The 49768-nt window shown below is 45.7% G+C and carries 40 protein-coding genes (1 of these 40 running past the window's edge); 7 read left to right on the top strand and 33 right to left on the bottom strand.

The window, feature by feature from the left end:
- Positions 1 to 201: 201 nt before the first annotated feature.
- Complete coding sequence (locus tag NO989_RS04105; RefSeq protein ID WP_239247028.1) at positions 202 to 3321, bottom strand: beta-galactosidase; 3120 nt, start codon at positions 3319 to 3321, stop codon at positions 202 to 204.
- A gap of 104 nt (positions 3322 to 3425) precedes the next feature.
- On the opposite strand from NO989_RS04105, the gene NO989_RS04100 reads away from it, so the two are divergent.
- Positions 3426 to 4280 carry an AraC family transcriptional regulator gene (locus NO989_RS04100; RefSeq protein WP_039225847.1) on the top strand — a complete coding sequence of 285 codons (855 nt, stop codon included), beginning with the start codon at positions 3426 to 3428 and terminating at the stop codon, positions 4278 to 4280.
- Here NO989_RS04100 and pmbA read toward each other — a convergent pair.
- Positions 4277 to 5608: a metalloprotease PmbA gene (gene pmbA, locus NO989_RS04095; RefSeq protein WP_039236933.1), complete on the bottom strand. Its 1332-nt coding sequence runs from the start codon at positions 5606 to 5608 to the stop codon at positions 4277 to 4279. The two genes, NO989_RS04100 and pmbA, sit on opposite strands and share 4 nt — an antisense overlap.
- A gap of 72 nt (positions 5609 to 5680) precedes the next feature.
- Between pmbA and yjgA the strand changes: the two genes are divergently transcribed.
- Positions 5681 to 6238 (top strand): ribosome biogenesis factor YjgA, encoded by a 558-nt coding sequence (gene yjgA, locus NO989_RS04090; RefSeq protein WP_039236930.1) that lies wholly within the window; start codon positions 5681 to 5683, stop codon positions 6236 to 6238.
- A 61-nt stretch (positions 6239 to 6299) separates the two neighbouring features.
- Entirely contained in the window at positions 6300 to 6728 is a 429-nt protein-coding gene (locus NO989_RS04085; protein WP_371342065.1) for a hypothetical protein, read from the top strand.
- Between the two features lie 88 nt (positions 6729 to 6816).
- Here NO989_RS04085 and tldD read toward each other — a convergent pair whose 3' ends face one another.
- From tldD to NO989_RS03940, 29 genes are all read right to left on the bottom strand, one after another.
- Positions 6817 to 8259: a metalloprotease TldD gene (gene tldD, locus NO989_RS04080; RefSeq protein ID WP_039217280.1), complete on the bottom strand. Its 1443-nt coding sequence runs from the start codon at positions 8257 to 8259 to the stop codon at positions 6817 to 6819.
- Entirely contained in the window at positions 8252 to 9070 is an 819-nt protein-coding gene (locus NO989_RS04075; RefSeq protein WP_371342064.1) for a carbon-nitrogen hydrolase family protein, read from the bottom strand. The genes tldD and NO989_RS04075 overlap by 8 nt, the downstream gene beginning before the upstream one ends.
- Complete coding sequence (locus tag NO989_RS04070; RefSeq protein WP_348670413.1) at positions 9063 to 13058, bottom strand: YhdP family protein; 3996 nt, start codon at positions 13056 to 13058, stop codon at positions 9063 to 9065. Before NO989_RS04070 ends, NO989_RS04075 begins: the two co-directional genes overlap by 8 nt.
- 26 nt (positions 13059 to 13084) lie before the next feature.
- Positions 13085 to 14551 carry a ribonuclease G gene (gene rng, locus NO989_RS04065; RefSeq protein WP_014947913.1) on the bottom strand — a complete coding sequence of 489 codons (1467 nt, stop codon included), beginning with the start codon at positions 14549 to 14551 and terminating at the stop codon, positions 13085 to 13087.
- Positions 14548 to 15138: a nucleoside triphosphate pyrophosphatase gene (locus NO989_RS04060; protein WP_061439084.1), complete on the bottom strand. Its 591-nt coding sequence runs from the start codon at positions 15136 to 15138 to the stop codon at positions 14548 to 14550. Before NO989_RS04060 ends, rng begins: the two co-directional genes overlap by 4 nt.
- 36 nt (positions 15139 to 15174) lie before the next feature.
- The gene (gene mreD / locus NO989_RS04055) at positions 15175 to 15651 is read right to left on the bottom strand and encodes a rod shape-determining protein MreD (RefSeq protein ID WP_014978011.1); all 477 of its coding nucleotides are present in this window, start codon (positions 15649 to 15651) and stop codon (positions 15175 to 15177) included.
- Complete coding sequence (gene mreC, locus NO989_RS04050; protein WP_014978010.1) at positions 15644 to 16546, bottom strand: rod shape-determining protein MreC; 903 nt, start codon at positions 16544 to 16546, stop codon at positions 15644 to 15646. The genes mreD and mreC overlap by 8 nt, the downstream gene beginning before the upstream one ends.
- A gap of 37 nt (positions 16547 to 16583) precedes the next feature.
- Positions 16584 to 17627: a rod shape-determining protein gene (locus tag NO989_RS04045; RefSeq protein WP_014947909.1), complete on the bottom strand. Its 1044-nt coding sequence runs from the start codon at positions 17625 to 17627 to the stop codon at positions 16584 to 16586.
- Positions 17628 to 17982: 355 nt separating this feature from the next.
- Positions 17983 to 21681: a DUF6701 domain-containing protein gene (locus NO989_RS04040; protein WP_371342063.1), complete on the bottom strand. Its 3699-nt coding sequence runs from the start codon at positions 21679 to 21681 to the stop codon at positions 17983 to 17985.
- Positions 21681 to 22169, bottom strand: a complete 489-nt coding sequence (locus NO989_RS04035) for an agglutinin biogenesis protein MshP (RefSeq protein ID WP_110289001.1) — start codon at positions 22167 to 22169, stop codon at positions 21681 to 21683. Before NO989_RS04035 ends, NO989_RS04040 begins: the two co-directional genes overlap by 1 nt.
- Positions 22159 to 22902 carry a type II secretion system protein gene (locus tag NO989_RS04030; protein ID WP_049588419.1) on the bottom strand — a complete coding sequence of 248 codons (744 nt, stop codon included), beginning with the start codon at positions 22900 to 22902 and terminating at the stop codon, positions 22159 to 22161. The genes NO989_RS04035 and NO989_RS04030 overlap by 11 nt, the downstream gene beginning before the upstream one ends.
- The gene (locus tag NO989_RS04025; RefSeq protein WP_049588420.1) at positions 22902 to 23423 is read right to left on the bottom strand and encodes a prepilin-type N-terminal cleavage/methylation domain-containing protein; all 522 of its coding nucleotides are present in this window, start codon (positions 23421 to 23423) and stop codon (positions 22902 to 22904) included. The genes NO989_RS04030 and NO989_RS04025 overlap by 1 nt, the downstream gene beginning before the upstream one ends.
- Positions 23413 to 23874, bottom strand: a complete 462-nt coding sequence (locus NO989_RS04020) for a type II secretion system protein (RefSeq protein ID WP_049588421.1) — start codon at positions 23872 to 23874, stop codon at positions 23413 to 23415. Before NO989_RS04020 ends, NO989_RS04025 begins: the two co-directional genes overlap by 11 nt.
- 1 nt (position 23875) lies before the next feature.
- Complete coding sequence (locus NO989_RS04015; protein ID WP_049588423.1) at positions 23876 to 24388, bottom strand: type II secretion system protein; 513 nt, start codon at positions 24386 to 24388, stop codon at positions 23876 to 23878.
- A 22-nt stretch (positions 24389 to 24410) separates the two neighbouring features.
- Positions 24411 to 24998: a prepilin-type N-terminal cleavage/methylation domain-containing protein gene (locus tag NO989_RS04010; RefSeq protein WP_049588424.1), complete on the bottom strand. Its 588-nt coding sequence runs from the start codon at positions 24996 to 24998 to the stop codon at positions 24411 to 24413.
- A 44-nt stretch (positions 24999 to 25042) separates the two neighbouring features.
- A complete protein-coding gene (locus tag NO989_RS04005) occupies positions 25043 to 25537 on the bottom strand; it encodes a hypothetical protein (RefSeq protein ID WP_049588426.1) in 495 nt (164 codons plus the stop codon).
- 27 nt (positions 25538 to 25564) lie between these two features.
- Positions 25565 to 26800, bottom strand: a complete 1236-nt coding sequence (locus NO989_RS04000) for a type II secretion system F family protein (protein ID WP_371342062.1) — start codon at positions 26798 to 26800, stop codon at positions 25565 to 25567.
- Positions 26800 to 28512, bottom strand: coding sequence for a GspE/PulE family protein (locus NO989_RS03995; protein WP_049588429.1), 1713 nt, complete (start codon positions 28510 to 28512; stop codon positions 26800 to 26802). Before NO989_RS03995 ends, NO989_RS04000 begins: the two co-directional genes overlap by 1 nt.
- Positions 28512 to 29738, bottom strand: coding sequence for a tetratricopeptide repeat protein (locus NO989_RS03990; protein WP_371342061.1), 1227 nt, complete (start codon positions 29736 to 29738; stop codon positions 28512 to 28514). Before NO989_RS03990 ends, NO989_RS03995 begins: the two co-directional genes overlap by 1 nt.
- Positions 29735 to 30637, bottom strand: a complete 903-nt coding sequence (locus NO989_RS03985) for an ExeA family protein (protein ID WP_371342060.1) — start codon at positions 30635 to 30637, stop codon at positions 29735 to 29737. The genes NO989_RS03990 and NO989_RS03985 overlap by 4 nt, the downstream gene beginning before the upstream one ends.
- 2 nt (positions 30638 to 30639) lie before the next feature.
- Entirely contained in the window at positions 30640 to 32430 is a 1791-nt protein-coding gene (gene mshL / locus NO989_RS03980) for a pilus (MSHA type) biogenesis protein MshL (RefSeq protein WP_371342059.1), read from the bottom strand.
- Positions 32414 to 32734 carry an agglutinin biogenesis protein MshK gene (locus NO989_RS03975; protein ID WP_371342058.1) on the bottom strand — a complete coding sequence of 107 codons (321 nt, stop codon included), beginning with the start codon at positions 32732 to 32734 and terminating at the stop codon, positions 32414 to 32416. The genes mshL and NO989_RS03975 overlap by 17 nt, the downstream gene beginning before the upstream one ends.
- 9 nt (positions 32735 to 32743) lie before the next feature.
- Positions 32744 to 33391 (bottom strand): agglutinin biogenesis protein MshJ, encoded by a 648-nt coding sequence (locus NO989_RS03970; RefSeq protein ID WP_014947894.1) that lies wholly within the window; start codon positions 33389 to 33391, stop codon positions 32744 to 32746.
- Entirely contained in the window at positions 33366 to 33992 is a 627-nt protein-coding gene (locus NO989_RS03965; protein ID WP_061439056.1) for a PilN domain-containing protein, read from the bottom strand. Before NO989_RS03965 ends, NO989_RS03970 begins: the two co-directional genes overlap by 26 nt.
- Positions 33989 to 34903, bottom strand: a complete 915-nt coding sequence (locus NO989_RS03960; protein WP_156085765.1) for an agglutinin biogenesis protein MshI — start codon at positions 34901 to 34903, stop codon at positions 33989 to 33991. The genes NO989_RS03965 and NO989_RS03960 overlap by 4 nt, the downstream gene beginning before the upstream one ends.
- A 166-nt stretch (positions 34904 to 35069) precedes the next feature.
- Positions 35070 to 35573: a hypothetical protein gene (locus NO989_RS03955; protein WP_061439053.1), complete on the bottom strand. Its 504-nt coding sequence runs from the start codon at positions 35571 to 35573 to the stop codon at positions 35070 to 35072.
- A gap of 135 nt (positions 35574 to 35708) precedes the next feature.
- Positions 35709 to 36293 carry a phosphoglycerate mutase family protein gene (locus NO989_RS03950; protein ID WP_168462950.1) on the bottom strand — a complete coding sequence of 195 codons (585 nt, stop codon included), beginning with the start codon at positions 36291 to 36293 and terminating at the stop codon, positions 35709 to 35711.
- 108 nt (positions 36294 to 36401) lie between these two features.
- A complete protein-coding gene (glpD, locus tag NO989_RS03945; RefSeq protein WP_371342057.1) occupies positions 36402 to 37949 on the bottom strand; it encodes a glycerol-3-phosphate dehydrogenase in 1548 nt (515 codons plus the stop codon).
- 304 nt (positions 37950 to 38253) lie between these two features.
- Positions 38254 to 39012 carry a DeoR/GlpR family transcriptional regulator gene (locus NO989_RS03940; protein WP_156085761.1) on the bottom strand — a complete coding sequence of 253 codons (759 nt, stop codon included), beginning with the start codon at positions 39010 to 39012 and terminating at the stop codon, positions 38254 to 38256.
- A 160-nt stretch (positions 39013 to 39172) separates the two neighbouring features.
- Here NO989_RS03940 and glpK point away from each other — a divergent pair, with 160 nt between their 5' ends.
- The 4 genes from glpK to NO989_RS03920 all read left to right on the top strand — a co-directional run bounded on the left by glpK (position 39173) and on the right by NO989_RS03920 (position 47667).
- Positions 39173 to 40657, top strand: coding sequence for a glycerol kinase GlpK (gene glpK, locus NO989_RS03935; protein WP_156085760.1), 1485 nt, complete (start codon positions 39173 to 39175; stop codon positions 40655 to 40657).
- 305 nt (positions 40658 to 40962) lie between these two features.
- Positions 40963 to 43707: a TonB-dependent receptor gene (locus NO989_RS03930; RefSeq protein WP_014947886.1), complete on the top strand. Its 2745-nt coding sequence runs from the start codon at positions 40963 to 40965 to the stop codon at positions 43705 to 43707.
- A gap of 66 nt (positions 43708 to 43773) precedes the next feature.
- A complete protein-coding gene (locus tag NO989_RS03925) occupies positions 43774 to 45228 on the top strand; it encodes an SLC5 family protein (RefSeq protein WP_039217377.1) in 1455 nt (484 codons plus the stop codon).
- A 309-nt stretch (positions 45229 to 45537) separates the two neighbouring features.
- Positions 45538 to 47667, top strand: a complete 2130-nt coding sequence (locus tag NO989_RS03920; protein WP_014947884.1) for an alpha-galactosidase — start codon at positions 45538 to 45540, stop codon at positions 47665 to 47667.
- Between the two features lie 78 nt (positions 47668 to 47745).
- On the opposite strand, the gene NO989_RS03915 is transcribed toward NO989_RS03920, so the two are convergent.
- Both NO989_RS03915 and NO989_RS03910 read right to left on the bottom strand, forming a co-directional pair.
- Positions 47746 to 49032 (bottom strand): alpha/beta hydrolase family protein, encoded by a 1287-nt coding sequence (locus tag NO989_RS03915; RefSeq protein ID WP_371342056.1) that lies wholly within the window; start codon positions 49030 to 49032, stop codon positions 47746 to 47748.
- A 179-nt stretch (positions 49033 to 49211) separates the two neighbouring features.
- A protein-coding gene (locus NO989_RS03910; protein ID WP_371342055.1) for a hypothetical protein crosses the window boundary here: on the bottom strand, positions 49212 to 49768 show its 3' portion. The gene runs 397 nt beyond the window's last position; 557 of the gene's 954 nt are visible here — the last part of the coding sequence; its start codon lies beyond the right edge, outside the window — the gene reads right to left on this strand; it ends in the stop codon at positions 49212 to 49214.

Here is a 49768-nt window from a genome sequence, read left to right as displayed (position 1 = left end):
TGGTGAACACTCCGAATTTCACTATGCCTATTAGATCAAAGCCCCAGACTTTCGTCTAGGGCTTTTTCAACAGTCTGAGCCGCTACTGTGTAGCGGCTTTTTTATATGTAAACACTTTATCCCAATGACGGCATAGCTATGCTATGCCGCGAATTGTCATTTGAGATATCGAGTGCTAAATGATCGACTTCACACTGAGGATTAGCTGTCAGCGGCGCTAAAGCAAACTGAGTAGCGGTATTGCTTCTCTTCCAACAAGAATGCTTTATGTGTACTTGGGCTCCATGAATCATCGCCGCCTACGCCCATGTGGGCATGATCTATGTACACAAACACACAATCTTGAGGTGTTAAATCACAGGTGTGTTTTGCCTCGTCTAGCTGTGCTTGCCCATATTCGCTCACGTTAAAATAGAACTGTCCAATTGCTTTTAAGCTGCTAACTTCAAGTTGATTACAGCCACAGCGCAAGCCATTGTCCGTTGGAAATATGTAGCACGTTTGCATCTCTTCTATAGGTAAGGTGTAGTGACCATATCGCGCTGCCGCTTTTCTGTCAGGGTAGTTCTCAAATGGCCCTAGTCCCTGCCAGGTAATCGACGTTGGCTTATCGGCTACAGGTACCGCCGTTTGCATACCAATACGCGGCATAGGCGGTAAACCATCATCCAAAAGCACTTCAACGTCTACCGATAGCTTGGCCTGTACATTTATGGTGTAAACCCACTTTGTTGCCGCTACCAGCTTTTCTGAATGGTGATAATCAAATAACGATGTTATACGCACGTCTTGCGCGCCCTGCTCAACGTTTACGCCCGTGCAAGTGCGTGTCCACTTGCCAATTCCAGCACGACGCCAGCGAGACTCCCACGCATTTGGGTCTGGATTATCAACTTCGCTTACCCCAATGTCGTTATCTAGCGGCGCTCTGAAAAAGTTATCTTCTAGCGGCGCGCTAAGTGTTTCCTCCGCGCCTTGAAGCCACGAGGTTAATAGCCCGCTCTCACTATTAAAGCTAAATACGTTATTTTGCGCATGTACCAGCAACATCCCATCCTGAGCTTCAATTGATAGCTCACTAGTGCCGCTTGTTGTTTCGTTATCATTAAGAGAAAACGATACTATTCCACGCTTGTTGACTAGCGCTAACTGGGCGGTGTCCATAACATGCCCTGCTTTAGCCCACGAGCAGTCATTCGCTAGTACCACATCAATATTTAAGTGGTAGTCAGCGCCTGCTTTAAACGAAATATCTGGGCTAAGACTGAGCGTCTGTGCTTGTTGTGGCGCTATGTCGATTTCGCATTCGCCCTTCGCCTCAGCAATCGGTTGTCCATTTTCTAGCACTTGCCAACGTAACAACTCGTTGTCTGTGCGTCTAAATAAGTAATCGCTGCTTGCTGTAAGCTCAAACTTGTTGTCTTTCTCAACCAACGAAAAGCTTAAGTGCTGCTGACAATATTTAGCTTCTAATAAGTGCGGATGTGGCGTTCTGTCTGGAAATAACAGACCGTTTATACAGAATTGTCTGTCGTTTTCAGTATCGCCGAAGTCTCCGCCGTAAGCCCAGTATGCTTCGCCGCTATTAGTGTGCTTTACTAACCCTTGATCAACCCAGTCCCAAATAAAGCCACCTTGAAGGCGAGGATAAGCCTTAAACGCTTTCCAGTATTCATCAAAGCTACCCAAGCTATTACCCATAGCATGCGCATATTCGCATAGAATAACGGGGCGGTTTTCCCCCGGCATCGACAACCATTTTTTAATGGCCCACTTAGGCACTGCATCGTCTTTAATGTCGGTATCAACCCGTGCGTACATTGGCGCAATAATGTCGGTAGCCGAAGTATCAGCGCCGCCGCCTTCGTACTGTACAGGGCGCGATGGGTCAAATGACTTTGCCCAGCCATACATTGCATCGTGGGTAGGGCCGTGACCAGACTCATTCCCTAACGACCAAATAATGATGCTGGGGTGGTTTTTGTCTCGCTCGACCATTTGCGTAAAGCGCGCCATGTAGGCGCCGGCCCAGAGCGGGTCGCGAGAAAGCCTTCCCATTGGGAACATACCGTGGGTTTCGATGTTAGCTTCATCCACCACATAAAGCCCGTATTCGTCACAAAGCTCATACCAACGAGGGTGATTTGGATAATGAGCGGTACGTACGGCATTGAAATTGTTTTGCTTTAACAACTTAATGTCTTCAAGCATGTCATCTTCATTAATGGCATGCCCTTTCGTTTGATGGTGTTCGTGACGGTTAACCCCACGAATTAGCACGGCTTTACCATTTACCAGTAACTGGCCGTTTTTCATTTCAATGTTTCTAAAGCCAACGTTATAGGCCTCAACATCAACGGCATTGCCATTCTCATCAATAAGCGAGACTACGATGCGGTACAGATTCGGTGTTTCAGCAGTCCAGTGTTTAGGTTCATTCACATGAAGCGTTTGAAAAACTACATCATCCCAACCGCCCTTTTCATCAATACGCTTATTGTTAGTGCCGGTAATGACTTGCTCGGTAACAGCGTTATCGCCATCAAAAAGCTGGATACCCACTATGTAAGTAGAAGGCGCATTGATGGCGGTACGTACGGTTACTACTGCGTCGCGATAGCATGCGTCAAGGCTTGGCGTAACAAACACATCCTGAATGTGATGCTGAGGTTTGGTGACAAGATTTACGTCGCGGAAGATACCGCTAAGCCACCACATGTCCTGATCTTCTAAGTAGCTGCCGTCTGACCATCGGATCACCATTACCGCTAGTCGGTTTTCACCTTCGACCAAGTAGCCAGACAAATCGAATTCAGCCGGTAGTCGACTGTCTTGGGAATAGCCTACGTACTCGCCGTTGCACCATAAGTGAAACGCGCTATTTACCCCTTCAAAGACGATATGATTGCGCTGTTTTAACTCATCCTTGGTAACGTTGAACGTTGTTCGGTAGCAACCCGTTGGATTCTCGCTAGGAACCACAGGAGGGTTCACCGCGAAGGGATATTTCACGTTACAGTAAATCGGTTTGTCGTGACCTTGCAGCTGCCAATTAGAAGGTACCGCAATAGGCTGCCAATTAGCAGATTCATCATCACTTAATGTTTTAGAAAGCAGGCTTTCAGGTACGTTTGCTGGTGCCTCAAATAAACGGAAATCCCACTGACCGTTTAAACTACGCTTTTGCGCATTGGTATTGTGCAATGCGTCTTTTAGCGTTTTATATCCGTGATGTGGACTGTGGGCATTGATGCGATTCCTCTGAAATACAACCGGGTTTTGCCAATCGTTTTGAGCCACTACTTGCGCAACATTAAGCATGTCATATCCTTTACTTTTTCGTTAAGCGCAATATAGCTAACTTTCATTAAATCCTTTATGCTCTAATCTTTCATATATTTATCCAAAACTATCATTTCACATTTATGCAACTTAGCTTTAGAGACATTGTAGACATAGGCCCCAAGTGCTTTGAACGCTTTATTGATAGTAGTAATGCGCCTGAAATCAGCGACCTGGAGATTGAACTAGCAGGATGCTCTAACTTATCAGGTGACTATACGGTAGGTCGCGTTTCGCCTCCTAACCACACCTTGTTTTACAGCATTCATGGACAAGGAAAATTTCGTGTCCCGTCAGGCGAGATGCAATTGGATGAAGGACAGCTAATTATTTTACCCGCTGGACAAAGTTTCGAAGTCACAATAGTCAGTGAGCAATGGGATATAATTTGGGTCAACCTGGCAGACTCCGAACGCTGGACACTATTTAATAAGCTAGGTGCTGTGATAGTGGATAATGCCATGCTGGAAGGACTGCATCATGCAATGGAACTTTTGTATTTAGAGCGTGACGTCGAGAATCGAAATTCGGCGATGCAAGTTGTCTCTCGCTATCTGTATCGTATTATTGATGCGCCTTTGAGTGACGTACATACTCACGATGAGAAAGAACGACGCCAGGTAAGCAGGCTACACAGCCTCTTTTCTGCGGTTGAAAAACAGCTTCAGTTTGATTGGGATATGGAAAGCTTAAGTGAGAAAGCGCATTATTCTGCCCCTCACCTTCACAGGCTGTGCTTACAAGTATTTGGGAGAAGCCCCAAACAGCACGTTATCCATTTGCGTATGACACGAGCCAAAAGCTTATTACTAAGCACGCAGTGGCCCGTATCTTATATCGCCAGTTATGTAGGCTACGCAAATGTATTTACGTTCTCGAAACGCTTTAAGAAGTCCACCGGGCTGTCTCCTTCAGCGTTTCGAGAAAGCGTAAACTAGCTGCCTGCTATCTTCATTTGGTCAATAAGCACAGAACCGGTCTGTACACTACCGCGCACATCTTTTTCAGCGCCAATTGCCACAATGCCTTTAAACATATCTTTCAGATTGCCAGCAATAGTTACCTCGTGAACTGGGTATTGGATGATGCCATTTTCAACCCAGTACCCCGCTGCGCCGCGCGAGTAATCGCCCGTCACACCGTTAACGCCCTGCCCCATCAGTTCGGTTACAAACAAACCTGTGCCCATTTCTTTAAGCAGGTCGGCGTCGCTGTGACCCGTATCACCTACTAGCCAGTTATGAATACCACCGGCGTGGCCATTCGAGCGGGTGTTTAGTTTACGCGACGAGTAAGTGGTATAAAGATATGTAGCCAATTTACCCGCATCGACAATGGTCATGTCAGAACATGCCACACCTTCGTTGTCGAAGCTTGAGCTTGCCAGACCGCCTTTAATAAACGGACGCTCTTCAATATTAAGCCATTCTGGGAAAACTTGTTTACCCAAGCTATCTAGCAAGAAGCTAGAACGACGATAAAGGCTGCCGCCGCTGATAGCTCCAACGTAATGGCCAAATAAGCTAGATGCGATGTCACGGTGTAAAAGCACAGGCACGTTTGCCGTGTTGATTTTACGAGCCCCCAAACGGTCTACAGTAGCTTTCGCGGCATCAATACCCACTGCACTTGCTGATTGCAGCAAAGACGCTTTACGACTTACTGTGTAAGCGTAATCGCGCTGCATATCGTTATCTTGTGCGCCAATAACCATACAGCTTAGTGAATAGCGGCTGCTAGGATAACCTGCATTGATACCGTGCGTGTTGCCGTAAACGCGCATACCTAGATTTGCGTTATACGACGCGCCATCTGAATTTGTAATGCGCGAGTCGTAATTCATTGCCGCCGTTTCGGCTTCAATAGCAGTTTTAATGGCCTTTTCAGTATCTAATTCTTCAGGGTGATACAGATCTAAATCAGGGAACTCGGTAGCAATAAGGTCGGCATCGGCCAAACCTGTACAAGGATCTTCACTGGTATAACGTGCAATATCGACGGCTTTTTCTACCGCGAGTGTTAGCGCCGCTTTGCTCAGATCTGCGGTAGACGCACTCCCCTTTCGCTTGCCTACGTATACGCTTATACCTAAGCCGCCGTCGTTGGTAAATTCAACGTTTTCAACTTCTTGCATACGTGAAGACACGGCGATGCCCTGCACTTTAGACATGCTGGCTTCGGCTTGTGTTGCGCCTTTAGAAAGGGCTAATTTCAGTACATCATCTACGACATTTTGAATGTCGGCTAACTGCTGCTCAATTTGCATAGTAAGTTTCGCTGTCTTAATTCGACTGTGATAGTTACAATTTAGCTAAAGTGTAACACTAATGAGTTTGAAATGAGTGATCAGAAATACAATTCTCCTGAAGATCCTTACTTCGAAGATGCGCAAGCAGATGAGTTCGAAGAGGAAGAATTAATCAGTAAAACTGAGCTGAAGCGTCAAGCTAAAGAACTTCACAAGCTAGGTGAAACGTTGGTTAACCTGACCGATGCTCACATAGCGACGATTCCAATGGATGAAGAGCTTGCTGACGCCGTAGCTATTGCCCGCAAAGTGAATAAGAAAAAAGACGGTTACCGCCGTCAACTTCAGTTTATCGGCAAAGCTTTACGTCATAGAGATACCGCCCCTATTGAAGAGGCGTTGGCTAAAATTACACATCAGCATCAGGCGAGCAATGCGGCCTTTCATGCACTAGAAAAAGCCCGTGAAGCCGTGATTGAACAGGGCGACCCCGCTATTCAAAAGCTGATTGAAGCGCACCCTGAACTGGACCGCCAAAAGCTGCGCCAATTTCATCGCCAAATTAAAAAAGAGCGTGAAAAAAATGCGCCGCCTAAAGCATTCAGAGAGTTGTTTCAGTATTTGAAAGACGTTATTCATGAGGATTAACGGTCTGCAATTAAAGTAATCTCAACATCACAGTTTCGTTCACCAGCCAAAGGGGGATAGTGTGAAAATATTTTCCAACCCTAACGCAACACTGAAAAGCAAGTACGGTCAGTATCAAATTGCAGTGCTTGGTAACATTGTTGGTGTATCGGCTGAAGGTATTGCTGATGGGGCAGCCATTGAGCGTTACGCACGCGACATGATGGATGTAATTAACAGCTTTGCTGGTAAGCGTTGGGCATTTTTAGGTTTTTTGCATGGTTCTGCCCTTCTCACTAAAGCAGGTGAGACAGAACTGCAGCGTTCAATAGAGTGGCGTGCGAAGCACGGAATGGCGCTTGGCGCGCTAGTTATCGGCGATACCACGGTTCAGCCCATTGTAAGAGCGCAATTTCAGAGAATTTACGACAATGCAGGCCTTGAGCTAGGTATTTTTGGCAATGAGGAAGATGCCATTAAGTGGTTGAATGAAAAAGGATTTGAAAGTTAGCCACGACTTATACCAGTCCGCTTACAAAAAAAGGTTGGTGCCCAAGCCCAACCTTTTTTAATTTTCCAGTTTACGGGTTTGAGCTAAATTAAGCCGTACCACCCACCGTCAACTCGTCAATTTTAAGCGTAGGCTGACCTACACCCACCGGTACGCTTTGACCGTCTTTACCACATACACCAACGCCTTTATCTAGGGCAGTGTCATTTCCAATCATTGAGATTTTTTGCATAACCTCTGGACCGTTACCAATTAAGGTAGCCCCTTTTACTGGCGCAGTAATTTTACCGTTTTCAATTAAGTAAGCTTCCGCGCTAGAAAATACAAATTTTCCTGACGTAATGTCTACTTGTCCGCCAGCAAAGTTCGGCGCGTAAATACCTTTGTCAATAGACGCGATAATTTCCTGCGGATCGTGTTGGCCTTCCAACATATAAGTATTCGTCATGCGGGGCATAGGCAAGTGTGCATAGGATTCACGACGACCGTTACCGGTAGGCGCAACGCCCATAAGCTTGGCGTTATGTTTATCCTGCATATAACCTTTCAAGATACCATCTTCAATAAGCACGTTGTGCGCTGTTGGTGTGCCTTCATCGTCTACCGACAACGAGCCACGACGGTCGTTTAATGTGCCATCGTCAACAACCGTCACGCCTTTTGCAGCAACGCGCTGACCAATACGGCCACTAAATGTTGATGCACCCTTACGGTTAAAGTCGCCTTCAAGACCGTGCCCAACCGCTTCGTGAAGTAATACACCAGGCCAACCGTTACCTAATACTACAGGCATAGCGCCTGCCGGTGACGCCACTGCCTGCATGTTAACCCGCGCCATGTGAAGGGCATCTTCTGCCAAGGTTTCGTAATACGGTTTTCCGTTTTCGTCTTGCTTAAAGAACGAGTAGGCATAGCGACCACCAGCCCCAGCTGAACCACGTTCACGTCTATCGCCTTGTTCTAGCAATACCGAGCAGTTCAAGCGCACCAGCGGGCGAATATCAGTAGCTAAAGTACCGTCACTGCCAGCAACTAAAATTTCTTCATACACACCGCTTAAGCTCACCACTACCTGATTGGCAGACGGCTCTTGTTTGCGGATATAGGCATCTACTGCTTTTAAAAGCGAAATTTTCTCAGCGTCTTGCATCGCAAGAATAGGGTTATTTTCGCTGTATCGCGCTTGCACTGGTTTTTGCCCAAGCGAAGCAACTTGTTGTGATCCGCCGCTTGGCGCAATGCCACGAGCCGCTTTACACGCTTTGGTCAACGCTTCTTCGCTTATTTCATCTGAATAAGCGAACCCTGTTTTCTCGCCGCTAATTGCACGCACGCCTACGCCGCGCTCTATGTTATAGCTGCCTTCTTTAATAATGCCGTCTTCCAACACCCAGCTTTCGTGCTGGCTTGACTGAAAATATAAATCGGCATAGTCGGTATCGTGACGATGAATAGTCGCTAAAGCACGCTCTAGCTTAGAGATATCTAGCCCTGAGTCAGATAATAAATGACGCTCAACAGATTTAGACAAAGTGACTCCTGAATCGGTTATGTTCGGCAACCGGCATATTCTGTTTAATGGTTTCTCTTTCTGCAATATCTACTTTTGCCGAAACTAACCCTACGTCGGTTTTGCGTTCGGCAAGGGTCTCCCCCCAAGGCGACAGTACAAGACTGTGACCGTATGTTTCACGGCCATTTGCATGCACACCACTTTGATTCGCAGCTACCACAAAGCACTGCTTTTCAATGGCTCTGGCTTGCAACAACGCATGCCAATGCGCTTCTCCGGTGCGCTGGGTAAAGGCCGCTGGCAACACCAAAATATCGATATCGCCCATTGCAGTAAATAACCCTGGAAAGCGTACATCATAGCACACCGCAAGACCAATGTTGCCTATTGGCGTTTCAACAGTAACCACCTTGCTGCCCGCTTCGGTTGTCGCCGATTCACGATAACTGCCCGTGTTGTCGTTAACTGATACATCGAACATGTGAATTTTGCGGTAGTCTGCCAACACATCACCATTGGGGCCAAACAGCATGCAGGCTGCGGAAAACTTCTCTGGGCTATTGGTTTTCACTGGAAACGTACCCGAAACCAGATAGCACTGATATTGTGCAGCAAGCGCTGACAAACGTCGCTGAATCTCACCTTCGCCCTTTGCTTCTGCCACAGCAAGTTGGCCTTTGTCTTTACCGCCGAAATAAGCAAAACACTCTGGAAGCACAACTAAACTGTTTTTCTCAATCTTTGCCAATGCCATTTCGTTTGCAACGGTGTCGAGATTTTCTTCCACGCTTGGCGCAGATGTCATTTGTAATGCAACTAAATTAACCATCGATCACCTCCATTTTAAGCCTGCGTACGTCATCTTCCGTTAATGGCCTGTCTTGCGGGTTGGCCGGTACAGGCGCATTTTGCGCAGGTAAGCTGATGTCTTTGCTGTTGCGCTCAACTTCGTCAAACTTAGGATCTTTTATGGTACCTGTAACGCGATAGTTCACATTTGAAATGACTTTCGCAGAGGTTAGCACCTGATCTATGGCAAGAGCAGCGAGTGCAGTAGGCGGCGTAGCCAAGAAATACACTAAAAACGGTAAGTTCCCGGTTACGTTCGGTGCGAACGATACGTTGTAATTTAATCCACCGGTATTGAGATCGGTGAAGCCCGTGATCTCTATTTCACCAGCGCCGCCGTCAATTTCAGTATCGTCGGTATACGCTTTGCCATCAACAATACTTAACGTGCCGCCCATATCGTCGTAGAAAAAACCCTTAGCAAAAACGTCTCGAAAATCGAGGCTGAGCTTCCGCACTAACGAGTTCAAGCTAAACAGGGTAAAGATACGTGACCCCTTATCACTCAACTCAGTTAGATACCCATCTGAGAGCGACCACTCAACATTACCGTTTAGCTGTTCAAACCCGAAATCCATCGGCGCATTTGGCCAGTTGATATCAAACGCCACATTTGCGCTAGAATCTTTTATACCTGATTCAACACCGTACTCTTTTAGCATCTGCCCAACGTCGGGAGACGTTAATGTTCCGTTTAACGCGCTTTGAATCTCGCCTCCCATGTGCTTCCAATAACCCGTTGCGGTAACGTTAGTTTCATCAGATTTCACTAGAAGCTGGCGAATGGCTAAACCATTCTCTTCCTTCGCGATGTCTAAGGTAATTTCACCTAAATCGATGCCGTGCACGCCACAGGACTGACAATAAAAATAAATGGGCGGTAGCGTATTTGGGTCAATATTGTAGGGCGACTCGCCTTCCTCACTTGGCATAGCACTATTCGTAGCTAACTCAACGCCGCTCTCTGAACCGGTTTTTGTCGCCCCCCCGGCTTGAGCAGGCTTCTCTAGTGATAAATAGTCGGCATTTATCTCAATGCCCTGCTCGTCTAAATCACTATTAATACGAATAGTGGCTCTTGCCTGAGGCGACGCTAAGTCTAGGATCCAATCTTTATTGCGTTCTGTTGCACTGAGCTGCGCATCTTTAATACTGTGGCCAGCAAAATTTAGCTTGTCGGCTTTGGCGAATATCCGCGAGGGAGTGCCAAACAAATTCGCTTTTTTACTTTCGTTTGACTGGATACTCGATTGAGCATTTGTTTTTGCAACGGCGGAGCTAGTGTCTTTCCCTTTACCGGAAAGTAACATATTTATAGTGGTAAACCATTCTTGCACATCAGCTTGAGGTAGATTCGCACTGATACTAAAACCTGTACCAATGTTGGCTATATCGCTTTCGCCAAGTGCCAAGTGCGCACGTGAAAACTGCATTTCTTTGTGCGGTAGTACGCCATCAAAACGAATGTTATCACCAAGTGACGCCTCCACATTTGATGCTTTGCTATCGCCTTTACTGGTAATAAGCAGCGGTAAACTGCTGCCCGCTGGCGTATCGAAGGGAGCAGGCAATACACTTTGTGTCGCCGTCAAATCTGCAGTTAAATTGGCAGTATAGTTAAACCCACTGTTTGAAAGCGACAGTTGAACTGTAGTGTTCCAATCACTTTCGCCGTCGATGTATTCGGTGAGATCCGTGTTCACATAGTTAGCGAGCGGATGTACATGCCACCGTCCACCTAACTCTACATTTAGGTCGTACGTGTCGCCCTGCCTACCGGATAGCGACAAGTTCACCGGCTGTTTAAGAAACTGCGCCTGAAGCCCACTTGCGTCTATATCGCCATTAGCAAATGACACCTCTCCCGATGCCTTATCAAATAGCATATTTGTGGTCGCAACAAAAACGGGGTTATTCGACAAGTGCGCCGTTCCCGATGCCACCACATCTTTGCCTTTAAACGGGATATCAAGCTTTATATCGGCAGATAGAGGCCCGCCAATTTGCACGTCTTCGTTAAGTACTTTGCCCAGAGATTTTTTGAGGGACGAATCCATCATTAACGCGGTTAGCGCGTCCCCAGTGCCAGTACCATTGGCATAAATAATCAGGCGGGCATCTGGACTAAAGCTTGGAATGGCAGCCGACATATCACTGATTTTCATACCAGCAAGCGTCGCACTAGGGCTCTCCATCACTAATGCATTATTCACAAAATACAAAGATAGGTCTAAGTTATTAAGTGCCGGCCAGTCTGGCGCAAAAAGAAAATCCCCCTGCTCAATATCGACATACGCCTGAAAAATGCCTGTGTTGTCGTCAAACGGGAAGTCACTCGTGCGACCGTGCCACAGCACGCGCGCATTTGCGATTTCACCTTCTCCTGTAAACGCACGAGTAAGGTATTTGTCGGTATTGGCCCCCATTAAAGAAGGGGGAAATAAACTGCTCACCTCATTTAGCGCCAATGGGCTTACATCCACATAAAGCGACATAAACCCTGTCGACGTATTCAGTTTAAACTGCGGATGAAGAGTAACGGCATCACTATCAAGCAGCATATCGCTGCCTTTTACTACCCACTGCTTGTCTTCACTATCTATCTGCTCTGGGTAAATATAAAACTGAGATTTAAACAGCTTTATATTGACGTCTTTCTTAATTACGCCGTTGGCACTGAGTAAGCTATCCGCACTCTCTAAGTAGATAGCGCCATTATTTTTATACCAGAAAAAGTCTGCGTCTAGCGACGAAAGACCTGGTACCTTATCTGTTTTGTCCCACTGCAAATCTAGCACTTTAGCAGCTAAAGAAGGCTGACCGTTGTGCCATTGAATCTGCAACGTGGCCAACTCGCCTTTTGGATTAAGCCCGCGTATTTCTTCTTCACTGGTATCATCCATGAAAAGCGGCAACAGCAGCAGAAAGGGGTTAATTTGCACCGGCTTTACGGTGTTTATCAGCGCATCACCATTTGCACTTATACTGCCAATTAGGTCTGTTGTAAGGGTCTCGTTGCTTGAATTAAGCACCAATTGATCCACTCGGACATTCCAGCCTCCCTGTCTGTTCTCATCGTTAGGCAACGCCTGAAGACTACCTCCGCTGATACCTGTTACCGTTTTCGCGCGGCCACTGCCCCACTCTAAAAGGCTTTCACTAAGCTCGGCTTGTACGCTAGTGACTTCACTTTGAGAAAAGTTAGTCCATACTTCAAAGTTTGCGCGGCTTTGCGCTAGTGGACGCTTGGTTTTGATGAGATCGCTAACCCACGGAGAAATATCGAGCTCTTCTGCTTTGGCGTAAAACACGCCGTCAAAGTCTTCCCGCGTGCCCGTGATATCAATGATAAACGACGCCGAGTTAGCCGCTAAATCTGCAACCTTAAGCTGACCTAAACCTTGGTGTCGCTCTTCATGGTTGTTCCACGATAAACTTTCAATATCAAATGAATTGGTTTCATTAAGATGAGTGACAGATACCACCCCGTCTTCTAACGAGAAGCTTTGAAGCTGCTCTAAAAACAGACGCTCTAGTGCATTTACTACAGGGAAGTTATTCTTATCGCCTCCAGAAAGGCGATCGGCGTCAATATCAAGCTTAAGACCACGCAGCTCAAAACGGGTAGATGAGATAAGTTGGTGGCGTAGCGATTCCCAAAAATCTAGCTCGACGTAGATTTGCCTGATATCCAATGCAACAGGGGAAGCATCGTTTTTAGCCAACGACACCGAATTGAGCACAATACTTGGACCATTGCGCTGCCAAACAGCATGCACACTTTGGATGGATAGGTTTACGCCATACTGCTCATTAATATAATTTTCCAACAGGTGTTTGTTGTGCTCAATATGCGGCAGAGCATAGCGTGCAGCGCTTAAAACAAGCGCGAAAAGTACAAGCAATACGGCGAGTAGCAGCCAAAACTTCTTAAGTAGATAAGCGGCTACCGACGAAAAATTTGTCACATTTTGCCTTTGTATACGTTAATGCATTACATCATGACGACGTCGTACTTATCCTGATTGTACAATGTTTCTGTTTGAACCTTGATTTGTTTAGACACAAATACTTCCAGTTCTGCCAGCATATGAGACTCTTCGCCCATTAAGGCTTCCGCCACTTTTGGTGAAGCGTAAACCACAAACTTGTCTGCGTCGTAGGCGCGATTCACCCGTACAATTTCACGCATAATTTCAAAGCAAATGGTTTCAATGGTTTTTACCGTGCCTCGCCCTTTACACACCGGGCATTCTCCGCACAATATATGCTCAATGCTTTCACGGGTGCGTTTACGGGTCATTTCAATTAGCCCTAGCGCAGTAAAACCGTGAATATTTATCTTGGCTCTGTCCTTGTTCGTCGCCACCTCTAGTGAGTGTAAGACACGTCGTTTGTGGTCTGGTTCAATCATATCGATGAAGTCGATAAGGATCATCCCACCCAAGTTGCGCAATCTTAACTGACGGGCAATTGCCTGCGTCGCCTCAATATTGGTGTTAAAAATTGTTTCTTCTAAGTTCCGGTGGCCAACAAAAGCGCCCGTATTAATGTCGATTGTGGTCATCGCTTCGGTCTGATCAATGATCAAGTAGCCGCCAGATTTTAAATCGACACGGCGTTCCAAGGCTCGCTGCGCCTCATTTTCCACATCGTATAAATCAAAAATAGGTCTATCACCCGGGTAGTATTCGAGCTTGCCGTTCATTTCAGGCACGTACTCTTTGGTGAACTGGTGAAGTTCATTGAATGATAGTTTCGAGTCGATTCGAATTCTGTCGAGCTCTGTACCAACAAAGTCGCGTAGCACTCGTCGTGCTAGCGGTAAGTCTTCGTAAAGCACGTTCGACTTACGCTTTTTCATACGCGACTGAATTTTATCCCACAGCCTTCGCAAAAATGCTGCGTCGGACTGCAGTTCGTTTTTGCCCACGCCTTCAGCCGCAGTACGCAGAATGAAGCCACCGTTTTCATCACAAAACTCTTGCACCAGCGACTTTAAGCGCTCTCTTTCTGCTTCTTCTTCAATGCGTTGAGATACGCCTACGTGAGTCACCGAAGGCATAAATACAAGATAACGGCTGGGGATAGTAATGTCTGTGGTAAGGCGTGCGCCTTTGGTACCGATAGGATCTTTCACTACCTGAACCACAATATCTTGACCGTCTCGCACCAACTCGCGAATGTCTTGCTTTTGAATATGGCTTGCCGAGACTTCTTCAGCAATTTCATTGTGAATGACAATGTCAGATGCATGTAAGAAGGCGGCCTTTTCTAAACCGATATCAACAAATGCTGCCTGCATTCCCGGTAATACACGGCTAACTTTACCGCGATAGATATTGCCAACCAAACCGCGTTTGGTATGACGCTCTACGTGAATTTCTTGCAGTATTCCGTTTTCAATAAGCGCCACCCGTGACTCTGACGGGGTAACGTTAATAAGCAGTTCAGCACTCACGACACAACTCCAAATGCATTAAGTAATTGGCGGGTTTCGTACAGTGGTAGGCCTATTACGGCACTTGCACTGCCGTTAATGGAAACTACAAACTCACCACCAATACCTTGAATAGCGTAACTCCCTGCTTTGTCGGCAGGTTCTCCTGTTTCCCAGTATGCGTCAATTTGCTCATCCGTCAATGCTGCAAAAGTCACAGATGTGGTAATTACTTGAGTCTGTTGCTGAGCGTTATCAAGCACACAAATAGCGGTAAGGACGTCATGAGTTTTACCAGAAAGCATAGTGAGGATGCGCCTAGAATCTGCTTTATCTTCTGGCTTGCCAACACTTTGTCCGTTAAACGATATTAGCGTGTCGCTGGCCAGAATAACCTTGTCGTCGGTCATTGCCTGCTGATCCTCAAGGTATGCTTTCACCGCTTGGGCTTTTTCACTGGCTAGCCTTGCGACAAGCTCCATCGGTGGCTCGTTGTCACGGGGCGACTCGTCAATATCGGCAGGCTGTATTGTATGGGCTATGTTCATTTGCTTGAGCAAAGCGGTGCGTCGTGGAGAGGCTGACGCTAACACTACCGATTTTGTCATTGGCTTACCTTTGGTTTAATCGAGAACGTGTTCGGGTTACGAAATTGAAAACTGTCTGCGCGTGCGTCGAAGCAGCCAAAATACCCACGGCCACAACACCATTGACGTTATCACTGGCCACAGGTAATCGACTTGGAAATAAATATCAGTCAGTAGATGCTGCACCCAAAATGTAAGTAAGTGATATAGCGCCGATAGTAGGCCAATAATAATGGCTTGCTGCCATACAGAATAATTACGCAACCGTTGGTAGTTAGCCGCTAATACGTATACGCAAATACTCAACCCAAGGCTATGAATACCTAAGGTCGTGCCTACCAATACATCCATGGCTACGCCCGTTAAGAAGGCTACACCCACATTTACTCTGTGGGGCAACGCCATGCTCCAATATGCTAATACAACCAGCACCCAGTCAGGGCGGTACACATCTACTTGAGTGGGCAGTGGAACAATTTGCAGTACCAGAGCAACTAACAGACTAATCCATATAACGAGGTTACGTTTACGCATCTGAAGATTCTTCCTCGTTTACAGCTGGCTTATCAGTGTCGTCAGTTGAGTTAGCATCAGACTCATTCTCTGACTCAGGCGTGTGCCATAACAGCAATAGGTGTCGAAGCCTGTCTAGGTTTGCTAAAGGTGTGACAATAACACGAGCAAAAGGGCGGCTTTCATCTCGGACGACTTGTGATACTCTTGCCACAGGGTAACCTTCTGGAAAGACCTTTCCTAAGCCAGACGAAATTAATGTGTCACCTTCTTGAATATCGACACTATGAGGAACATGCTCTAGATACAGCTCGTTTAGTGCGCCGCTTCCGGTTGCGATAAAGCGAATATCGTTTCGAAGAGATCGCACAGGAATAGCGTGGGTAACATCGGCAATCAGCAATACACGGCTGTTTGTAGACCCAACTTCCATTACCTGACCCACTATGCCCTTATCATCAATAACTGGCTGAGACAGATATACGCCGTCTATCGCACCCTTGTTGATAACCACCTGCTGGCTATACGGGTTTTTATCCACCGCCATTAACTCAGCAACCATTTTTCGAGAAGAAACCCGAATAGGTGCCTGCAGTAACTCTCTTAATTGTGCATTTTCTTTTGCAATTACATCGAACTGCTGGAGCTTTTCGCTCATTAACAACAGCTGATTATTAAGTTTTTGGTTTTCGGCCAGCAATTGCTCTTGAGAGGTAAGACGCTGGGCACTTTCATTTAGCATTAAACCGGGAAGGTTTGCTAAATACTGAAGTGGGCTCATTAATGAGTTGAGATAAACCCGCGTTGATTTGAAACCGTCTAGCTTATGGTCGACAAATATCAGAATGACCGACAGCACAAGCGCCAGTGTAAGCCTGTTATTTAACGAAGGGCCGCGGGTAAAAATAGTATCCATGATACAAATAAGGCAACCTTACGGTTGCCTTTCCTGTTTATTCGTAGCTAAACAGGTCGCCACCGTGAAGGTCAATCATATCGAATGCCTTACCACCGCCGCGTGCTACACAAGTAAGCGGATCATCAGCAATAACAACTGGAATGCCCGTTTCTTCCATTAGCAATCTATCTAAGTCTTTAAGTAACGCGCCACCACCGGTAAGTACCATACCGCGCTCAGAAATGTCTGAAGCAAGCTCTGGCGGAGACTGTTCTAGCGCCACCATAACTGCTGAAACAATGCCGGTTAGTGGCTCTTGAAGCGCTTCAAGAATTTCGTTTGAGTTTAGCGTGAACCCGCGAGGTACGCCTTCTGCTAGGTTGCGACCGCGCACTTCAATTTCGCGCACTTCTTCACCTGGGTAGGCAGCACCTATTTCATGCTTGATGCGTTCAGCGGTTGCTTCACCAATTAGTGAACCGAAGTTACGACGAATGTAGTTGATAATAGCTTCATCAAACTTGTCACCACCAATGCGAACAGATGATGAATAAACTACGCCGTTAAGTGAGATAATGGCAACTTCTGTTGTACCACCACCAATATCGACCACCATTGAACCTGTAGCTTCTGATACAGGTAAACCCGCACCTATAGCAGCCGCCATTGGCTCGTCGATAAGATAAACTTCGCGGGCACCTGCACCCAATGCAGATTCTTTAATTGCGCGGCGCTCTACTTGTGTTGAACCACAAGGAACACACACTAATACACGAGGACTTGGGCGCAAGAAATTATTGTCATGCACTTGTTTAATAAAGTGCTGAAGCATTTTTTCAGTGACGTAAAAGTCGGCAATAACACCGTCTTTCATCGGACGAATTGCACGTATATTACCCGGCGTACGACCAAGCATTCGCTTAGCTTCTGCACCTACTGCTGCAACACTTTTTGGTCCTGCTGCGCGCTCTTGACGAATAGCTACTACTGAAGGCTCGTTCAGAACAATACCTTGGTCTTTTACATAAATCAGCGTATTAGCTGTTCCGAGGTCGATGGACAGATCGTTAGAGAACATGCCTCGAAGCTTTTTAAACATGAAGAGTGTATTCCTGTTTCTGTGTTAACGCGTATTTGCAAAGGTGAGATGGCGACGCTTTAACGTGAAGTCGATATTTATTCGCACACTTTAACAATGGGGGCTATTTTGGGCAAGTAATGCTGTAATTAAGTGACGAAATAACTGCATTTTTGCTTAGTAGTTTTAGCGCTTTACCCATGAAGGGATACCACACACGCGTTTCCAAATAATTTTAAAATTAGACCCACATAGTGACCCTGCGAAAATTAGAAGGTTCAAAAACAATTTGCTAATAATTTACATCTCTTTATGTTGGCGCCACTACGGTGTGCTACGCAACCAGCATTAAGACCAAACCGGATAACCTTCTTTGCTAATTATTGATTTGCTCGCGCTTGTAAATAATATTGTCGTTTCCTCGGTACACACCATACGTGAGCGTTGCGTTTGGGGGATTATCAGCTTCGCCATCTCCATCCCAATCCCACAATAGCCAAGCATCAGGCGTATAACTAACAGGATAATTGCCAGCACCGTTTGGTGATGACAGGCGTATTCCGTCACTATTTCTATAGGCTCCTTCACTTAACGACTCTTCCCCCGAAGAAACCAATTCACCAGATTCGTCATTCACGTTGTCGTGATCATAAGCCGTACAACTGTCATACTTATTAATTCGCCAATTATTTCCGTCCCAATATTGAGTGCGAAGCGGTAACAAAAGCGCTTCGTCGGCTGCACCGTAGTTATTTATCAACGTTGCACGACCGTAGGCAAAGCTGATTGAATCACCAAAATCGTCAACGCACTGACCGGAACAAGAAAGTCCATTGAAGTTTGCGCCCTCAATTTGTGCTTGGTCTGCCACCAGCGCAATGTGTGCTTCGAGGTAAGGCCCATCTACGCTGTTATCAGCAAGGCGACTAAATACGATATCGTTGTCAGAAAATGAAATAAGACCAGCACTGGCATTTTGCGGCCAACTTATTGAATTAATGTTTTCCAGCCTATTTAGCAAGCTTGTGCCGTGCTCGACTTGTAAGCTGATATTGATCAGTTTATCGAAACCATCGTAGTAGTTTGTGGTGCGGCTGCCATTTTGGTTAAGTGCGGTTAGCGAGAAGCTTACTTCGCTAATGGGTTGATCAAAGTAATTAAATGCACCATTGACGTTACATGCTGCTTCAACACTTCCGCTCAAGGCAAAATTAGAAGGTGCGAAACGCCCAACATTTTGCACCAGCCCTTGCACGGTGGTATCTGACAAATAAGTACTCTGTGCCGCAATGGAAATTGTACCTACCTCATCGTAATTAATACCAACGTTAACTTTACCTTCGTCGCTAAATAAAACACTGGGCAAGCTCAATGTACCCGTTGCGCCGCCACTAGGAAGTATATTTAAGGGTGTTAACAACGCGCTACCTGAAAAATGCTCCGCGGTATTATTATTTTCCAGTGCTGCAAAGTTATCTGGTATTCCATCGTCGTTACTGTCTTCACCATCGACCCACTGTACTGTTCGCAAGCCTAAGACAAAGTCTTCCCCTGTCAGTTTGAGCAGCGAACCATTCGCACTATTCGCGTAACCGTTAAGATTGGAGCTCGTGCCGCTATCATTTAAGATATTCATAGCAAAGCCGAACGGACGCACTTTAAAAGTATTAGAAGAACCTGCAATACCGCTTCGATTTGTTATGTCTGCTGACAACGACAACTCTCCCGCATCTGGGTATTGAATTGTAAAGGCAGCTCGCGAGTCAGCATCAAATTGAATAGGAAAGGTGCGTGGGGTTAGCCCCAGTTGATGTTCATTACCGTTATTGATAAGCAGTAGGGTGTTAGAACAATTACTCGAACTAGAACAGTTATAATTTAATTCAACATCGACAATTTGATTTTTTAGCGTGTCAGAATTCCCACATGCTTCGATAGCATAGGTCTTGCTGTTAAAGCCAGTGTCTGAAGGCTTACCAGAAAGCTGAGTAACGATGGTTTCTGAATCATCAGTGATATTCTTAAACACCAGCCCGTCGGATTCATACTTTATTTTACAGCTACCTAAATTCACTTCTTTACCACCGATAAAGCAACGCAATTGAGAAGATGGATTTTCTCCCGAAGTAGCAAGTTCAGGATCTGCGCCTCTTAGGCTATCGAGTGTTAGCGAGGTCTGCCCGATAAACGTTACGCTGTCGTCAGGCGACCATCGATAGTTACCGCTATTAACGGGCACTAAGTTGACTGTAGATGGCTGGGAGTAGAGTAAATCACAGTTGACGTCTGCACAGGCTTTTAGGGTAACTTCTTTCGCGGCGCAGCTACTACCCTTGTTATCAGCTAGTTCAAAACGATAGTGATTCAGTACTTCAATAACTTCCCGACCGCAGATGCCAGGAATATTGTTTGGCACTTCATTAGCCGTCACCCTCAGAGTAGCAGGTGAGCCAACGCCTCCTCCCGCGGTAAAGCGGCCTCTCAATGTGCCTTCAGACACATTGGCAAAGGTTATTTCACCTTTTGCTAAAACCAATGCGTTGGGGTTTGAGCCATCGATGACCACATCTCCGTCGACATAAATAGCGAGATAAGCCCCTTCAGCGACAGTGATATTTGCATTCACCATGGTGAACTTTGTAGCCACGCCACCAATATTGTCCCCCGGATCAGAAACATAAATTCGCGTGGGTGCAATTACGTTGTAGTTACCCGCCGCCATGGTTACCAGTTGACGGTTAAAATAATAATCCCCCGCTAAATCCCCTTCTGCTATCTCTGGGCCGCTATCGTCAATGGTAATTGTTGGTATCGCTCTCGCTTGTGAGTCGGTAAGCGCATCTGTGTTGTTCACGGTACAGTCGACAGGGTTCTGTCCGCATTTTGGGTAGTCTGCAGATCCACTTGTAGCGTCGGTGATAAACTGCTGTGCTGACAACACACCTGCATTTTCATCAATCATTCGGCTACCAGCTGCGAGTGAAATTGCGGAACCACTAAAAGCGGCAACCGCGCCAGGAAAGGCGTCATCACAACTAGGAACTTCACCACTAAACACAAACTCTGAAGTCATAGCCAGAATGCTAGCGTCTTCTTCAGTGTGGTTGCGCTCAGAGTCTAAGCTTCTATCCTCATCTACACGCAGTCCAAGCCTATTTTTGTTTACGCCGCAGCTGCGAAGCCAACCGCCGTCGCCGCCGTTTCTACTTATTTTACTGGCTGCAACCAAAGGAGTTTGCGCATAGTTATTTTTAAAGTCATTTCGAAAGCAACCATCGTCCCACCCCTGTATGCGTACGTCGGCAAAATCGGCTTCCCAAACCACTTCAATACCATTGTCATCGAAAAATCTACGATTGAATCCCTCTGTTGTCGCCATGTAAGCTACCGTTTCATTGCGTGTAACTGGCGCATAATCTGTTTCAGACGCTTCCAACGCCATAAAATAAGACGGTGCTTCATACTTTGCTGCAATAGTTAGAAACGGTAACAAATGTTCGTTGGGTGGCTTCTTTCCATTAACGTCAACTTGGTTATTTAACGTTTGAATAGAGTGAAAGAAAACAGGCTGTTCACCAAAATCAGTTTCAAGTGAAACGCGAGCATATCTCGCATTTTCTTCGCCCACCTTCAAGGGGCCGTTAGGTTCATACCAAGGAGAGCTTGTCGATGCCTGAATAGTCCCCCCTCCGAGCTCCATCTTACCGACTTCAACAATATCACCGTCAGGAAATTCATGAACGCCATACGCAATCGCTAAGTAATGTGCTCCCATCGTGATATGTGGACCATCTTCTCCAGAAGGCTCAAGGGGCAGCGCTTCAAAACCTGTGCGGGTAACATTGCGAATTTTGACAATCGCTGGGTTGCTACCTTGATTGGTAGACAGCATAAACACCGCTGGCGGCTCGTCGTATACCTGTGAAAAGCTAATGGTTGTCCACTCTGCTTTATTGTAGGTGTTTTGAAGTTCGATGAACCTGCCTTCGATTTGAGGGACGGCTTGCACAGCTAACGCTTGTATAAACAAGGCACAAATCAAAAAGAGTCGAGCAACAGAATTACAGTATGTCATTATTCTTCCTGCCTTACTTCAACAAGAACGCGTTTTGAGGTTTCGAGCTGGCCGGTACTGCACTGCGCTTCGGCCCCTAACGCATAAACCCTTATTTCACCAGCGGCAACCTCAGGCTCTTCGACTTCAGTTTCCACCTCACAAGATAGCGTAATCGTACAATTCTGCATGTTAGCCACACTAATAACTACCGGCTGCGTTATGACTGTGCACGCCGGATTATCGCCGTTAATTAGCCTAGAAATAGCGACTTCCATCCCACTTTGCGCCGCTAAGTAAGCACGAGCGCCATAATATTCAATGGATTGCTGGCGAATATTCGATGAGATTTGATTAGACAGCGCAATACCAAGACCTAAAAGTATAATACTAATGATAATTGCTACAATGGTGGTTGAGCCTTGTTGGCGCGCTGGAGAACCAGACAACCCAACAGGACGTTGGCCTATACGATACTTTTTTTGTTGGCGTGTTTTACTATGGCACATTAGGGAAATGCACCTCGTGTACAACCGATATCTGTTCATCGTCACTGCTTTGTAATGTCATTTGCAGTTCGATTAAGCCATTTTGCCGTAACCCTGCAGTGACCACATTCGCACTCCACGAAACCACATTAGTACCAAGGACGCCCGACGTAGCACCTTGCGTCCTAATTAAGCGTTCACCTTGAACGGTAGATGTTCTACAAACGGTTACTTGCGCTTCAGGAATAAAGAAGCGCTTTCCCGGTGAAGATTGTGTATTGGGGGCACTGAGTGTGAGGTCATATTGATTATCGCTAGTGGGATCGGAAGCGGCGTCGGCAATATCATCTATTATTCGCCCGTTATCATTCACGCTCTGCGGGTTTGTTGGGTATATAACAAGAGTGTCGTCCTTACTCAACTGACTATTGAACACGACTACGTGCATAGGGTTATTAAACGCGTCGCCCACATAGGTGCCACTTTCCTTAATAGGGTAGTAAGAAAGACACCCCAAACTCGAATCGAATGACACAGAGTTTGGAACCACATTACGCAGTTCTTTCTCGAGCCGCAAAATAATAAAGCGCGCATCTGAAACAAGGCGGGTACGCTCTGCGCCGGTTATATAGATTTGTGCACTTAAAGAAATCACTTGAGCTACAGATACGCTAATCACACCTAAAATAGTGATCACTAAAATAAGCTCTATAAGTGTAAAACCGCGCTGGCGTCTTGCTTTTGGTAGGGACATTAATAGCTCCCTCGATAAGCGCTAAAGTTGTAAACTTGGCCGTCTGGTGCCGTAACTGCGATGTCAATACGTTTAAACGTTAGGCCGTCTGTTGGCGTACTGTCGTTTAGGTCACTGTCGTAATCTACCGTTACGGTAAAACCGAAACTGCTATAGTTTCCGCCCACATCGTTAACTGTGTACCCGTTGTAATCGTCTACATCGTCGTAGTCGTCTTCGCTCGCTTCTTCTGGGCCAAGTGTTGTTGAGCAATTTCCTTTGGCATTACAGGTTTCAAATGGCGGGCTTCTGTCGCTATTTTCATCATAAGAGCGACTAAGAATGTCATTCATTAAAGACTGCCCTAATTTCGCCGCTTTCACCTGACGAAACGGCTCTGCGGTTTGTTCAGCTTGCGGGACAATAAGCGACAGTACTACGGTTAGGCTAATCGTAAATACAACAATACCAATAACTAACTCTAATAAAGTAAAGCCTTCACTGTGTTTTCTACACGTAGGAAACATTGCGCTAGCACGCATAAACGGCTCCCTCACTTTGTAAACACATAGCAAAGGTACTTATTTGAATTTTGCAATCTGTTGAACAGGCAATGTTTCGCGGCCTGCCGAACCCATCAAACTGGATTTGAGAAAAGCTATTGCCGTTTTCATCGGCCGTTTGAAAAGTAAAGTCGGTGCTTGATGCATCGACTACCTGATCGGCATCAAAAGCGGTAGAAAGGGCGTTCGTACAATCGTGGCCAGCGGGAGGGGCAATGATTGTGGCGGTTATTTTCACACAGCTAGTGTCTTGCACATTTTGCATAGCACGAAACTGAATGTTACGAACGACTTGAAGTGTGCGATCGCGAAGGGCGATAGCTTCTTCCGTATCGTTACCAAGAAAGCGAGGTGCGGCGGTTACCGCCAGCACCCCAATAACCAATATGGTTATGATAAGTTCTACTAATGTAAAACCGGTTTTCTTCACATTACTGAACGCAAGTTGTCACGTTTATGGTAGGACGTTCACCCTCTCCCGTAGAATTGGTGTATGTAATCGTACAAGGTGCATTCGCCGCTGACGGAGGAGTAGTGCTGTATCCGGTATAACCCGAGTAGTAAATCAAAATTACTGCTGGATCTGAACCCGCCACATCAGCGGTCAGGTAATCGCCACCGTCATTAATGTCTGCATCTAGCAAATTAGTGAGATTGGTCGCTGCAGATGCGTCCGGGTACCCGTATACCGTATTAACGCTTGAGCTGCCCACATCTACTGAACCAGTCTCCGCACTTGCTTGGCCATTGATTAAAGCCTTTCCGTAGACAACAGACGCTGCAGACTCAATTGATCCGGCAATTCCCTGTAATACAGAGTCACGCGCATCATCTTGAAGGTTCAAAAACTTAGGTGCTGCGGTTACCGCTAGAATACCCAGCAGCACGATAACAATGATTAACTCGATTAGGGTAAAACCCTGTTGTGTTGATACTTTTTGCATAATTAAACTTCCTAGGTATTAATTAAAAAACAGTAACCTGGCCAGTGGCTGGGTTGTAAGTGAAACCGTCGTACGTTGCACCATCTGGCGTTCCGTCTGCCGGTGCTGAGCTATTAGGTAAGCCCATAGATTCAACTAAGTAGTAAACACAAAGTGTATTTGCACCTGAGTCGTCCTCACGAACGGCATATCTGAAATCAGCAACAACGGTGTCGTTCGTCGACGTTGTGTTTGTTGGTGCTGACTGAAGAATTAGGTCAAATACGTTTTTGCATTCAGTGTCGTTAACGGTAGAAATAAGTGTGTTGCCTGTAGAGCTTCCCGTTGGGTAACCAATGGTGCCGTCTACCCCTACTTGCGTTTGATCGTAAGTGATTACAGTGCCGTTCCCATTTCCATTGTTTCCGCTCGGACGGCCTTCAACTTCCCACTGCGCTCTTACAAGACCTACTGCTGCGGCAAAACCACCAGCAACACCTTCAACACTTGCTTCACGAGCTTCATCAGTAACATCAATAAAGCGTGGTAATGCTGTGGCCGCAAGCAACCCTAGAATGATTACAACAATTATCAGCTCGATTAGCGTAAAGCCTTGTTGCTTGGTTTTCATAACATCTCCTTGATGATGATAAGGCGAATCGTGCCGCCGTTTAATCAACTGTTTCTTTGCCTGACAACGCCGCTACCAGCGTTATATTCAAACCAAATCTCTCTTCCCCAAAAGAAAGCACATTGTAAGTAACCGTTTGCATAATGGTCGCTTACAGACACTGTTGACAGCGCTTCACCTTCTCTTAAGGTTGCAAGAGTCAGCATGTATTCGCACGCATTCCCCTGTTCTTTTTTAAGTCCTTCGGGCCAGCCTTTTTCATTAATGTATAGCTCTGCCGCCACATCTTTGTGTTGTTTAACTTTGCCACCAGCGTCAAACTCAGTTTCGTAAATAAGCACAGTATCTTGCTTAGTCTTTATCCACTGTGCCCTGGCTAACATCACCACTCGCTGAAACTGTGCGACCGCGTTCTCTTTGTTAACCTTTTCCGCTTCATCAATAATTGGTGTCGCGTAAAACACGTATGTTGTCCCAATAACAGCAAGCAATACGCCTATAACAACAAAATTAAGTAACCCCGTTTTGGTGCTTGCCACGCTTTTCCCCGTTTATAAAGCGCTTTATCAGCCGCCTTTCACCGCCGACATCATGTTCCACATTGGCGTAAATATGCCAAGCGCCAGGATCAATACCATTACCGCAACAAAACCAATCAAAATAGGTTCGATTTTGGCCGTTAAACTTTTCAAGTCGAAGTCAACTTCACGTTCGTAATAGTCAGCACTTTCTTCTAACAACGGTTCTAGCCGCCCAGTCTCCTCACCTACTGCAATCATCTGTAGTACAAGTGTAGAAAACAGTTCGCTATTTTTCGAAACTCTAAGCAAACTTTCGCCTTTTTCGATCCCTTGCCGCATTTCTTTAATGCGCTTTCGCATGTGCGCGTTATCAACGGCGTCGGCAGTAAGTGAAAGTCCTGCGGTTAAAGGCACGCCGGCACGCAAGATCATTGAAAAACTTCGGCTATATCTTGAAAGTAATGATCGCTCAATAATGCTGCCCACGATAGGCAACTTTAGTTTAAATTTGTCCCATTTGAGTCGTCCATTAGTCGAATTAACGTATTGTTTAACAGCGAAAATCCCTCCCACAATCACAAAAATTAGCAGCCACCAATAGTTCACAAAGAAATTGGAAGTTCCAATTAACACGCGGGTCATAATTGGAAGTTCGGTGTCAAAGCGCTCAAACATTTGGGTGAACACTGGCACAACAAATAGATTCAAAATAAACATGGCAATTGCTAGCGCAATTAACACAAAAGTGGGATAGCGCAGCGCCGATTTGATGCGCTTGCGGGTTTCTTGCTCGCGTTCGAAATAGAGGGCAAGCTGTAAGAATACGTCGTCTAATTTACCGGTATTTTCACCTACCACCACCACGGATATGGTAAGCCTCGTAAACACCTTTTCATATTTAGCCATGGAAGAAGACAGGCTTCGTCCCTGCTCTAACTGGTCTGCAATATCTTTCAAAATCTCTTGAAAGCGTTTATGCGAAGCATTTTCGCTTAGGCCTTTAATGGCGCGAATAATGGGGATACCGGCTTTTAGCAATGAGTACATTTGGCGAGAGAAAATGATCATTTCATCCAGTCCCACCTTTTGTTGAAATAAACGCGTGATATCGAAGCCGTCTCCTTCATTTTCTGCACTGCGTTTTTTTGATTCAACAATGGTAAGAGGCACAATGTTTTGTGACAGCAAGGCTTGTGCTGCGGCTTGCGCTGACGCGGCTTCTATAATTCCTTTTTGCGGCCCGCCTTGCGTTGACTTACCTGCGTACTTGAACTGTGGCATTAGTGATTCACCACTTCAGGAACAAATTCAGCGACTTTGAACACTTCATCTAAAGAAGTTTTGCCCTGAGCTGCGTAGTCCAGCGCCATGTGAGATAAAGGAACAAAGTCTTTATTCGCCTTAGTCGCATCTACGAAGCCCTGCGTGTCGTCTTCACGCAAGGCCTCCATCATGTCCTCGTTCATTTCCAGAAATTCAAAAACACCTATCCGGCCTTTGTATCCTGTGTGATTACAGCTGTTGCACCCGCGTCCTTTGTAGAAGGTGGCAGTGGCTAATTCAGGTTTCAAGAAGCCAGCCCACGCTTGTTCTTGGGCGGTTGCAGGCTTTTCTTCTTTACAGTTCTCACACACCCTACGAACCAGACGCTGTGCAAGCACTCCTCGTAATGAAGTAGCAACCAAATACGGCGCCGCGCCCATATCGATAAGGCGAATAGCGCTGGTTACTGAGTCGTTGGTGTGCAGCGTACTTAATACCAAGTGGCCGGTTAATGCACCTCGAAGACCAATCTCTACGGTTTCTTGGTCACGCATTTCCCCCACCATTATAATGTCAGGGTCTTGACGTAACGTAGTGCGAAGAATGGCGGCAAAGTCCAGCCCAATTTTGGCATTAACCTGAACTTGGTTGATTCGCGGTAGACGGTATTCAATGGGGTCTTCAGCCGTTATGATTTTAAGGTCAGGCTTATTGAGTTCGCTAAGTGCCCCATACAGAGTCGTAGTTTTACCGGAACCCGTAGGCCCCGTTACCAGGATCATACCGTGGGGACGATTAATGGCAGCTCTAAATTTCTCTGCCATAGCATCGGGCATACCGGTTTGGTCTAGCGTTAGAAGGCCAGCAGACTGGTCTAATAAACGCATAACTACCGCTTCTCCGTTGGCCACTGGCATGGTCGACACACGCACATCTAAGGTGTGTCCTTTCACTTTAATATTAAATCGCCCGTCTTGTGGAATACGCTTTTCAGATATATCCAAGCCAGACATGAGTTTGAGTCGTAGTACCAGCGCCGACGCTATTTTCACTTGGTTGAGCGTGTTTTCTTGCAAAACGCCGTCGACACGTTGACGAATGCGCAGGATTTTTTCATCGGGCTCGATGTGAATATCTGATGCCCTAACTTGAACGGCATCTTCAAATATGGAGTGAAGCAGCTTAACGACCGTAGCATCCGAGGTGGTGTCATCAAGGGCTGACAACTCAAAATCAGCCTCGTCTGCATACTCTTCACCTAGTTTTTCAGCAAACGACGCGATGTCCTGGGTACGGCGGTAAACAGAATCAAATGCCTCTAGCATTTGGTTCTCTTGTACGATAGCCAGCTCAATGGTTCGAGGAGCGACTAACGGGCCCAGCTGGTCTAAGCCTCCCAAGTCCGTTGGGTCGCTCATGCCCAGCAGCACTTCATCGTCGTCCGCTTCTAACACCAAGGCACGGTAGCGACGTGCGTAAGTCTCTGGGATAAGCTGAGCTTGCTCTGGATCTATACGGCGCTGTGTTATATCCAAGAAAGGAATATTTAGCTGCTGTGCCAAGAAGCGAAGAAGCTGGGGTTCGCCGATAAAGCCCAAATCGATAAGTGTATCCCCCAGTTTGCGCCCTGACGTTCGCTGCGCCGCAAGCGCATTGTCAAGCTGCTCACTGGAGATAATGTTTTCGTGAACGAGTAAGTCGCCAAGGCGCATCTTTAATCGAGGTCGCATTAAGGCTGCTCCTGTAAATCAGTTAGACGCGAGTTTGCATATTGTGCAGATGCAGAGGAAAGCCCGCCAATGGCGAGTGCCCTGGAATAAGATGATATCGCCAGGCTCTCATCTGCCAATGCGTCATAATTCACCCCTAGTGCCAACCACCATTTCGCATTATTAGGCTGTAGCGATGTCATAGCGCTGAATGCTGATATCGCTTGATCTGACTTATTGATGGTTTGAGCAGAGGTGCCCTTTAAAATTAGATAGTCGGCACGGCCTTCGGCTAACGCTTTAGCATCCAAGCTATCAGGCATCAAATTCAATACTTCTTCGAAGCGGCTTTCCTGCACCAGAATTTTGGCCATTAGCTCTCGCCAAATTAATTCGCTAGGCGAGATCACAACGCCCTCTGAAAGTACCTGCAGTGCCTGTAAATTATTGCTTTGTCCAAAATAAAGTGCAGCCAGCTGCTTGCGCGCCTCGTCATTTTGCGGAAAGGTTGCCAGTGCTAGCGTGAAGCTTTTTTGAGCCTCATCAAAAATGCCAAAGTTATACGCTTTAAGTCCTGCTTCTAAATGCACTGCACTTTGTTGTTCAGGTGACTTAGGTGCTACCTCAACTACAAGCTCTCTGGTTATGATATTTGTGGGTTTAGGCTCTGCGGCCTTCGAGCTTGAGGGTTGTGTTTTGCTAACCGCAGACAGTTCTGATTGAGGGCTACTGGCGTTTTCGCTGTTATTGACGTTTGACGCATTCACATCATCAGCTGTGCTGTTTGCTGATACCGTAGTTGTAACCCGTTTTCTGTATTGAGCTTCATCATCTTCAAGGGACTCATCAACGGTATTGAAAACCAACTCAGCCACATCTGACGTACTGTTTTGTAGCGCCATATCACTTTCAGATAACGGGGTTGATTGCATTCCTTGTGACGGCGCATTTATATCTGCTGTGCTATCGGCAACGCGCTCTGATATTGTACTTTTAGCAGGCGGGTTGTTAACGCTCGGGGCACTTGAAACGGCCGTTGTGCTTAATCCATCTTCATTTTTTTCGCGATGGGAAGTACCAGATAAAAGTGTAATTACTAACCATACTACAAACACCAAAACGGCGATGATCATGAGCGCTTTTGGCCACACTGGACGTTGACTGACTTCAACGGTTGGCGGCAAACCAAAGTCTTCACTTTTATTGCGTTCATCCAGTGACTTTAAGGTGTCATTCAAAATACTCATATGCCACCTGCGCCGTATACATGTAGTACACTTGCAACTGCCACCACAGCAAGCGACAAAATAACAAGACTCTGCCTTGGGACAAGTCGGCGTTTACAGTCATGTGTATCGAAAACGGCGCTTAGGGTATGTGACCAGGTCGCCGACGCCTTGCCCTGACCATATGCGCGCAAAAGAATCTTATGACAAACTATGTTAACCAAGCGAGGCGTCCCCTTGGTAACCAACGCTATAAATGCGCGCAGTCCTCTAGATATCAACTGCTCGTTACCACCTGCTGTCGTCAACCGGTGACCAATGTAGTAATCGACTTCGGCTGACGTCATTGAGCGTAAAGTGTAGGAAAAACTTATTCGCTGGCGGATTTGTCTTACTTTAGGGTTTGCCAGGTTGTCATCCAGTTCAGGCTGTCCAAACAAGACAATTTGAAGCAGCTTACTTTTTTCCGTTTCCAAATTGCTAAAAAGACGCAGCATCTCAAGAGCATCCCAACTCAGCGACTGCGCTTCGTCAATGATTAATACCGCTTGTCGCCCCTCTTTTTTAAGGGCTAATAGCTTTGTCTCTATTGCATTATGCAAGCCTTGATTATCACTATTTCCTTCCGTAACAATGCCTAACTCTCTCGCAAATGCTTGGCGTAATTCATCAGGCGAAAGGTATGGATTGGGTAAATAGCAGGCTACAAATTTATCAGACAGATGATTAATTAATTTACGGCATAACAATGTCTTACCTGTACCGACTTCACCGGTTACTTTTATAAAGCCTTCAGACATACTCAATGCTGATAAAATGACTTTCAACGCTTCATTGTGTGGCGCAAGCGCACAAAAGAAATCCGTATTCGGCGTAAGTGAAAACGGCATATCTGTGAAGTGAAAAAAGCCCTGATACATAATTAGTTTCTATACCACTGATCAAGTAATGACTGAGTGCGAAGACGTTGTTTTTCCCACGTGTCCGGTTGCACAACTGATGGGCGTATCAAGATCACCAGCTCGCGCTTACTTTGCGTTTTGGCTTTGTTTTTAAACGCATTACCAATGAATGGAATGTCACCCAACAAAGGCGTTTTTGATTCTTGCTCACTGGTAACGGTTTCCATCAAACCGCCAATCACGACAATTTCTCCATCGCGGGCACGAATTACCGTATCTGACTCTCGGATATTACTTTGTGCCAGTGGCAGCAAGATTTGTTGATCGCCCACCTGAATGACTTTAGTCTGCTCTGCCGTTTCCGTTACTGATGGGTGAACGTGCAATATAACCGAGCCGCTTCTGTCAATTTGAGGGGTAACATCTAAGGCAATACCTGAAAAAAACGGGGTAAGTTCGATGTCATTTTCGTTTTCGGTTTGTGTCGCGCTTTGATCTTCACTGGTCGACACATCGGTGACAAAGTACTCGTCTTGCCCGACTTTAATCACTGCTTTCTGGTTGTTAGTAACGGTGACTCTGGGATTACTCAACATCTGAACATCACCTTGGGTTTGCAGCAAATTGATAACGCCATCAAAATCGCCACGAGCAATCCGCAAAGACGATACACCGCCAATCGTGCTCGAAATAATATTACCGATACCGTTAACCGCATTAATGGGGGAATCAATCACATTGTCAAAGCCAATCACCTGCCCATTTGTATCTAATACGGGTTGTAGCGCATTTGCCGAATAATTACCGGCCACAGCTCCGCCACTGAAGCCAAAGTTCACACTGCCCGTCAAGCCGCTTGCAATACGATCCCAGCGCACGCCTTGCTGATAGCCGTCGTTTAGCGTGACTTCAATAATGCGCGCCTCTAATACCACCTGTCGCTGTAAGCTCTCTTGGCTTTGGTTTAAAAAGTCTTTCACCACTGCGATTTCGCTGGGCAATGCTCGAATGGTCACTAAGCCTGCTTGGGGTGAAACCACAACCTGGCGGCCTTCTGTTGGAGAGACCAGTACTTTTAGTGCCTCTTTTAAATCGCTCCAAAAGTCGTTTTCACTGGTAGTCTGAATGTTTGAGCCATTGAGTTGTTGGATGTTATTGCCGCCAAGTCCGCCTTGGCCTCCAAAACCACCCTGACCACCTAGCGCGTTCCCGCTAATGTTATTATTGCCGTTAATTCCACCGTTGTTGCCACCATTGTTTTGGTCTTGCTCACTTACCCCACCGGCAATAACGCTTACGTTAGATACACCGAAGCGCTTGATCATAAGAAAGTTAACCGGGATAGATTCCGTCTTTAGTTGAGAAGGCATAACCTGAATTACCTTCCCTTCTAAAAACACGTCTAACGGATACATTCTCGAAATAATGGTTAACACATCTTCTAACGCCACTTCTTTGAGCGTTAAACTAATTTGCCCTGACACAGCAGGATGAACGGCGACACTGTAGGGTGTGTCTTCAACTAACGCATCGAAAAACGGACGCACGTCTACATTGTTAGCAGAAACTGCAAACATTTTCTGTGATGTTGGCGCAGGTAACGCTTGATAACGGGCAACCTCTGCCAGCAGTTCTTGATTAAGCTGAGGGGGCGGTGTTGGTTTACTTGATGTCGTATTCTGAGAACGTGCTAGTTCATCGCGAATATGAGGTTTTACTTCCTCGCCAACACCATAAGATTGGCAACCTGCCACAACTAACGCTGCAGACAAAACCAATGTGTTAACAATGAGGCTATTTTTTAATTTCATATGCATACAATCTTAGTATTTTCTGCTGACGTCCGTCAGTGATAACCACGTTCTTGGGGTTAATTTTTGATACGGTGTATTCGTTAAGTGTGTCGCCCACGCGGTAAGATTTACCCGATATGATGGCGCTATAACCTGTACTGCGTTTAAAGATAGATTGAAGTGTTAGCTCTCCTGCTACAGCTTCATCATTGCTAGACACTGATGCACTGGCGATTGCAGGCCTAGTCGGGTCGACAGACGCAACTGCAGGTAAGCATGTTGCTATCGCTAAAGCTGTGACCACAATTCTTAACCGTTTCACACTCTCTCCTTACAGCGAGATAAAGGTTTCATTATTGCTTACCGTTGCTAACCCCAGTGCTAACGTGGCACTTGGGTAAGCTTCAACGTTGTAAGCAAAATCTGTTACTACGACTTTTTCAGGGGCGGCTTGAAGGCGCGCTAGGTAGCTTCGCAGGTCAAAGTAACTTCCCTCAATAATTAAGCGCATGTTATGACGGTAAAACGGTGTGCTTTGAGACTCACCGTCACCAAAGCGTACTGTTTCGGTAGGCTCGACCTTAAAATTCACTAAACGTACGTTGTCTTCTTCGTTTAGAAGCGTCATAAGCAGCTCGGGCATTCGATCGGCTGCGACAAACCCTTCATTAAGTGAAAGTAGTGCCTCATCAATTGATAGTAGGTCTTTTCTGGCCTTATCGAGTTCTAGCTGCGTGCGCTTTGTATAATCGATGGTTAGCGCTTCTTGAATGGCATCTCTTTGAATGACAAGTGCTTTGTGCTCGCTCTCCTTTCTGATGACTGCTTTATCGGTTGCAGACAAGTCATCAAGTGCAGGCGAAACACCGAACCAGAAGAATAGATAGATAATGAGACCAAAACTCACCCATGTAATTAGCTGTTTTTCTCTGCTTTCAAGAGCGGAGAATTTTTCAGAGAGCTGCTGGTACTGATTCATCAGCGTCTCCTTCAAAATCTGTGGATATCAAGAATTGTTTCACGTTTTCTTTGCCGTCTACTTCATCAAACTGCACTGAAGAAAATGACTTACCTTGGAAAAACGGAGACTGCTGCAACTTTTTAAGCCACACAGGTATAGATGAAGGCGCCAAGGTTTGGCCTGACAGGCGAATGGTTTGTGTATCGATATCAATACTCGTCAGCCATAGGTTCTGATTGTGGAAATTAGCCAAATCGTCCATAACCTCGCCGTACTTTGTTGCGTCAAATGACAACTCTCCGCTATCAAGATACGCTAACAGACGTCTTCGGTTTTCAATTTTGGCGTTCACCTTTTCAAGCTGTTGCTGAAGCGACTGGGTGTCTCGTTTCTTCTCGAGTGCAGCGCTTAAGGTTTTAATTTCGCTATTCAGTTGGCTAATCGCGTTTGTTTTTTCATTTAACTTTTTCTGCTTCGCCCCCAACGTAATATTGAGCGCGATTACCACCACCAACATGACACCTATTGCCGCGCCATTCAGCCAAAGTACCTTCGAGAATGGTAACCGCTCTTTCTTTGGTTTTAGGGAGTCCTGATAGAGGTTTATCGTTCTTTTCATGCCACCTCTCTTGCTGCAACAAGTGCACTTGCTAACGCAAAGTGGCAGGCAGGTTCAACTACATCGGCTAAATTAAGCTGTGAAGTAAAGACATTCATGGCAACGGGCTGAAACGGCTTCAGCCGTTCGATCACTGGCACACAGTCAAATTGAGTTTTAAACAGAATTTCTTTTAAAGGCGGCTGCTTAAGTTGCGACTCATAGAAATCCATTGAGCGTTGAATTTCTAATCCCAAAGTATCACTTAGCTGTGACAGGTCTGTCTGCTCATTAACTTTGCTTACAAATCCACGTAAGCGACGTGCCAACCAAATAGCCTGAGAGCGCACTATCATTAAAAACGGTTCACTGTTGGGCTCTTGGATGATGAGTAGTCGCGCATAGTCATCATTTGGCACCATTTCAGTTGCTAACACTTCTTTGGTGTGGATATGTGTAAGCTGCTTGTCTTTCTTTTTTGCCATGCTCGCTGCGACGGCAGCAAGTGAGGACCTTTCGGCAGCGAATACATTTATCTTTTGGCCGCCACTCCGACTTTTAACCGGGTAGTCGACATAGTCTAAAACCATGTTGCTGGAGTCATAGGGAACCAGCTCTCCGAGAGTCCACGGTAACGCTGTTGTAATATCCTCTTCTGCCATTTCTGGCTTATCAACCTGTACCATGTGGTACATATGCTGTGAAAGCACTATAGAAACATTACAGGTCGACTTAGCAAACGGGCTTAACGCCGCCGATAGCTGTTGCTTGAGAGGCTGATGCTGATCATAGGGAATTGAAGAAACAGAATTAAGTGAAACAGCGTCGCCACTGCGCTCTATAGCCACAATGTGTAGCTCAGAAGCACAGACCGATACGCCTACAGTGACGCTAGTTTTTTTACTTTTCGAAGAAAATAAGCGTGAAAGCATATATCTACTTAATTCGTTAATGCCGAGTATTATCTTATAATCAACAATACCTTATGGCGCCAATAAGTTACATGGCATTAACTCAAAAGTAGACTAATTATCTAAATAGAACAAATACCTATATAAGCATAGGCCTATATTGTGCACCCTCGTTTATGTGGCCAGTTTAATCGCTTAAATTTGTTACTGTTCCGTTTGCAGGAAAATAGTCGAAATACGCGCCGCTACTTAAGCTGAAGCGGCACCAATAGTTGTCTTCGTTCTCTTCAAGTTCAGCATAGTAGTCTGCATGGATCTTAAAGCCGTCCACGCGCAGTGGTGTCGCCATTAGCGACGTCCATATTTTTTCACACCCTTCACTAGAAAGCTCTGCGGTCGGCCATCCGTTGTGATTCATTCGCACCGGAGTACGATTCGTTTCTTTGCCCGACTCGTTGTAGTGAATCAGCATTATCATAGTGGTGGGTTGGCGGACTCGCCATTGCCAGTGAGACGAGACGACGTGACGCTTAAACGTATCTAGATTTAGTGCAAATGCGATGATTGTGGTGTCTTGCTCGTCGGTATGAAGAAAGTTGATAGTGACGCCAAAGGTAATTGCAAAAATAGCTGCAATAGCCGCTTTAAAAACATTAGACGTGGAAGGTTTCTTTTTGTTGGTTTTATTCATTGTCGATTCCCCATGCCTTTGTTCAAGTCGTTAGCGCTTGTTAGGCATTGTTCTATTTTATCGACATTTTGAAGAAAAAATGAAGTAGGTATAAATAAACCTTAAGAATTTCTGGTTAAAAACGAAGGCTCAGCATTATGGCAACGGCTTGTGCAATATCGTAATTCCCCAAAAATCACCGTCTTTTTGCTTTAATTGCCAGCCATTTTTTATGAGTAATTTTCGGGTGTAATAGTTAGTCATACCATGCCCGAATAGCACTATCCGCTCGTGTTTCTCACACAGTTTTTCAATACGCTCGGAAACAAGATTAACCCTTTGCTTGGCAGCTTTGAAACTTTCAAATCGACCTTTAAATCCTATAAACCATAATGCACGGCTTAAGACTACCCAGTGCCAACTGCGCAAGGTGAACGGAAGTTTGTAATAAGGAATATCCATTTCTTTAAGGTGGGGCAACTCTTCATCAATTTGAGTCGCGCCGTAATAAGCCGCAGACAATTTAGCCCTTAGTAACGGGCTAACCACAATGTAGCTGTCGTCGATATGGGTCTTCTGCTTTGGGTGACTTGTTGGATCGAGTATCGATTTATCATAGTTACGCACCCACTGAGCATATTGAGCTGAGTTTACTTTGTCATTATGCGCCGAGAGAGGCTTACCGTGTCTAATAAGTACGACTTCCTTGACGGAAGTATTGTTTATCACGTCCATGTTCATTTTAAGTCGTCTACTTTATCCTGTTGGGCTAGCTAATCAATGGCGATTGAGCCACCTTATCGCTTTTCAAGCAAAGATGGCTCCTTCTAATGCGTACCTTTTCACGGGTTAGGCGCTTGCCAATACAGCAACCACAGACTCATCCGATTGAACTGCGCCAGAAACTTTCATTGAGATATAAGAAGACAGCGCTTCCTGTTGGGCTTTGTCCAAGCGTAATCCATGTTTTGTTCTGCGCCAAATCACGTCTTCTAGACAACAAGCCCACTCGCACTCTATAAGGTAATCAACTTCTGCCTGATACATACCAGCCCCGAAATGAATCCCCATAGCATCTACTGACGCTTTACCTTTAAGAAACTTATAACATAGTAAGCCATACTGTCTTGCGTAGCGTTCAGCGATAGCGTTGTCCAGCCAAAAAAACTCGGAAGTTAGTTGAGCAACTAGCGATTCTTGACTTTCAAATGCACCACCTGGTAGCGGTACTTCTTTGGTCCACGCTTTTTTCGCTTTCGGGAAACATGAGACAAGTTTATCTACCGCGTGCTCTGAAAGCTTTCGATAGGTTGTAATCTTGCCGCCGAAGATATTCAGTAATACGGGCTTTCCAGCTTCACCCTTTAATTCAACTTTGTAGTCGCGGGTGAGCTCTTGCGCAGACGCATTTTTCTCTTCTAAGAGTGGGCGCACGCCACTGTAAGTATGGACTATATCTTCGCGTGTTATCTTGGACTTGAAGTAGTTGTTTACGACTTCAATTAGGTAATCAGTCTCTTCGTTTGAAATTGCAGCGTCAGACGGATTACCTTTAAAGTCTTCGTCTGTTGTGCCCACAAGTGAGAAATCACCTTCGTAAGGGATCACGAATACAATACGCCCGTCTTTATTTTGCAGAATGTACGCTTCATCAGAGTTATATAGCTTGGGAACGACAAAGTGGCTTCCCTTTACCATGCGCATCGCATTGGGGTTGTGAATATTTACCAAGCGATCTAGAAACGATACTGCCCACGGTCCAGCCGCATTAACAATTGATTTGGCCTTGACTGTAAACGTTTTCCCTTGAGACGTTTTAAGCTCCACATTCCACAAATTATCTAACTTTTCAGCTTTAACGCATTCAGTACGCGTATATATCTTCGCCCCCTGATCTTGGGCAGCTAGTGCATTTAGTACCACTAAGCGTGCGTCATCTACCCAACCATCTGAGTATTCAAAACACGTTGAAATATCGCTAACCAGCGGGCTTTCACTGGTGGTCGTTAGCTTACGTGAGCGCGGCAACATATTGCGCTTAGCCAGCGAGTCATAGAGGAATAAACCAATTCGTATCATCCACGCAGGGCGTAAATGCTTTTGGTGAGGCAAACGAAAACGTAGCGGCCACATGATGTGAGGCGCTTTCTTCAACAACACTTCACGTTCTGCCAGCGCTTCCTTCACTAAGCGAAATTCATAATGTTCTAAATACCTAAGCCCACCATGAATCAATTTGCTGCTAGAAGAAGACGTTGCGCCTGCGAGGTCACCTTTCTCGCACAAAGCAACCGAAAGCCCGCGTCCCGCAGCGTCAAGCGCGACGCCTACGCCGTTAACACCGCCGCCAACGACTAAAACGTCGACTGTCTGTTCAGTTTGATTGCTTTGATTCATACATTGCCTCTAGTGGTATTTATATGGATATCCTCATATGGTTGTCTATTTGACAAGCAAAAAGAAAACATGTCAACACAAAACGAACATTTACGAACATTAAAGAAAGTTAAAATTCGTAATTAAAAGGAATGAACAAATCCAATCGCAACAATATTTGACTGATTTACATTGAAAAATACGTGGTGTGTAAGAGCGTTTGCGGCAACAGTGCGTAATATTTAAAGAAGACTGCCACAAAGTAGAATGCGACCAAAACAGAGAACAGGTTTAAGAGTAGTGGAAAACTATGGTAAATAGATGGTCACGCTTTGACAAAGGTGATGTTATTTTGTTCGATTATCTTGCTTATGCTGGGCGGCGGCGTTTTATCACAAACCAAGCAATCAACCTGTGAAATGTGCCCCTGCTCCACCATTGCGCGGCGTTCAAACTTACTGTAGTCCGCAGCTAATATAACGTGTTGAGTATGTTCCAAAATGGCTTGGGACACTTTCACTTCTCTGAAATCAAAGTCAAGTAGTGCACCGTCCGAACTAATACCACTGATACCGATAATGCCGTAATCCATGCGGAACTGGCTTATAAAATCGCAGGTTGCCTCGCCAATGATTCCGCCATCGCGATAGCGAACTTCACCGGCAGCAATAATGACGGAGAAATCCTCTTTAGCCGAAAGAATGGTAGCAACGTGAATATTGTTGGTTACCACGTGAAGATTTTTGTGGTTGAGCAACTTAGTTGCAATCATTTCCGTCGTCGTACCGATATTAATGAACAACGATGCGCCGTCAGGGATCATTGCAGCCACTGCTTCAGCAATTTTCTCTTTGACTTCGCTGTTTTGGGTTTTCCTTTCCTGATATGGCGTGTTTTCCCAACTTCTGTTAAGGCCAGCACCACCATGATAGCGGCTCACCACACCATTTTCAGCAAGCTGGTTTAGGTCTCGACGGATTGTTTGCGGCGTAACTTCGCATGCACTGACCAAATCATCAATGGACATAAAACCATGTAGCTTTATAAGCCCAACAATTTTTTCGTGTCTTTGCGTTTGATTCATCGCGAGTCCCCAGAATTAGAAAATTACACCAATTATACGTGCTTAACTTCAATGTTCCCATAACAAAACGAAACGCCAATGTTCGTTTTCGAAAATATAGCATTGTTAATCCTGTGTAAATGATGCAAACTCTATGAAAACTATCTTCAGGAGTGACCTTATGGGACAACATATCCTTGCCATTGACCAAGGTACAACAAGCTCTCGCAGCATCATTTTTTCTCCAAAGGGCAGTATAGACGCTATTGCACAGCAGGAGTTCTCTCAAAAATATCCGAAAGATGGCTGGGTTGAGCATGATCCAGAGGAAATTTGGGAAAGCGTTGTCTCTACCCTCAAAGAAGTTTTCAAGAAATGTTCATTAACACCATCAGATATCGCAGCCGTTGGTATCACTAACCAGCGCGAAACAACGTTAGTGTGGAATAAAAACACTGGCGAGCCTGTCTACCCGGCAATCGTTTGGCAAGACAGACGCACAGCCCAGCTTTGTCGTGATTTAAGCGAAGACGAAGAACTCGTTTCACACATTACTGAATCGACAGGGCTTCTATTAGACCCTTATTTCTCTGCCACTAAAGTAGCTTGGATATTAGACAATGTACAAGGTGCAAGACAGCAAGCCGAGGACGGAGAGCTGCTGTTTGGAACCGTAGACACGTTCCTTATATGGCGCTTAACGGGTGGTGAGTCACACAAAACTGATGCCACCAATGCCTCGCGTACAATGCTGTTCGACATCAATAACCAATGCTGGGATGAGAAGTTACTTGATAAATTCAATATCCCACGCTCAATGCTACCCGAGGTGATGGACTGTGCGGCTGACTTTGGTGTAACGAAAGAAGACATCATAGGCAGAGCTATTCCGATCCAAGGCGTAGCAGGCGACCAGCAAGCAGCATTAGTAGGCCAAGCATGCTTTGAAAAAGGCATGGCCAAAAGCACTTACGGTACCGGCTGTTTTATGATATTGAACACTGGTGACGCCCCTTTGCAATCGAAAAACCGATTACTCACCACCGTTGGGTATCGTTTAAACGGCAAAACGACTTATGCGCTTGAAGGCAGTATTTTTATGGCCGGCGCAACCGTTCAATGGCTCAGAGATGGCCTGAAGCTTATCGACGATGCCGCCGAATCGGAGGCACTTGCACAGCGAGCAAGACAAGATAACGGCGTGTTCCTTGTCCCGGCATTTACTGGTTTAGGCGCACCTTATTGGGATCCAGATGCCCGTGGCGCAATTTTAGGTTTAACCCGCGACACAGGCATTAGCGAAATCGTTGCTGCGGGACTTCAGTCTGTTTGCTACCAGACTAAGGACCTGCAAAAAGCAATGGAAAGCGATGGCGCTCGCCCCACAACTATTCGTGTAGATGGCGGTATGTCGCGTAATGATTGGGTTATGGGCTTTCTTTCAGACATATTGGGCGCTGAAGTAGAGCGCCCTGAGATTACGGAAACCACCGCTCTTGGTGCTGCCTTCTTAGCAGGATTACAGGCTGGTGTCTTCAATTCAATCGACGATTTAACCCATTGTTGGAAGAGTGATAGCGTTTTCACTCCAAGATTGACCAAGCAAGAACGTGATCAAGCCTATGATGGTTGGAAAGCCGCCGTCGACCGTATCCGCTGCAGCTAATTTTCCTTTATTTTTCTGATTGTTAATAAAGTGCGGCTATAGACCGCACTTTTTTTATACAAAAAAATTTTTTATAACATTGTAATTACATTGTCATTTTGTGCTAGTATTGGATCCAAGGTAAACGTTTCACCTTTTACCTTAAATCAGAAACGCTATATTTTTCATAAAGTTACAAATAATAATCACGAAAATATAACGTTAAATGTGTAAAAGTATTGTTAATAAGCTTGATCCGCACATACTAAAAACGTAATTTAAGTGCAAAGTACGTTAAAACGTAGCCTACTCACGGAGAAAACACAGTGACACATAAAATTAACACATCACAGTTAGGCCCTATCGCGAAACGCTCACTTTTAGGTGTTGCTATCGCCTCTGCCCTACATGCCCCTATTTCACTGGCACAGGAAGCAACTACTGCTACTGATAAAGAAGTGGAAGTTATCGAAGTTAAAGGTTTTACCAGCTCTCTGAAAGCATCAATGCTAGATAAGAAAGCATCTGATGTTGTTTACGACGGTATTACGGCTGAAGACCTAGGTAAATTTCCAGACCAAAACGTAGCTGAATCACTACAAAGAATTACTGGTGTTGCCATTGATCGTTCAGGTGGTGAAGGTCAATTTATTACTGTGCGTGGTTTCGGCCCAGATTTTAACACCGTACTTGTTAACGGACGCCAGATTGCTACAGAAAACCAAGGTCGTGCTTTTAGTTTCGATACGCTTCCAGCTGAACTTATTAGCGGTGCAAAAGTTTACAAGAGCCCTCTCGCTTCTATGCAAGAAGGTGGTATCGGTTCAACCGTAGAAATCACAACTGCTCGCCCATTCGCATTTGACGGCTTCAAGGCCGTTGCAAGTGTAAAAGGCATGTACGAAGACATTTCTGAAGAAACAACGCCACAAATGTCGGGCTTAATTACCAATACCTTTATGGATGGTAAACTAGGTGTGTTAGCTGCTGCATCGTTCCAACAGCGTAAGCTACAAACAAACATGCTAGAAACGCGCTACTGGCGTCCTGAAGTAAGCCTAACCAATCGTTCTGAGCTAGATAACCCTGATTACGCTGACAATGCCCAGTTCAACGGTGTGTACATTCCGCAGAACTTTGACCAAATCGTTGATTTAGTCGATCGTGAAAGAACATCTGGTAACCTTGTTGTTCAGTATGCTCCTAACGATGACATGACGCTTACTTTAGATGGTCTTTACTCTAAATTTGAAGTTGACTCAGACGCACACAGTGTTGGCCACTGGTTCTCTGATAGCAACCTCGACAACATGTCTTTCACTGACAACGGTAGCCTATCAGGTGTAACAAGCACCGTTGTAGACGGTGTTGGTGGTGCGACTGACTTTATTCGCCGCCGCTACGGCCGAGATGTTGAAATCCAGGCTTTCGGTGCAAACTTTGAGTGGTTAGTAAACGACAACTTAACTGCAAACATTGATATCTCAACTTCAACTGCCGAAGACAGCAGTGGCGGTGACAACTTCTTCACTGTTGTGGGTTATAACAATGAATACAGTGTAGATTTCACAGGTGCTACTCCATCATTGACTGTTGCCGGTGGTGATGCCGCTTTACAAACACCTTCACTAGGTCGTATGCACTACAATGAGCGCAACGGTTTTGACACGGAAGATACCATCAGTGAGTACCGTGCAGACTTCTCTTGGGTACCTGATTCAGACAATGCGTTCTACAAAGCAGATTTCGGTATCTATTTCCAAGATCGTGAAAAATCTAATACTCGCTTGTTCGCTTCTGGTTGTGACATTTATTGCGGCTACACATTCGATCTTCCTGACGAGCTTCTAAGTGTATTTACTGCACAAAACTACTTCGGCGGTGTGCCTAATCAGTGGCTAACTTATGACCCTGAAGCGTTCTTTGACTACGCAACATCTGATGCAGCAGTACAGCAAATTGCAGACGCTACAGGTGAATCGTTTGACGACGTTCGCGCAGCGATTGATGCAACAAATATCGGCAACCCACAGCCAAGCAATGACTCATTCGTAGTGAGCGAAGAAGTATTAAGTGCGTACGCACAATTCTACTTCACTACTGAAATCTCAGAGATGCCACTTGATGTGAATTTTGGCTTCCGCTACAGCGAAACTGACACTTCAGTAGACGGGACAAGTCAGATTGTAAGAGATCTTCAGCCAATCCCTAACGATCCGTCAGACCTTAATGTAGTTTATGAAACAGAAGTAGGTGCGCCGGTTAACGAGAAAAACAGCTACTCTTCGCTGCTTCCTAACTTAAATGTTAAGCTACAGTTAACTGACGATTTATACCTACGTTATGCGTTTTCTGAAACGCTAACGCGTCCAATGATGGATGACTTAGTGCCTGTATTTAATGTTACTGTGAGCCGTCCGGGTAACTTGCAAGCACAAGCGGGTAACACTGAACTTAAGCCATATAAAGCCACCAGCTGGGATGTATCTTTAGAATGGTACTACGACGATACTAGCTACTTCTCAGCTGCAGCCTTTAACAAAGAAGTGGAAGACTTCATTGCAGGTGATGTTGCTGATGAGTCTCTTTTCTTAGAAAGTGGCGAGTATGTATTTAGCGTTCTGCGCCCTCGTAACGGCGATACGCTTGAAGTTGAAGGTTTAGAGCTTGCTTGGTTGCACACGCTTGAAAGCGGCTTCGGTATCCAAGCTAATGCTACTATCGTTAACTCAGATGCAGAATTTAGCCTACCAGGTTTAGGAAACTCACAAAACATTACATTGTTCTACGAAAAAGATGCGTTCCAAGCGCGTGTTGCACTGAACAATCGTGAAACCTTTATGCAAGAAGCGGTAAGTACTCTTGGTGGTACCGAGCCTCGTTTCACTGAGACTTACACCCAAGTTGATATGAGTGTAAGTTACGATGTAACTGAGTCTCTTACGGTATTCTTCGAAGGCATTAACATTACTGACGAAGAGCTAACGCGTCGCGGTCGCTTATCAGAACATTTCGTTCAACAAGTTGCTGACGGTGCTCGTTACGCTGTTGGTGTTCGTGCTAGCTTCTAATAACAACTAGTCTATCAAGGGGGCGCTGTTGCCCCCTTTTGTCTTTATTCTGCTGAGGAGTTTTTCGTGTCAGGCAGCTTAACCCAACTTGTCGTTTTTATTTTCATCACCGCACTTATCGGGCTTCTTACCTATTTAAAGTGTCGCGGTCATGGGCATAGTAAAGCCAACGAAAACAAAGAATATTTCTTAGCTGGCGGCGGACTAACATGGATATACGTCGCGGGCTCAATAACGTTAACTAATTTAAGTACCGATCAACTTGTAGGGATGAACGGTAACCAAATGGCACTGCTTGCGTGGTGGGAATTTGCCGCAGTGGCGGGCCTTATCATTCTCGCGCGAGTTTTTCTTCCCGTCTATTATCATTATCAGTGCACCACAACCACCGAATTGCTGGAAATGCGCTATAACAACAAGCATATAAGAGCACTAATAGGTCTTCTTTTCTTCCTAGGTAGCAGCCTTATTTTCATGCCTGCCGTAATCTACACCGGCTCGCTTTTCATGATTAACATGTTCAATGTAGACATTCCACTTATGTATGTTGCCACCGCTTTTGCATTGATTGGTGCCTTCTACGCTATCTTTGGTGGGCTTCGCGCGGTTGCAGTTTCAGATACCTATTCTGGCGTATTGCTTTTGACTATGGCGATTGTTGTTGTCGTTCTTGCACTATTCGCAATCGATTTTGATTTCTCGGGCATACCTGCCGAACGCTTAACCCTAATTGGCGATAATGATTCACCTCTACCATGGCACACGTTATTAACCGGTATGGTGTTTATCCAGACTTTCTACTGGAGTACGAATCAGGTAATCACCCAGCGCGCCATGGCTGCACCTAATTTAAAGGAAGCACAGAAAGGCGTATACGCTGCAGCGATCATCCGCTTTATCGTTGTTCCTACCATTATCGTAGTTCCAGGTATCATTTCGTATAAGCTGTACGGCGATATCAACGATGCCGCTTACGGTACGTTGGTAGGTGATGTTTTACCTAGCTGGCTATCAGGTGTATTTGCAGCGGCCCTCGCTGCCGCAGTACTCACTACTTACAACAGTAACCTCAACTCTGCGACTGCACTTTATGTTTGCGATATACACGAGGCGTATTTTCAGAAGAAGCCAAACGTTGCACGCTTAAGCGGCTTTGTGACCGCGGCGCTTACTATTGTATCGCTAGTTATGGTTCCTGTGTACGCGCAAGCAGAAAGCATCATCAACTTGCTTCAACAACTTTTCGGGTTGTTAAGTATGCCTATTCTTTCCATCTTTATTGTTGGATTACTATTTAATAACGTAAACGCCAACGCGGGAATAGCGGCAGTTGTCTTTGGTGTGGGTCTATACGCTTTCTTTAGCTTTGTGCACGCTCCTTTCGGCCTGCACTACATTCACCTGATGTTGGTCACATTGGTTTGCTGTATTGCCCTCGCCCTTGTCTTAAATCGGGTTGTATTTAAGCAAAAGGCAGAATGGCGTGGTCGTTTGATAGAGAGCGAAGAAGCACACGGCTAATAAGGTCAGCCATATATTGGCTGGTTCAGATAACTAGGATTACTACGGTTGTGGCGGAGCAAAAGTACGGTTTGTTGCGTACTTTTGTTCCGCCACACGCTGTGAAGTAGATGAAAGCAGGGAGAAGACTCTGTAAGCGTGATTGAAACAGATTTAATCACTCGACGACCGTGCAAGAAAGCAGGTATTAAGCTCGATAAACCGTTGTAAAATCATAAAACCGTACGGATGTTCCTTCTGTACTTTTCAGTCATCTTTTCTTTTAACAACATGCGCTATAAACATCTAGGCATGTAAAATGAGGTTTTTATGTCGTCACTCACATCATTCGTTCGTTTGTCGAACGAGAAAGCCACATTAATATTCGACTGCCAGGGTCGTATGCCCAAAGTCATTTACTATGGTGCGCCATTAAGTGACAGTACAACACCAGAAATGCTGAGCGTTTTAAACACCCGTCAAGAAGCCAAATGCGCACCCGTAATTGAACCGCCGATTACGTTGGTACCGACTCACGGTGACGGCTGGACGGGTCAGCCAGGTCTTGAAGTGTCGGGCGATGCCGACCAGTGGTCAGCAGGCTTTAGCCTGACCGAAATAAATGAAGATGCACAGTCTGTTGCTTTCGTAAGCGAAGACGCTCGCCGCGGTATGCGTCTTATCACAACTGTTGAGCTCGATAACAAAACGAGCGTAGTAAAATACGTTTCTCGTCTCGAAAACAGTGGCGAAACACCGCTCAATTTAGGCTATTTGAATGCCGCTAGCCTGCCCTTGCCTACTTCCGTAAGCAAAATTAAAACATTTGAAGGCCGCTGGTCAGCAGAGTTTCAAACCAAAGATCACGACCTCTTCTTTGGAAGTTATGTACGTGAAAATCGCCGAGGCAAAACATCTCACGACACCTTCCCTGGCCTGATTGCATTTCCTCAAGGCACGGGTGAACTTAACGGTGAGTGCTATGGTTATCACCTTGGCGCTTCTGCAAACCACAAGCTTCGCGCTGAGCTAATGGCTGATGGCAGAAGCTATGTGCAGTTTGGTGAGTTATTATTTCCAGGTGAAGTGGTACTTAACGCTGGCGAAAGCTATACATCCCCCGTGCTTTACACAGGCTATGGCTGTGAAGGTTTCTCTTCGCTATCACAACAGTTCCATAACTTCATTCGCAGCAACGTGCTAAACCACAGTGCTGAATCGAAGCCTCGCCCGGTGCACTACAACACCTGGGAAGGTATTTATTTCGATCATAACGAAGATGAACTTAAAGCCTTAGCCGATAAAGTTGCACCACTGGGCATTGAGCGCTTTGTGTTAGATGATGGTTGGTTTAAAGGGCGCAGAAACGACAAGGCTGGGCTTGGCGACTGGTTTGTTGATGAAGCTATCTACCCTGAAGGACTAGACGGGCTCATTGACCATGTTACTGGCCTTGGCATGGAATTCGGTATTTGGTTTGAGCCAGAGATGGTAAACCCCGACAGTGACCTGTACCGCGCACATCCTGAGTGGGCGCTGCAAACCGAGGATAACCCCCACGTCCCTTTCAGAAATCAGTACGTATTGGATTTAACCAACCCCGAAGTGGTTGAGTACCTTTACAAAGTGATTACTGATGTACTGAAGGCGTACCCCAAAATCAGCTACATCAAATGGGACATGAACCGCGACGTAAACCACCCCGGCAACCTTCACGGTAAACCTGCGATGCATGGTCAAATGGCTGCGCTTTACAGCTTAATAGACCGCGTCAAGGCAGCTAAGCCAGGCATTGAGATAGAAAGCTGTTGTTCAGGCGGCGGCCGTGTAGATTTAGGTATTTTGCCACACACAGATCGTTTCTGGACGTCGGATTCTAACGACGCACTAGACCGTTTGTATATTCAGCGTGGTTGTTCTTATTTCTTCCCGGCTGAAGTAATGGGCGCACACGTTGGCCCGCGCGACTGCCATATAACGGGTAGACACTTACCTATTGAGATACGTTCGGCAGTAGCCTTGTTTGGCCATATGGGTATAGAGATGGACCCACGTGAACTTACTGACCACGAGCAAAGCGTGCTTACTGATGCTATTTCACTTTACAAAAAGTATCGTCATATCACCCACGGCGGCGATCTATTCCGCATGGACGATGACGGCATGAACGTAAAATTTGGTTATGTATCTAAAGACAAGCAAGAAGGTATTTTTGCATATAACAGCGTTTTGGAAACTGTTCGCACTACGCCAAACCGCTTCTACTTTGCAGGTCTTGATGCTAATAAACAATACACCATTGAGCGTGTATGGCCTGAAAAGCTAAAAGAATACACCCCGTCTATTTTGCAACAAACTGATGGCCAAGTATTCTCAGGTGAAGTATTGATGAAATACGGCATGCAGCTGCCGGTATTGTTCCCGCAAACTGCACTAATTTATACCGTTAAAGCGGTATAGAGCTGAAGACTCGACTCGAAAGCTAGAAGCTAAAGCGAGCTAAGCGGTGTTACGCCGCTGCTCGCTTTTTTGTGGTGCTTACTTGCTTTGCATCTCCAAGCCTAACGCCCAGCGATCGTCAAACCCTTTCCAAGGCTCTGGCTTTTTGCCATCTACGGGTACTTGGGCACTACTGCCACTCACGTTCAGGTATTCACAATCATCTTTTAAACCTTTCACATGGCAGTTCATAAGCGCAAGCGCAAAATGCTCGTTAATGGCATTAAGCTTTTGCACTTCCCATGCTGGCTCAATGTAACTTCCCAAATCAAATTCACTGCCATAAGCTTCTTTAGGTGCAGGGTGAGGTGCAACATTGTGGCGTGCATTCTTGATGGTTAGTAACTTAGATTCTTTACTGCCGGTATTATCGAATAACCACTTTATACCGTCGTAGCCAGAAATATCGTCGTTATCCCCAGCAACATAAAGAACAGGAACTTTAATATTGTTTAGCGATTGCACATCAAATAGCTGATGTTGCCCGCCCCATGGCGCAAGTGCTAGCGCCGCTTTCCAGGCTGGTAATGCTTCTTCGCTACTGGCCTTGCCACCTGCGCAGGTGTTAAGCGCTTCTTTAATTAACGCCGCCGTTTTAGGATCTTGTGTACCAGTGAAGGTTGCGGCGGTTTGGTCGTTAAAAGCATAGCATCCTCCTACCGTGCTAACTGCGCCGTAGCCCCCCATTGAATAGCCAATCACTCCCGCTTTGCTTGCATCCACACTCTCTTTAAAAAAGGTATTTTCGCTGATGCTGTTCAATGTAAGAACTTGGTCTCGTGAACGATTTAATAACGTACTTGGAAAACCTGAATACGGATTTTCTGCAAAATTAACATCTTTGTTTGTGGAATCTGTGTGGTCGATTGCCGCTACTACATAACCGTGAGACGCGAGGTGTTCGCCTAAATAAAACATAAGGGTGCGGTAACCGGTATAACCATGAGAGATAACTATTACCGGAAAATCAGTGTCAGCAGCGGCTATAGGCGCATCACGGCTTGCATCAGCTTGTACCTCAAACACCTGACCACTTCTTGTTTCATTAATGTACGTGGCCTTTTGAGCCGAGCTTGCTGCAGGATACCAAACCTCCAAAGTAAGTGATCGCTCGACTTCATTACCAGCAATGTCTTTTACTTTAACAGGATAAGCCGCTTCGATTGTCTTTACGCCAACATCATAGTTACCTTTGTCACTTAACGATGGCATTACGTCGGCTGGAAACGGCTTATAAAGCGTTTGAGCAGCTGATACCGAAGGAGATATGGCCGCGGTCGCTGAAGCCAGAACAGCACCGCCAAAAAGTAGGGATAACGTTTTCATAATTTGGGTAATTTTCTCGTTATTAACAGGCAAATTTATAATACCTCGTCACGGGTATCGCACAAGCCAAACACTATTATTATTGGTGATTAGGAAGAATAAGGGCTGGTAATAAAACAGGGCGGTTTAAGCACGAGTTGTCATGAAAGAAAAGGTAAAACGTGAAACCTTGAAAGCCTTTAGTTTGAAAGGTATTGCTTCCACCTTTCATCAAAAAGCGGTTTAAGAAATAAAGGGTATCCATCTGCCACAAAGTTAACATCTCTTAAGGTTTGGCTTTTCATAGGCGTGGATGTAATGTGAGTTAGCGCGCTGTCTAGATCACTCGTTACCGCTTGTCCTAGCTCACTCTTAGAACACAGTAAGCGCTTTGTTCCTCTTAGCTGCTGTGACAGTTCACTGATTTGATAAACATTAAGCACATCGAGTTCTTCTTCTGGTAATGCTGAAAGCTCGCGGTGCCCTACATAGCCAAAGTCTATTCTTCCACTTTCCAGTAGGGCTATGGTGTGCATGCCTAAGTCTTTGCCTAACCCATTTAAACGAACCACATTGTTTTTTGTAGCCCATTGCTCAACAGTATCGGCGTATACGTTATTCACATCGTTGTAGAGTACCGTTCTCAAATTTTGCTGAAGCAGAGCGCGTAAAGAAATGGACTCAAAATATCCCTGCGTTGGCTGAGACTGCGCGGTATCTAATTCATTTTTCAATGAAGGCTGAAGCGCTTTTCTTG

Source organism: Alteromonas sp. DY56-G5 (assembly GCF_041414725.1).
Taxonomy (GTDB): Bacteria; Pseudomonadota; Gammaproteobacteria; order Enterobacterales; family Alteromonadaceae; genus Alteromonas; species Alteromonas macleodii.
Note: the sequence above shows the minus strand (reverse complement) of the source record. Positions and strands in the feature narration are given on the sequence as shown.

Bases quoted from the DNA above. Each gene is read 5' to 3' on its own strand.
- NO989_RS03995 (WP_049588429.1), bottom strand. From the start codon at position 28,512: ATGCGACCTCGATTAAAGATGCGCCTTGGCGACTTACTCGTTCACGAA.
- NO989_RS04010 (WP_049588424.1), bottom strand. From the start codon at position 24,998: ATGAAAACCAAGCAACAAGGCTTTACGCTAATCGAGCTGATAATTGTT.
- pmbA (WP_039236933.1), bottom strand. From the start codon at position 5,608: ATGCAAATTGAGCAGCAGTTAGCCGACATTCAAAATGTCGTAGATGAT.
- NO989_RS03960 (WP_156085765.1), bottom strand. From the start codon at position 34,903: ATGCTTTCACGCTTATTTTCTTCGAAAAGTAAAAAAACTAGCGTCACT.
- NO989_RS04000 (WP_371342062.1), bottom strand. From the start codon at position 26,800: ATGCCACAGTTCAAGTACGCAGGTAAGTCAACGCAAGGCGGGCCGCAA.
- NO989_RS03915 (WP_371342056.1), bottom strand. From the start codon at position 49,032: ATGAAAACGTTATCCCTACTTTTTGGCGGTGCTGTTCTGGCTTCAGCG.
- NO989_RS03940 (WP_156085761.1), bottom strand. From the start codon at position 39,012: ATGAATCAAACGCAAAGACACGAAAAAATTGTTGGGCTTATAAAGCTA.
- NO989_RS04060 (WP_061439084.1), bottom strand. From the start codon at position 15,138: ATGACAAAATCGGTAGTGTTAGCGTCAGCCTCTCCACGACGCACCGCT.
- NO989_RS03920 (WP_014947884.1), top strand. From the start codon at position 45,538: ATGTCGTCACTCACATCATTCGTTCGTTTGTCGAACGAGAAAGCCACA.
- NO989_RS03950 (WP_168462950.1), bottom strand. From the start codon at position 36,293: ATGAACATGGACGTGATAAACAATACTTCCGTCAAGGAAGTCGTACTT.
- yjgA (WP_039236930.1), top strand. From the start codon at position 5,681: ATGAGTGATCAGAAATACAATTCTCCTGAAGATCCTTACTTCGAAGAT.
- NO989_RS03965 (WP_061439056.1), bottom strand. From the start codon at position 33,992: ATGAAAAGAACGATAAACCTCTATCAGGACTCCCTAAAACCAAAGAAA.
- NO989_RS03970 (WP_014947894.1), bottom strand. From the start codon at position 33,391: ATGAATCAGTACCAGCAGCTCTCTGAAAAATTCTCCGCTCTTGAAAGC.
- NO989_RS04030 (WP_049588419.1), bottom strand. From the start codon at position 22,902: ATGTCCCTACCAAAAGCAAGACGCCAGCGCGGTTTTACACTTATAGAG.
- mreC (WP_014978010.1), bottom strand. From the start codon at position 16,546: ATGGATACTATTTTTACCCGCGGCCCTTCGTTAAATAACAGGCTTACA.
- mshL (WP_371342059.1), bottom strand. From the start codon at position 32,430: ATGAAATTAAAAAATAGCCTCATTGTTAACACATTGGTTTTGTCTGCA.
- glpD (WP_371342057.1), bottom strand. From the start codon at position 37,949: ATGAATCAAAGCAATCAAACTGAACAGACAGTCGACGTTTTAGTCGTT.
- NO989_RS04015 (WP_049588423.1), bottom strand. From the start codon at position 24,388: ATGCAAAAAGTATCAACACAACAGGGTTTTACCCTAATCGAGTTAATC.
- NO989_RS04045 (WP_014947909.1), bottom strand. From the start codon at position 17,627: ATGTTTAAAAAGCTTCGAGGCATGTTCTCTAACGATCTGTCCATCGAC.
- NO989_RS03985 (WP_371342060.1), bottom strand. From the start codon at position 30,637: ATGTATCAGGGCTTTTTTCACTTCACAGATATGCCGTTTTCACTTACG.
- NO989_RS04035 (WP_110289001.1), bottom strand. From the start codon at position 22,169: ATGTGCCATAGTAAAACACGCCAACAAAAAAAGTATCGTATAGGCCAA.
- NO989_RS04040 (WP_371342063.1), bottom strand. From the start codon at position 21,681: ATGACATACTGTAATTCTGTTGCTCGACTCTTTTTGATTTGTGCCTTG.
- NO989_RS04025 (WP_049588420.1), bottom strand. From the start codon at position 23,423: ATGCGTGCTAGCGCAATGTTTCCTACGTGTAGAAAACACAGTGAAGGC.
- NO989_RS04075 (WP_371342064.1), bottom strand. From the start codon at position 9,070: ATGGTTAATTTAGTTGCATTACAAATGACATCTGCGCCAAGCGTGGAA.
- NO989_RS03990 (WP_371342061.1), bottom strand. From the start codon at position 29,738: ATGAGTATTTTGAATGACACCTTAAAGTCACTGGATGAACGCAATAAA.
- mreD (WP_014978011.1), bottom strand. From the start codon at position 15,651: ATGCGTAAACGTAACCTCGTTATATGGATTAGTCTGTTAGTTGCTCTG.
- NO989_RS04100 (WP_039225847.1), top strand. From the start codon at position 3,426: ATGCAACTTAGCTTTAGAGACATTGTAGACATAGGCCCCAAGTGCTTT.
- NO989_RS04105 (WP_239247028.1), bottom strand. From the start codon at position 3,321: ATGCTTAATGTTGCGCAAGTAGTGGCTCAAAACGATTGGCAAAACCCG.
- glpK (WP_156085760.1), top strand. From the start codon at position 39,173: ATGGGACAACATATCCTTGCCATTGACCAAGGTACAACAAGCTCTCGC.
- NO989_RS03955 (WP_061439053.1), bottom strand. From the start codon at position 35,573: ATGAATAAAACCAACAAAAAGAAACCTTCCACGTCTAATGTTTTTAAA.